This window comes from Halohasta sp. A2 (assembly GCF_056175805.1).
Genome location: NZ_JAQFWV010000022.1, coordinates 1 through 48,515 on the forward strand (window position 1 = coordinate 1; position 48,515 = coordinate 48,515).

48 protein-coding genes, 1 tRNA gene and 3 pseudogenes are annotated in these 48,515 nt (G+C 60.9%); 17 read left to right on the forward strand and 35 right to left on the reverse strand.

Going from position 1 to position 48,515, the window contains the following annotated elements:
* Nucleotides 1-350: 350 nt before the first annotated feature.
* The 10 genes and pseudogenes from O2S87_RS08520 to O2S87_RS08565 form a co-directional block, all read right to left on the reverse strand.
* A pseudogene (locus tag O2S87_RS08520) lies at nucleotides 351-698 on the reverse strand (DUF555 domain-containing protein); the annotation flags it as partial.
* An 81-nt stretch (nucleotides 699-779) separates the two neighbouring features.
* The gene (locus tag O2S87_RS08525) at nucleotides 780-1,694 is read right to left on the reverse strand and encodes a DNA-3-methyladenine glycosylase family protein (protein ID WP_475408369.1); all 915 of its coding nucleotides are present in this window, start codon (nucleotides 1,692-1,694) and stop codon (nucleotides 780-782) included.
* Nucleotides 1,695-1,789: 95 nt separating this feature from the next.
* Nucleotides 1,790-2,239, reverse strand: a complete 450-nt coding sequence (locus O2S87_RS08530) for a GtrA family protein (RefSeq protein WP_475408370.1) — start codon at nucleotides 2,237-2,239, stop codon at nucleotides 1,790-1,792.
* Nucleotides 2,229-2,999, reverse strand: coding sequence for a glycosyltransferase (locus O2S87_RS08535; RefSeq protein WP_475408371.1), 771 nt, complete (start codon nucleotides 2,997-2,999; stop codon nucleotides 2,229-2,231). The genes O2S87_RS08530 and O2S87_RS08535 overlap by 11 nt, the downstream gene beginning before the upstream one ends.
* A 217-nt stretch (nucleotides 3,000-3,216) precedes the next feature.
* Nucleotides 3,217-4,590, reverse strand: coding sequence for a DolP-mannose mannosyltransferase (locus O2S87_RS08540; RefSeq protein WP_475408372.1), 1,374 nt, complete (start codon nucleotides 4,588-4,590; stop codon nucleotides 3,217-3,219).
* 107 nt (nucleotides 4,591-4,697) lie between these two features.
* Nucleotides 4,698-5,654, reverse strand: a pseudogene (locus O2S87_RS08545) (mechanosensitive ion channel family protein).
* 54 nt (nucleotides 5,655-5,708) lie between these two features.
* On the reverse strand, nucleotides 5,709-6,140 hold the full coding sequence (locus O2S87_RS08550; protein ID WP_475408373.1) for a universal stress protein: 432 nt from the start codon (nucleotides 6,138-6,140) through the stop codon (nucleotides 5,709-5,711).
* Between the two features lie 89 nt (nucleotides 6,141-6,229).
* On the reverse strand, nucleotides 6,230-7,297 hold the full coding sequence (locus O2S87_RS08555; protein ID WP_475408416.1) for a CNNM domain-containing protein: 1,068 nt from the start codon (nucleotides 7,295-7,297) through the stop codon (nucleotides 6,230-6,232).
* 141 nt (nucleotides 7,298-7,438) lie between these two features.
* A complete protein-coding gene (malQ, locus tag O2S87_RS08560) occupies nucleotides 7,439-8,926 on the reverse strand; it encodes a 4-alpha-glucanotransferase (protein ID WP_475408374.1) in 1,488 nt (495 codons plus the stop codon).
* A gap of 69 nt (nucleotides 8,927-8,995) precedes the next feature.
* The gene (locus tag O2S87_RS08565; protein WP_475408375.1) at nucleotides 8,996-9,607 is read right to left on the reverse strand and encodes an FAD-dependent oxidoreductase; all 612 of its coding nucleotides are present in this window, start codon (nucleotides 9,605-9,607) and stop codon (nucleotides 8,996-8,998) included.
* A gap of 434 nt (nucleotides 9,608-10,041) precedes the next feature.
* On the opposite strand from O2S87_RS08565, the gene O2S87_RS08570 reads away from it, so the two are divergent.
* Nucleotides 10,042-10,833, forward strand: a complete 792-nt coding sequence (locus O2S87_RS08570; protein WP_475408376.1) for a helix-turn-helix transcriptional regulator — start codon at nucleotides 10,042-10,044, stop codon at nucleotides 10,831-10,833.
* Nucleotides 10,834-10,907: 74 nt separating this feature from the next.
* Nucleotides 10,908-11,198, forward strand: a complete 291-nt coding sequence (locus O2S87_RS08575) for a PRC-barrel domain-containing protein (protein WP_475408377.1) — start codon at nucleotides 10,908-10,910, stop codon at nucleotides 11,196-11,198.
* Here the strand turns inward: O2S87_RS08575 and O2S87_RS08580 are convergent, their stop codons facing one another.
* The 4 genes from O2S87_RS08580 to O2S87_RS08595 form a co-directional block, all read right to left on the reverse strand.
* Nucleotides 11,199-12,653 carry a DHH family phosphoesterase gene (locus O2S87_RS08580; protein WP_475408378.1) on the reverse strand — a complete coding sequence of 485 codons (1,455 nt, stop codon included), beginning with the start codon at nucleotides 12,651-12,653 and terminating at the stop codon, nucleotides 11,199-11,201. It abuts the gene before it with no gap.
* 110 nt (nucleotides 12,654-12,763) lie between these two features.
* Nucleotides 12,764-13,522 (reverse strand): 7-cyano-7-deazaguanine synthase QueC, encoded by a 759-nt coding sequence (gene queC, locus O2S87_RS08585; protein ID WP_475408379.1) that lies wholly within the window; start codon nucleotides 13,520-13,522, stop codon nucleotides 12,764-12,766.
* Between the two features lie 2 nt (nucleotides 13,523-13,524).
* The gene (locus O2S87_RS08590; RefSeq protein WP_475408380.1) at nucleotides 13,525-14,349 is read right to left on the reverse strand and encodes a 7-carboxy-7-deazaguanine synthase QueE; all 825 of its coding nucleotides are present in this window, start codon (nucleotides 14,347-14,349) and stop codon (nucleotides 13,525-13,527) included.
* The gene (locus O2S87_RS08595; protein ID WP_475408381.1) at nucleotides 14,349-14,801 is read right to left on the reverse strand and encodes a 6-pyruvoyl trahydropterin synthase family protein; all 453 of its coding nucleotides are present in this window, start codon (nucleotides 14,799-14,801) and stop codon (nucleotides 14,349-14,351) included. The genes O2S87_RS08590 and O2S87_RS08595 overlap by 1 nt, the downstream gene beginning before the upstream one ends.
* Nucleotides 14,802-15,004: 203 nt before the next feature.
* Here O2S87_RS08595 and O2S87_RS08600 point away from each other — a divergent pair, with 203 nt between their 5' ends.
* Genes O2S87_RS08600 through O2S87_RS08610 form a run of 3 tightly spaced genes read left to right on the forward strand, consistent with a single transcriptional unit; the run spans nucleotide 15,005 to nucleotide 17,132 of the window.
* The gene (locus tag O2S87_RS08600) at nucleotides 15,005-15,904 is read left to right on the forward strand and encodes a polysaccharide deacetylase family protein (RefSeq protein ID WP_475408382.1); all 900 of its coding nucleotides are present in this window, start codon (nucleotides 15,005-15,007) and stop codon (nucleotides 15,902-15,904) included.
* Complete coding sequence (locus O2S87_RS08605) at nucleotides 15,897-16,727, forward strand: formyltransferase family protein (protein ID WP_475408383.1); 831 nt, start codon at nucleotides 15,897-15,899, stop codon at nucleotides 16,725-16,727. Before O2S87_RS08600 ends, O2S87_RS08605 begins: the two co-directional genes overlap by 8 nt.
* 39 nt (nucleotides 16,728-16,766) lie before the next feature.
* On the forward strand, nucleotides 16,767-17,132 hold the full coding sequence (locus O2S87_RS08610) for a 2Fe-2S iron-sulfur cluster-binding protein (RefSeq protein WP_475408384.1): 366 nt from the start codon (nucleotides 16,767-16,769) through the stop codon (nucleotides 17,130-17,132).
* Between the two features lie 105 nt (nucleotides 17,133-17,237).
* On the opposite strand, the gene O2S87_RS08615 is transcribed toward O2S87_RS08610, so the two are convergent.
* Nucleotides 17,238-17,311, reverse strand: a tRNA-Tyr gene (locus O2S87_RS08615).
* Nucleotides 17,312-17,403: 92 nt separating this feature from the next.
* On the opposite strand from O2S87_RS08615, the gene O2S87_RS08620 reads away from it, so the two are divergent.
* The 4 genes from O2S87_RS08620 (at nucleotide 17,404) to thsB (ending at nucleotide 22,429) form a co-directional block, all read left to right on the forward strand.
* Entirely contained in the window at nucleotides 17,404-18,183 is a 780-nt protein-coding gene (locus tag O2S87_RS08620; protein WP_475408385.1) for a hypothetical protein, read from the forward strand.
* A 41-nt stretch (nucleotides 18,184-18,224) separates the two neighbouring features.
* Nucleotides 18,225-19,289, forward strand: a complete 1,065-nt coding sequence (locus O2S87_RS08625; protein WP_475408386.1) for a pyridoxal-phosphate-dependent aminotransferase family protein — start codon at nucleotides 18,225-18,227, stop codon at nucleotides 19,287-19,289.
* 185 nt (nucleotides 19,290-19,474) lie between these two features.
* Complete coding sequence (fmdA, locus tag O2S87_RS08630; protein WP_475408387.1) at nucleotides 19,475-20,749, forward strand: formamidase; 1,275 nt, start codon at nucleotides 19,475-19,477, stop codon at nucleotides 20,747-20,749.
* Nucleotides 20,750-20,785: 36 nt separating this feature from the next.
* Nucleotides 20,786-22,429, forward strand: coding sequence for a thermosome subunit beta (thsB, locus tag O2S87_RS08635; protein ID WP_475408388.1), 1,644 nt, complete (start codon nucleotides 20,786-20,788; stop codon nucleotides 22,427-22,429).
* Between the two features lie 21 nt (nucleotides 22,430-22,450).
* Here the strand turns inward: thsB and O2S87_RS08640 are convergent, their stop codons facing one another.
* From O2S87_RS08640 to O2S87_RS08660, 5 genes are all read right to left on the reverse strand, one after another.
* The gene (locus tag O2S87_RS08640; protein WP_475408389.1) at nucleotides 22,451-24,400 is read right to left on the reverse strand and encodes a DEAD/DEAH box helicase; all 1,950 of its coding nucleotides are present in this window, start codon (nucleotides 24,398-24,400) and stop codon (nucleotides 22,451-22,453) included.
* A 60-nt stretch (nucleotides 24,401-24,460) separates the two neighbouring features.
* Nucleotides 24,461-25,099, reverse strand: coding sequence for a hypothetical protein (locus tag O2S87_RS08645; protein ID WP_475408390.1), 639 nt, complete (start codon nucleotides 25,097-25,099; stop codon nucleotides 24,461-24,463).
* 62 nt (nucleotides 25,100-25,161) lie between these two features.
* The gene (locus O2S87_RS08650; protein ID WP_475408391.1) at nucleotides 25,162-25,437 is read right to left on the reverse strand and encodes a ubiquitin-like small modifier protein 1; all 276 of its coding nucleotides are present in this window, start codon (nucleotides 25,435-25,437) and stop codon (nucleotides 25,162-25,164) included.
* A 36-nt stretch (nucleotides 25,438-25,473) separates the two neighbouring features.
* The gene (locus O2S87_RS08655) at nucleotides 25,474-26,739 is read right to left on the reverse strand and encodes a DUF8167 domain-containing protein (protein WP_475408392.1); all 1,266 of its coding nucleotides are present in this window, start codon (nucleotides 26,737-26,739) and stop codon (nucleotides 25,474-25,476) included.
* Entirely contained in the window at nucleotides 26,736-27,980 is a 1,245-nt protein-coding gene (locus tag O2S87_RS08660; protein ID WP_475408393.1) for a potassium channel family protein, read from the reverse strand. The genes O2S87_RS08655 and O2S87_RS08660 overlap by 4 nt, the downstream gene beginning before the upstream one ends.
* 112 nt (nucleotides 27,981-28,092) lie before the next feature.
* Between O2S87_RS08660 and O2S87_RS08665 the strand changes: the two genes are divergently transcribed.
* Nucleotides 28,093-29,256 (forward strand): NAD-binding protein, encoded by a 1,164-nt coding sequence (locus O2S87_RS08665; protein ID WP_475408394.1) that lies wholly within the window; start codon nucleotides 28,093-28,095, stop codon nucleotides 29,254-29,256.
* A 2-nt stretch (nucleotides 29,257-29,258) separates the two neighbouring features.
* On the opposite strand, the gene O2S87_RS08670 is transcribed toward O2S87_RS08665, so the two are convergent.
* From O2S87_RS08670 to O2S87_RS08685, 4 genes are all read right to left on the reverse strand, one after another.
* Entirely contained in the window at nucleotides 29,259-30,263 is a 1,005-nt protein-coding gene (locus tag O2S87_RS08670) for an AI-2E family transporter (RefSeq protein ID WP_475408395.1), read from the reverse strand.
* Nucleotides 30,264-30,420: 157 nt separating this feature from the next.
* Nucleotides 30,421-31,242, reverse strand: a complete 822-nt coding sequence (locus O2S87_RS08675) for a DUF726 domain-containing protein (RefSeq protein ID WP_475408396.1) — start codon at nucleotides 31,240-31,242, stop codon at nucleotides 30,421-30,423.
* 146 nt (nucleotides 31,243-31,388) lie between these two features.
* Nucleotides 31,389-31,838 (reverse strand): universal stress protein, encoded by a 450-nt coding sequence (locus O2S87_RS08680; protein WP_475408397.1) that lies wholly within the window; start codon nucleotides 31,836-31,838, stop codon nucleotides 31,389-31,391.
* 77 nt (nucleotides 31,839-31,915) lie between these two features.
* Nucleotides 31,916-32,641, reverse strand: coding sequence for a nucleoside phosphorylase (locus O2S87_RS08685; RefSeq protein WP_475408398.1), 726 nt, complete (start codon nucleotides 32,639-32,641; stop codon nucleotides 31,916-31,918).
* Nucleotides 32,642-32,794: 153 nt separating this feature from the next.
* On the opposite strand from O2S87_RS08685, the gene O2S87_RS08690 reads away from it, so the two are divergent.
* Nucleotides 32,795-33,211: a hypothetical protein gene (locus O2S87_RS08690; protein WP_475408399.1), complete on the forward strand. Its 417-nt coding sequence runs from the start codon at nucleotides 32,795-32,797 to the stop codon at nucleotides 33,209-33,211.
* On the opposite strand, the gene O2S87_RS08695 is transcribed toward O2S87_RS08690, so the two are convergent.
* Together O2S87_RS08695 and O2S87_RS08700 are read right to left on the reverse strand one after the other, a co-directional pair.
* A complete protein-coding gene (locus O2S87_RS08695) occupies nucleotides 33,208-33,726 on the reverse strand; it encodes a hypothetical protein (RefSeq protein ID WP_475408400.1) in 519 nt (172 codons plus the stop codon). The two genes, O2S87_RS08690 and O2S87_RS08695, sit on opposite strands and share 4 nt — an antisense overlap.
* Before the next feature lie 78 nt (nucleotides 33,727-33,804).
* Entirely contained in the window at nucleotides 33,805-34,659 is an 855-nt protein-coding gene (locus O2S87_RS08700) for a DUF63 family protein (protein ID WP_475408401.1), read from the reverse strand.
* Nucleotides 34,660-34,734: 75 nt separating this feature from the next.
* On the opposite strand from O2S87_RS08700, the gene deoC reads away from it, so the two are divergent.
* Nucleotides 34,735-35,373 (forward strand): deoxyribose-phosphate aldolase, encoded by a 639-nt coding sequence (deoC, locus tag O2S87_RS08705; RefSeq protein WP_475408402.1) that lies wholly within the window; start codon nucleotides 34,735-34,737, stop codon nucleotides 35,371-35,373.
* A gap of 87 nt (nucleotides 35,374-35,460) precedes the next feature.
* Nucleotides 35,461-37,275, forward strand: a pseudogene (locus tag O2S87_RS08710) (formate/nitrite transporter family protein); the annotation flags it as partial.
* Between the two features lie 38 nt (nucleotides 37,276-37,313).
* On the opposite strand, the gene O2S87_RS08715 reads toward O2S87_RS08710, so the two are convergent.
* The gene (locus O2S87_RS08715; RefSeq protein WP_475408403.1) at nucleotides 37,314-37,733 is read right to left on the reverse strand and encodes a universal stress protein; all 420 of its coding nucleotides are present in this window, start codon (nucleotides 37,731-37,733) and stop codon (nucleotides 37,314-37,316) included.
* A gap of 201 nt (nucleotides 37,734-37,934) precedes the next feature.
* Nucleotides 37,935-38,129: a hypothetical protein gene (locus O2S87_RS08720; protein ID WP_475408404.1), complete on the reverse strand. Its 195-nt coding sequence runs from the start codon at nucleotides 38,127-38,129 to the stop codon at nucleotides 37,935-37,937.
* Nucleotides 38,130-38,527: 398 nt separating this feature from the next.
* On the opposite strand from O2S87_RS08720, the gene O2S87_RS08725 reads away from it, so the two are divergent.
* Nucleotides 38,528-38,884, forward strand: coding sequence for a hypothetical protein (locus O2S87_RS08725; protein ID WP_475408405.1), 357 nt, complete (start codon nucleotides 38,528-38,530; stop codon nucleotides 38,882-38,884).
* Nucleotides 38,885-38,930: 46 nt separating this feature from the next.
* Here O2S87_RS08725 and O2S87_RS08730 read toward each other — a convergent pair whose 3' ends face one another.
* On the reverse strand, nucleotides 38,931-40,625 hold the full coding sequence (locus tag O2S87_RS08730; protein WP_475408406.1) for a TrkH family potassium uptake protein: 1,695 nt from the start codon (nucleotides 40,623-40,625) through the stop codon (nucleotides 38,931-38,933).
* Between the two features lies 1 nt (nucleotide 40,626).
* Nucleotides 40,627-41,307: a potassium channel family protein gene (locus tag O2S87_RS08735; protein ID WP_475408407.1), complete on the reverse strand. Its 681-nt coding sequence runs from the start codon at nucleotides 41,305-41,307 to the stop codon at nucleotides 40,627-40,629.
* A 191-nt stretch (nucleotides 41,308-41,498) separates the two neighbouring features.
* Between O2S87_RS08735 and O2S87_RS08740 the strand changes: the two genes are divergently transcribed.
* Nucleotides 41,499-41,924 carry a universal stress protein gene (locus tag O2S87_RS08740; protein ID WP_475408408.1) on the forward strand — a complete coding sequence of 142 codons (426 nt, stop codon included), beginning with the start codon at nucleotides 41,499-41,501 and terminating at the stop codon, nucleotides 41,922-41,924.
* Between the two features lie 28 nt (nucleotides 41,925-41,952).
* Here O2S87_RS08740 and O2S87_RS08745 read toward each other — a convergent pair whose 3' ends face one another.
* On the reverse strand, nucleotides 41,953-44,259 hold the full coding sequence (locus tag O2S87_RS08745) for an amino acid permease (protein ID WP_475408409.1): 2,307 nt from the start codon (nucleotides 44,257-44,259) through the stop codon (nucleotides 41,953-41,955).
* Nucleotides 44,260-44,489: 230 nt separating this feature from the next.
* On the opposite strand from O2S87_RS08745, the gene O2S87_RS08750 reads away from it, so the two are divergent.
* Both O2S87_RS08750 and O2S87_RS08755 read left to right on the forward strand, forming a co-directional pair.
* On the forward strand, nucleotides 44,490-44,987 hold the full coding sequence (locus O2S87_RS08750; RefSeq protein WP_475408410.1) for a ferritin-like domain-containing protein: 498 nt from the start codon (nucleotides 44,490-44,492) through the stop codon (nucleotides 44,985-44,987).
* Nucleotides 44,984-45,424, forward strand: a complete 441-nt coding sequence (locus O2S87_RS08755; RefSeq protein ID WP_475408411.1) for a metal-dependent transcriptional regulator — start codon at nucleotides 44,984-44,986, stop codon at nucleotides 45,422-45,424. Before O2S87_RS08750 ends, O2S87_RS08755 begins: the two co-directional genes overlap by 4 nt.
* 13 nt (nucleotides 45,425-45,437) lie before the next feature.
* Here O2S87_RS08755 and O2S87_RS08760 read toward each other — a convergent pair whose 3' ends face one another.
* From O2S87_RS08760 to O2S87_RS08775, 4 genes are all read right to left on the reverse strand, one after another.
* The gene (locus O2S87_RS08760) at nucleotides 45,438-45,896 is read right to left on the reverse strand and encodes an MFS transporter (protein WP_475408412.1); all 459 of its coding nucleotides are present in this window, start codon (nucleotides 45,894-45,896) and stop codon (nucleotides 45,438-45,440) included.
* 24 nt (nucleotides 45,897-45,920) lie between these two features.
* Nucleotides 45,921-47,201 carry an RNA-guided endonuclease InsQ/TnpB family protein gene (locus O2S87_RS08765; protein WP_475408413.1) on the reverse strand — a complete coding sequence of 427 codons (1,281 nt, stop codon included), beginning with the start codon at nucleotides 47,199-47,201 and terminating at the stop codon, nucleotides 45,921-45,923.
* Between the two features lie 147 nt (nucleotides 47,202-47,348).
* Entirely contained in the window at nucleotides 47,349-47,852 is a 504-nt protein-coding gene (locus O2S87_RS08770) for an MFS transporter (RefSeq protein WP_475408414.1), read from the reverse strand.
* Nucleotides 47,788-48,009 carry an MFS transporter gene (locus O2S87_RS08775; protein WP_475408415.1) on the reverse strand — a complete coding sequence of 74 codons (222 nt, stop codon included), beginning with the start codon at nucleotides 48,007-48,009 and terminating at the stop codon, nucleotides 47,788-47,790. Before O2S87_RS08775 ends, O2S87_RS08770 begins: the two co-directional genes overlap by 65 nt.
* Nucleotides 48,010-48,515: the final 506 nt, after the last annotated feature.

Consider the following 48,515-nt stretch of genomic DNA (forward strand, 5'->3'; position numbering starts at 1 on the left):
TGTTGCTGATCTTGATCGTATCGGATAAAATTGAACGTCACGGGTGAATCCTTACGCTGTACAGGATTTTCTGCTAGATAAGGTCTACGTCATGTGAGTTCTCTGCCGATATTTCTTGGACAGGCTCAGAGACGACCGATATAATGTCGACAAAAACTCTGACAACGAGCTCGAAGATACCGAAACCATCGCCCCGTCCATCACGGTGGAAGCAATTCTCGGATGTGGGATCCATTTCGGAAAGGAGTTCGGTGTGACAAACTCCGAGCTTCCCGAACAAATCGTCAAGAACTAACTGTCTTTTACCCGTTCGTCGGATTGATTGTTCTCACAACGACAGTGTCGACTTACTCGTCCGATTCGTCTTCGATAACTTCGCTCGACAGCACCTTCAGCGGAATGTTATGGAGTTGTTGGCCGATCTCCTTGCGAGCGATGCGACTGGCGTGTTCCTCTCGTTCGACATTAAAGACGATCAGTTCGAGTTCGAGTGCCACAAGCGCTTCGTCGGCGGCGATAAACGCGGGCGGCAGCTCCTCTCCAGACGGGGAGGTTCGGGTCCCCATCTCTATTTCGACGTAGTTGAGATCCGGGTTGAGCATTTCTCCCGTCTTGGAGATCGCGATCCGGACGGCCTCGTCAACGGTCTCGACATCGTACACCGGCACCGCAGCCTCGACGACGACTCGGCAGTCCATAGTGTCTCTACATAGCCTCGCAGGCGGTATGAAACTTCGCCTACACTCTCGAAAAACGGAGTGTCACCGTAGCGCAGTCTATCAGTTTCCACCATTTCGAAGATAGTGAAACACGTAGGTCTGTGCGTACCCCGCATACTCCCCACCGAAGCGCTCGCGGATGGCCCGCGACGTCGACACATACCCTCCAGAGTCACAGTCGGGATAGTAGTCCGCGATCGCCGTTTGAATCCACGTATCGAGCGGGACGGCCTCTGTAAAGCCCAGCGAAAAGAGTAGCACACAGTCGGCGACCTTATTTCCAACCCCAACGAACTGCGTGAGGTACTCGCGGGCGTCTTCGTAGTCGAGGTCGACCGCGTCGTGTGGGTCGACCTCGCCGGTTGCGATCATCTCGGCGGTGCGCTGGACGTAGGGCGCACGGTAGCCCAAACTGAGGTCTCTAAGCTCGGTTTCGGTTCGGGCCGCCAGTTGGGCTGGCGTCGGAAAGGCATGGTAGCGCCGACCGTCGACCGTGCGTTCGTCGCCATACGTTCGGCTGAGTCGGCGCTGCATACCGTGAATCCGTGCAACACGCATCTGGGCCGAACAGATAAACGAAACGAGACAGGGAAACACCGGATCGCGAACGAGTCGCATCCCGCGGTACTCCTCGAACGCCCGTTCGAGAAGTGGATCAGCGGGCAGACTTGCCTCAATTGCGGCCAGATCGTCGTCGAGCCGAAGCAGGTGCGTCAGAATCGCGAGGGCATCGGTCGTCGACTCCCAGTGAAGCTCTCCGTTTTCCTGTCGGACTCGAACCGGAATCTGTTCGTCGGAGACGCCCGGAATCGGTGAAACGACCGTTTCGTACCACGCCGTGCCGCCGTGGGTTTCTCCAGTCGCGTACATCTCGCCGTCGGCTCGGTCCCAGAGGTAGCTCTGGCCGCTTTCGACGGTCGACTGGAGATCGAACGGCCCGGCTAGATCGTCGACTGCAATCGTGCCCTGTTCCATTAGCTGTACCAGGCCCGAAGCCGATTTTGGCCTTTCGGTGTGGCCCACAGACCTTGTTTGCACCGAATGCAGAAGTCGGTGACCGTCGACCGAAGTCAGTCGACACGCCAGGTAAAGAGGGTCTCGGCGACGTAATTGAAGCCTAATCCGGCACAGATGCCGATCCCGTTTGCGACCGTCGGCCACAGGTCGACCCCCGCGATTGGAAGCGTGAACGAAAGCGGGCTCGTCAACACGAACAGCACGACGAAGCCGACCGCGAGGCCGACCGCGCGAACCAGATGCGACCGTCCCCAGCGTCGACCGAACGCACCGAGGCCGTGTTTGCCGTTTTCGGCGAACGTCCAGCGATCGTTGACGACGAACATGGTCGAAATCGATAGCTCAGCGCCGACCGCTTTCGCAGCCAACGGGCCCACGCCGGCGGCTGTCGTCAACAGCCCAACAACGAGCGTTTCGATCACTGCGCCGACCGCGCCCACCGAGAGAAACTTGCCGAAGCGGGCGCGGTGGACCAGCGACTCGATCGGTCTATCAGTCGTCATTGACGGTCCGTTCGATCAGCGTCGACTGGTCGGTCGACTCGATATGATGAAACCGCGGGCTGGTCGCGATGGCGTCGACACGCCGCCGAATATCGACCAGCGCGGTTCCGAGTTCGACCGCCGTCGACACTGGATCGACGGTCGATTGGGGATGATCCTCCCAGACGACCGGGACTTCGGTGATCTCGTAGCCGAGCGCACCGGCCACCGACACGAGTTCGAGGTCCCACGCGAAGCCCGCCTCGTAGCAGTGGTGGCCGATCTGCTCCCAGGCGTCGGCCCCGAGGGCTTTCGCGCCACACTGATAGTCGTAGCACTTGGTCGGCAGCAGTTTTCGTGCTGAACTCGCGAACACATCTCCGAGAAAGCGTCTGACTATGGTCTGGTGGTCGACGACCTGCGCGTCGGGATGGCGCCGCGATCCGATGCTGACAACCGCTGTCGACTGGCGCACCGGCTCGATAACCGCCGCCAGCGACGAAGCGGGAACCGAGCCATCGGCGTCGGCGAACGCCAGCATGTCGGTTTCGAGGCTGTCAAAGCCATTCATGATCGCTCCGCCTTTGCCCCGGCGATGGGCCACGCTGTTGAGTTCGTCTACGCGTGGTTCGAATGCTGCGAGCAACGCGTCAGTCGGTGCGTCGACTTCGAGACGAATCTTCGACGGGCCGATCGCCTCGCGAATCTCGTCGATATAGCTCGCTAGCGCTTCGTGGTCGGGCTTGTAGGCAGGGATGACGATCCCAACTGACGTACTCATATGTGGAGGGGGTTGGGGACGGCGAGGGAGGTTGGCGGACAGTCGACTGCAGAGCCGTCTGGCTGACGGGGTGAGATGGCTCTCGGATCGACAGCACTGTCAGGCATCTCTCGGAGGACCGTTCGTACCTCTGAGTGACGCCGTTGGTAGTGTTAATTCTATTTCCGACTCAAACATACAGTTTCGATGAACTGGTCATCGACACTGGTCGGCTCAGTCAGAATGGGGTGAGTCGACTGAGGATCCACTCGGCTGGCGGCTCGTCGTATGGCCACTGCCCGCACGTCTTCTTGTAGAGGCTGCCGCCGGTTTCCTGCTCGAAGTACTGCTGTTTCAGCCCGAGCCGATAGTGGCAGTACTCGGGTTGGCGCTGTTCCCAGTAGATCGTCTGCATCGACGGCCAGCCTTCGGGATCGTCGGGCAACGAGTCGTAGGTCGGCACCGCTTGGTTGGCATACGCCTCATCGAGGGCCGCTTTGAGCGGTGGATCCGAGACGATCGGTTCGATGAGACTCAGACTCCACAACGCGCTCAGAACGACCACCACGACCACGGTCCCCGCAATGAGTGATTTTCGAGTTGGCGTCGACGCGTGGGCGACGACGATCCCGACACCCACAGCATAAAAAATGAACAGCAATATCAGTTCGATCGCGCCCTGAAACTCGAGGAACAGCTGGAACGAGTAGCCCACACCGCCGACGGCCACCCACCAGTAGGAGCTGACCGATTCGAACAGCCCGCGCGCCCAGCCGTAGGCCGCCAGCGGGACGATCAGGGCCCCGTAGCCGAACTCGAGCAGGAACATCAGCAGTCGACCAACCACCGTGTAGCCCTCGACGCCGTAGATCGGTGCCAACACGGTTTCGACGAACAGCGCCGTCGCATGGCCCTGAACGAGGAACGGCAACACGGTCAACACGGTGACGGTGAGCCCGCCAGCGATCGTTCTCCACATGGCGTTCCACCCGTTTCGTTCGAGGTTCATCGCCACGACCAGCAGCGCGAGCGGCCCGGCGAGCTGCCAGAAGCCGGCGGCCATCGCCCCGACGGCCCCGCTGAGGAACGGCCGGTCGTCGACGGTCAGCACGAGCGCGGCGACGCCACAGCAGAAGGCGAAGTACTTGGGTCTGAGCCCCGCAAACGCATACCCATACACCGAGGTCATCACGAACATCGACAGTCCGGCGACGAGGCTTGCAACCCCATCGCCAGTCAATTTGTGGACGAGCACACCAACCAGCGTCACCCCAACGACAACCGTCATCACGGTGAGCGTAATGCTGAGCACGTGGAGTACAGCCATATCTCCGAACGAAACGAACGCCAGTGCGACCGTCACGAAGTAGACCAGCGGCGGCTTGAGGTCCCAGATGTCGACGTAGAGATCCTGGCCGTTGAGAATCGACCAGCCCGCGTGCTGAAACAGCGCCGAGTCCTTGTCGATGTAGAACGGTGCCTCGACGAATGTGAGGGCCGTCACGACAGTCACCAACAGCGCCGTCCCGATCAGTAATACCTGAAACCAGTAGGTCTCTAGGGCGTCATACAGCGATCCGAGGCGTGCAAACGGTTCGGAGTAGGTGTGCACAGACAGTGAAAAACGTCACAGCGGGTCATAGTATTCGTGTTATATTTAGTGTAAAAATATAGGTGAATAATGTCGATGCATATGTCAACAACCCTCGACCTGTCGGCCTAGCGGTTTCGGCTGACGGGGAAACTCGTCACCGTGGGCTGTTCGTTGAACCGCGTGAGGATCCGCTCGTACAGTTCGTTTCTGACGCGCGTGCCGCGTCGCGGGTGGACGACGTATCGGAGGCGGAGTTCGACCCACGACTCGCCCTGGGTGACGTTCACCGTGGGTCGATCAGTGACTTCGAGGTCGACCGGTGTCTCGGCGAGCCGTTCTCGAAAATCGGCGATCTGAGCTTCCATCTCCTTACCAACGACTGTGTGGGCCTCCTCGATCATCACCGTCGAGGCCACCTCGATATCGGTCTCGTAGGAGACCTGTATCGGCAGTTCGTTCCAGACGTATTCGGAGCCGCCACCGCCGAAGTTGGTGACCTCCGAGTCCAGCACCGTGCTGTTCGGGACGGTCACCACCCGACCCGAGGGCTGGTTCGTCGAGACCAACTCTCCGCCGATTTCCCAGATCGTCGAAACGAGGACGTCGACTTCGATCACATCGCCTTTCGGCTCGCCGATCCGGATCCGGTCACCGACACCGTAGGGCCGTTTGGTCATGATATAAAACCAGCCAAGCACCGACAGTAGCGGCTGTTGCAGCGCAAACGTGATCGCAAAGCCAACCACACCCAGCGAGAGCAACACGCCAACCCACTAGTCGGTGAGAACCCCTAAAATGGCGACGAGCCCGACGACTCGAAACACGAGCTGAAGGACGTTGCGGACGTCGTGCGCCCGTCGTTTCGACGCCGTTCGCAACAAGAGGCCGCTCACGAGATGGTACAGCCCCCAGAGCCCGACAACCAGTCCTGCGGCCAGCAGCCCTTTGGCGACCACAACGGGGGTTTCGACGCCGCCAATCGTCGACGGACCGACCGTCGGTTCAGCGGTCGAAACGACCACGCCCGCGACTGCGAGGCCCGCTCCCGCGACGACCGAGCCGAGGCCGACAGATCTGTTCACAGCCGAGGATAGTCACCGGGGCTGAAATAGCTCGGGATCCCATTGGACCACCGCTCACTCGCGTGCGATCAACACCGACGTCTCGGCCGACCGGGCGACGCGCTCGGTCGTGCTCCCCAGGAGGTGTTCTTTGATCCCGGCCCGACCGGTCGACCCCATGACGATGGGGTCGCAGTCGTGCTCAGTGCTGTAGTCGACAATCGCCTCGTGTGGCACGCCTTCGAGCATGACGCGCTCGACCGAGACCGAAGCCTCGCGGGCAGTCGACTCGGCGGCGTCGAGCGCCTCTTGGCCCATCGAGCCCAGGGTGTTGGTCAACTCTGGCGCGCTGGTTCCCTCGCCGGAGGCGACCATCTCGGTTCCTACGTCGACCACGTACAGTAGGTGGGCGGTCGCGTCAAACCGCCGGGCAATCGCGACACCCTGATCAACGGCGAGACCGCTCGCCTCGCTTCCGTCGGTCGCAATCAAGATCTCGTCGTACATGGGCCTCCCACCGTGCGGAATCGCAAAAAACCGAGGATGGTCTAACATCGATGATGGTCGACCGAGACACCCCCGTCGAACTGGAACGGTTACTGTACCGACTCGGTGTCGATCGGATCCTCGATATCGCCGAGCACCGCCTCGTGCAGGTCGGTGACAGTGACCATTCCAAGAACCTCACCGTCCTCGAACACGAGCGCGAGTTCCTGGTTTTCGGCCTGGAACTGATCGATCGCGTCGCTGATGTCGACGTCGGGCGACAGCGTCATCGGTGGGGCCGCGACCGTACTGAAGTCGACGTCTCCATCGGCCAGTTCCTCGCGGTACCGCGCGAGAATCGGAAAGTAGACGATCCCGTGAAACTCGGTGAGCTCCTCGCCGACGAGTGGATACCGCGTGTGTGGGTTGGTTTCGAGCCGTCGGATGTTTTCGTCGGCGTCGACAGCCGTCGAGAGCGCGATGATCTCGTCGGCCGGGACCATCACCTCGCGGACGGGTTGTTCGCCGATATCCAGCGCGCGCATCACTTCGTCGTGGCGTTCCTCGGAGAGCCCGCCCTCGTCGAGCAGCGAGCCGAGCTGGTTTCGCAGGTCGGCCCGCGTTTCGATCACCTCCTGTTCGGTTTCGAGCCACGCACCAGTCATCTCGATACCGAACAGCCTGAGCGTCCACTTGGCGATCGCATCGCCGAGCGTGATGATCGGCGAGATCATTCGATAAAACCAGTAGAGCGGCAGCGCACCGTACCGACACACCATCCGCGAGCGCTCGACGCCGAGATACGTCGGTGCCTGCTCGCCGTGGGTCAGGTGGACGAGATTGATGAGCAAGAACGCGAGAATCGCTCCCGAACCGATCGCCGCCAGCGGCGTGTCGACGAACAACGGGTCGAAAACAGTCACCAGCGCGGGCTCGGCGACGATCCCGACGGCGATGCTCGATGCAGTAATCCCGACCTGACAGGTGGTGAGATACAGTTCGAGGTTGTTGGTCATCTCCCAGGCGCGTTCGAGCCCGGCGCTCCCCTCGCCGATGAACTCGGACTCGGTGAACTGTCTCGCGCGTGTGAGCGCGAACTCGATGGCGACAAAAAAGGCGTTGGCCAGAATGAGCAACACGCCGGCGACCAGCCGGCCGCTGACCTCTGCTGGAGGCATCATTGTCGGTCGACAGACGGCGTAAACTCTCATGAAACGTCGGGCCACAGCTACCGTTTCGGTACCGTTCGACCCTCTCGGTCACTCTCCGTTCACGGTCGACATTCAATCTGTGTGACTACTCTCGAGTTCAGTGCTCGATCAGCGAATCTCGATCTGGGTCATCGTCCCCAACCGGGTGGCGATTTCTTCGTCGAGTCCCTCGCTTGTCACACGCCAGGTCCAGTTGCCATCGGCAGTGCCGGGCGTATTGAATCGCGCGTGGCTGTCGAGGCCGAGCAAGTCCTGCATCGTCGTAAACACGAACACCGCATCCGAGCGCCAGACCGCCTCGATGATCGACCAGTTGATCTCGTTGCCGTCGACGCTCAGGTTGTAGTGCAGACAGTCGCGTTGGCGCTCCGAGAGTCCGTTGTAGTAGCCCGCAAACGTGTCGGTGTCGTGGGTCGACGTGTAACCCACCGCGTTCTCGGGGTAGTGCATCGGCTGGTGTTCGTTGCCGCCCTGACACCAGTCGGCGTACTGCGGCACCCGCATGCCGGGAAAGCCGAACCGATCCATCAGCGCCTGCAGTCGGGCGTCGGGAAAGCCCAGATCCTCGGCGATGAAGGGGAGTTCGCCCAATCGGTCGCCGATGGCCTCGAAAAAGGCCGCGCCCGGTCCGTCGCGCCACTCGCCGTCGGCCGCCGAGTCGGCGTCGGTGGGGATCGCCCAGTATTCGAGAAAGCCCTGGAAGTGGTCGAGGCGGGTAACGTCGACCTGTTCGAAGAGTCGATCGAGCCGCCGGGCCCACCAGTCGTAGCCGGTTTTCGCCAACTGCTCCCAGTCGTAGAGCGGATTACCCCACTTCTGGCCGCTGTCGCCGGCGTTCGGCGGGACACCCGCGACCGCGGTCGGTCGGTTGCCCTCGTCGAGCTGGAACGCCTCGGGGCTCGACCAGACGTCGGCGCTGTCGAGCCCGACGTAGATCGGCACGTCACCGACGAGCTTGATTCCCGCCTCCTCTGCATCCTTTTTAAATGCTTGCCACTGTGTGTCGAACCAGTACTGAATCAGGGTCCGGTACTCGATCTCTGCTGCGAGTTCCTCGCGGGCCTTGTCAAGGGCGTTTGGATCGCGCGTCCGGATCGGCTCGGGCCAGTCGACCCACGCTACACCCTCGTGTTTCTTCTTCAGCGCGCGAAACAGTGCGTAGTCGTCGACCCACGATTCGTTCTCGCGGAACGCATCGAGCGCCGCCTGGTCGTCTTCAGTTGCCGTTTCACTGAACCGTTCGTGGGCCATTCGGAGTTTGTCGCCCTTGTAGGCTGCGACTGCCTCGTAGTCGACCGCGTGAGGATCGAACTCCGGGGCAGGTTCGAGATCCTCGGCGGTGAGCCAGCCGTCGTCGACGAGCTGGTCGAGACTGATTAGCAGCGGATTCCCCGCGAACGCCGAAAACGACTGGTACGGCGAGTTGCCGTGGGCTGATGAGGTCGGTCCGAGTGGACAGAACTGCCAGTACTGCTGTTCAGCCTGTTGGAGAAACGAAATAAACTCGCGTGCGCCGTCGCCGAGGTCGCCGATGCCGTGGGGTCCCGGCAGTGAGGTGAGGTGTAGGAATACACCGCTCCGTCGATCGAATTGCATACCTCCCCTCTCGGACCCCGTACTGTCAAGCGTTGCGGTATTCGGCGTGTGATACAGACGGGCCGTCGACTACGGGTCGTTGCTCATAGCTCCGAAGACGGCGTCTGCATCGGCTGGAACGTCGAAATCGTGGTAGTGTTCGCCTTTTTCGTTCGAGAGAATATGTAGTGCGGCCGCCGCTCCGTCGCCCGCGGAGATGACCGCCTGCCACTCCTCTGTGCGGACCATTGCACCGGTTGCGTACGCTCCCTCGACGCTGGTCTCCATCGACAGGTCGACGTCGACGACGCTCGTCTCGTCGTCAAATGCACAGTCGAGCGACTCGGCCAGATCACGGTTCGCACCGGTCGCGAGCACGACGTATTCGGCGGTATACTCGCCGTCGGCGGTCTCGATGACGAACCTCGACTCGGTTTCCGTAATCGAGTCGACGGTCACACCCTGATGGCGCTCGACACCGAAGCTGTCGACCTGGTTTCTGGCGGTCTCCATGAACGCCGAGCCGTCCTGCGAGCCGATGCCGAGATAGTTGAACAGGTGGGCCTTGTGCATCCACGTCTTGTCGCTGTCGAACAGTCGGGTGTCGAGACCGTTCTTCTGGGTAAACAACGCCGCGCTGAGTCCGACAGGTCCGCCACCGACGACCGCGACCGTCGACTCGGAGTCTGAGTTTTGTGACATAGTTCCGTCTGTCTCATAGATTCAAAGCCAGCTGTATAATACGTAGTGTCCGCACACTGTGATGAGGTTCCGAACAAACGCAGAGCTACGATTCGGAATTGTTCGCAGAACTACTGAAACGTTCACCCGGCCACCGAATCGGTAGCCGGGCGGACGCGTAACCGTGCCGACCCGGGCAAAGTCGGCCGGTTGGTGCTCGATAGTCCGGGCAAGGGCCATCGAGCGAGAGGGATCAGTCGTCCGGGCAAGGCGACCGATCACGTTGCCGGTTTGTCAGAGGCACCCCGGCATCTAAACAAGCGGTGGGTTTGATCTTTACCTCACTGCTTGACTACCTCCGTCACCATCTGACCAAGGTTTATATATGTGGCGGTTATTTATATGACGTATGTCAGACGATGGTCGGTTTGGGTGTCGTTGTAGGTGAGACCAGAATGGACGAACTCGATTCAGGTGGCGTAATTCGACTTCTTACGAAACGAGAATCCATCCTTCGTGCGGTCGACGGGGGCGGCTTCGGGAAGCGTGAGCTCGTCGACCAGCTGTCGGTTTCGCGGTCGACGATCGATCGCGGGATTCGCGAGCTCGAAAACGCTGGTCTGCTGGTTCGCACCTCGGAGGGCTACCAGCGCACGCTGTTTGGCGAGCTCCAGTTTGCGGAGTACGAACGCTATGAATCGAAAGCGGCCACGCTCTGCGAGGGCCAAGCGCTGCTGGCCGATCTCCCCCCGGAACTCGATCTCGATCCGATCGTGCTTTCCGATGCCACAGTCATCACCGCCAGCCAGTACGCCCCGCATCAGCCGATCTCGGCGTTCTGTTCGTTGTTTATCGAGGCTCGGTGGGTCCAGACCGTCTTTCCGGCGGTCTTTCCGCAGGTGTTGGATCAGTGGGTCGAACTCAGTGACGACGAAACGATCCGCGCCGATATCGTTCTGCCAGATCCGGTGGTCTCGGAGTTAGTCGCGACTCACACCGACCGTTTCAAGCGGCTTCTCGACGAGCCACAGTTCGCACTCCACCAAGTCGACGAGTGTCCGCCATTCGGGTTGGTGATTGCTGAAGACGAGTCGACCGCTACGGCCGGGCTTATCGTGATGGGCGACCACGGTGGTGCGCGCGCGTTTATCCAGTCCGAGGCCGACGAGGCAGTACGATGGATTCGCGAACGCATCGACCACCAGTTGATGCAGTCGATGCCGCTGTCGACGCAGTCTGCCGAGTAGCCCAGAATAGAATCTGTCAGACGGATGGCGGTCGACCACGAAACCTTAATATCAGCACTCCCAACCAGTTTCCTATGGACGGGACCCCACAGGAGATCACGAGTCTTGTCGGTCGTGAAGTCTACTCGAACAACGGTGTATTCGTCGGCGAGGTCGAAGACGTGCAGCTCAACCTCGACCAACAAGCAGTTACGGGGCTGGCTGTCGGCCAGCTCAACGGCGAGCTATTTGCCGACAGCGTCTCGCCGGGCAAAGGCGTCATCATTCCCTACCGATGGGTCCGAGCCGTCGGCGACGTCATTCTGATCAACGACGTCATCGAGCGACTCAAACAGCCCGAGGAACCCGAAGAAGCGGCCGTCTAACTACGATCCGTTACTGCTGTCACTGCCCTCGACACCCATCGCCTCGAAGAGTTTTCTCCGGACAGCCTCTTCTGTCAGTGCGAGCAACGTCTCGCGGTTGTCCTCGCTGGTCTCGATACCGGTAAAGATGCCGAGCGGTACCTCGACGCTGCCCTGTTTGGAGTGGCCGACGACCTCGCCGATCTCAGCGAACGCACCCTGGAGTACGCTCCCGATATTGATTCGGATGTCTTTCGAGCGCGCAGCGACGATGATCTCGTTGTCGACGATGCCGAACACCGCGCTCGTGGTGATCCCCTCCAGATCGAGTAGATACTGCGCCGCTTGTTCGAGCGCCTCGCGACCACGAATGAAACCCGCGGTCGAAAACAGGTGACTCCCTTGGACCTCGCGGTTCTGAATCGCCTCGGCCAGCACGTCGAGCGTCTCGGGCGACATCGAGGGCGATTCGACCTGTTCGAGCGTGTCGTGGTTGGCGAACGGATGCAGATAGGCGGCCGCAGTGAGATCGGCTGGTGTCGTATCCCGCTTGAAATCCAGGGTTTCGGCCCGAATTCCATACAGCAACGCAGTGGCGACTGTCTCGCTCGGCGAGAGATCGAACTCCTGGAGGTATTTCGTGAGGATCGTTGACGTCGACGAGACGTTGGTTCGAATGTCGACGAAATCCGCCTCAACTTGCTCGTCGGGCTCGTAGTGGTCGATAAGGATGTCGACATCCAACTCGACGCTTCGATCGCCGGATTTCATGTTGTCGACCAGCGCGAGCCGTTCGTACTCGTCGATATCGGGGGCCTCGTCGGTGGCTACCAGTTCGATACCCAGCAGGTTCACGAACGCCCGGTTTTCTTGGTGGCCGATGTCACCGTCGTAGAGAATGTCGGCCTCGATACCGAATTCCGCGGCGATCGCCTGCAGCGCCGTCGCGCTCGCGATCGAATCGGGGTCGGGGTTGTCCTGGGTGAGAATCGCGAGCCTGCCCGTGGTGGCTTCGAGAATGTCGGCGAGCTGTCTGGCTTTGTATTGGAGTTCGCCCGATTCGAGGCTCCGCAGCGCGGATTCGGCGATGACGGTCGACGGGTTGACGACGACGTCTGATCCGAGGTTTCGAAGCTCCTCTTCGGTGACGGGATCGGACGCCCGTACGACGACGTACTGGTTGCTGCCGCGGTCGCGGATCGCCGAGACGGCGGCCTTGCACGCTTCGACGTCCGAGGCCAACACGAGAATGATGTCGCGGTCGGCGACTACCTCGGCGACCGCGGGGTCGCTGATGTCTTGGACTTTCGCGTTGAGGTCCTGGTCTCGAAGCGCCTCGACCCGGCTTTCGTCCTTGTCGAGAATGAGCACGTCATTGCCTTCTTCAGCTAACTCCTCGGCGACGGCGTGGCCGACGCTCCCACAGCCGAGAATCGCGTAGGTAGATCGAGACGAGCCGATTGCGTCAGCGCTCATAGATAGCCGAAATCAGCACGGGTGGCACTTAACGCCATCCGTTCGCGGTTTATTTATCAATAATATCATGTATTCAACAGGCCGATAGCGGGTGGTGGCAGCCACTCTCATCAGTCGGAGGTGGGGTACTCGGGGCGCTCGGCGTACGAAATCGGATCGCGGACGCCGATTCGTTGGAACGCCTGGAGTCTGAACGCACAGGAGTCACAGGTTCCGCAGGCAGGTTCGTCGGCACGGTAACAGCTCCACGTCTGTTCGAACGGGACGCCGAGTTCCACGCCACGCTCGGCGATTTCGGTTTTCGTCGACTCGACGAACGGTACCTCGATTGTGATCTCGGTGTCGGGTTTCGTGCCGACGTCGACCATCGCCTCGAATGCCTCAAAAAAGGCGGGTCGACAGTCGGGATACCCAGCGAAGTCCTCGCTGTGTGCGCCGACGAAGACGGTCTCGCAGTTGTTGGCTTCGGCGTACGAGACGGCCATCGACAGCAGATTTGCGTTGCGGAACGGGACGTAGGTGTCAGGAATATCTTCGCTGTCGAGATCGGCCTCGCCGACTTCTATCTCCTGGTCGGTGAGCGCCGAACCACCGATCTGCTGGAGGTGGTGGGTCTCGATGTGGAGGAAGTCCGCAGCGCCAACGATCTCGGCCAGCCGGCGGGCGCAGTCGTACTCTTTGGTCTCGGTTCGCTGGCCGTAGGACGTATGCAGGAAATACAGTTCGTACCCTTGCTCGCGGGCCTCGTAGGCGGTCGTCGCACTATCCATCCCGCCCGAAACGAGTACGACTGCGCGTTTGGGGTGGTGGCCTGTGGTCGGTTCGTCGGCGGTGTCGGTGGTCTGTGGGTTGCGTGTGGATTGTGGCATGGTTAGGTTTCAGGGGCATCGTTCCAGAGGTCGACGTGGAGTCGCGGGGTGTAGCGATACCCCGTCTCGATGGCGAGTTCGGCGACCTCACGGCGTGTTTCGGCCAATTGCTCGCGGGTCTGGCCCTCGGGCATCAATAGCACGTCGGAATCGCTGATTTCAGTCTCAGTTCGAGTGCGAAGCTCGTCGACGACGGCCTCGATTTCGGGCAGATCCTCGGGTCCTGTGAGAACGAATTTGAGTTGGAAGCCGAACCGCTCGACGAGCGCGGTCAGCGCGTCGTGGTCGATCCGGTTGGTCTCGTGGCGCTGTTGCCAGTCGTCGACCGCGATTTGTTCGCCTGCTGCGTCGATCGCGCCCTCGCCGCCGCCTGCCGGTGGTCGTTCGGCCGTTGGCGTCGACGAGGCGAGTTTCGGGCTGATACTGGCGAGATCAATTGGGGTTCCAGAAGGCGGGGCAATCGTCCCATTCGTTTCGACGGTGATGTGGTACCCTCGGTTTGCGAGCCGGTTGATAAGAGCCAAAGACTCCTCGTGGATGAGCGGCTCGCCGCCCGTGAGCACGACGTGATTCGCGTCGAACCCGTCGACGGCCGCGATGATTTCGTCGAGGCCCATCCACGCGTGGGTCGGCTCCCACGAGGTATGGTAGGAATCACAGAACCAACACCGCAGGTTACAGCCGCTCGGCCGGATGAAGACGCTCGGCACGCCCGCGAGAACGCCCTCGCCTTGCAGGGATTCGAACAGTTCGTTGATCGGCAGGGCTGGGCCCTTGGGCTCGGCTGGCGACTCACGATCGATGGTTGGCTTGGAGCTGACTGGCATTACTGGCAACTGCTGAGTTCGGCCGTCTCGCTCACGTCGACCGCAACCTCCGTAACGGTCTCACCGAGCGCGTCGGCCAGTTTTCGTTCCAGAACGACGGCCATCACCTCTGCGGTGGGTGGGGCTTCGAGAACGACGAGCGCATCGCCGTCACCCGACTGCTCGAACGCTTCGATTAGTGGGTCGCCGTCTTCGAGGAGGAACCGGTGGTCCCACTCGTCGATAATATCGGTGACGTCGCCTTTGTCGACGACCCATCCTTCCTCGGTGAGCTCGCCGGAGACCGACACCGAAATCTCGTAGTTGTGGCCGTGTGGGCGACTACACTTGCCGTCGTGGTGGAGAATTCGGTGGCCCGAACTGATCCGAATCGGCCGGTCGCGGCCGACGTGGATCGTTCGAACACCCGCCTGTGAGCACAGTGAGTGTTCCTGAGATAATCTTTGGGTCATACCATGGGCTTACCGACTTCAGTATATAAATCCAGTTGACTGGCGGTCGACTCCCTGCGCTCCGACCACAGCGTCGCTATTTCTCACCGAAAAGAATGGATTAACGATGGGTGTAGACACACACTCTGCCTCAGTGCCAACAGTAACTAAGCCGAACTCATTCGAACAGTAATCGCACGATGAGTGGCGTGGTCACACTAAGTATGGAGGTCGAACTCGGCTGGGGAGTGCACGATATTGGTGAGTTCGATCGGCTGAGCACAGATGGGGAGGCCGAACGGCAGTTTCTCTCGGAGTTGCTCACTGTCTGTGACCGAACGGGGATTCCGGTGACGTTCGATATCGTCGGCCACCTCTTTCTGGAATCATGTACCGGAGTTCACACCGGCCCGCACCACAACGGTTGGTTCGACGCCGACCCCGGAACGGATTATCAGAGTGATGGGTTGTTCTACGCGCCCGATATGGTTTCGGCCATTCAGTCACGAGCGGTCGACCACGAACTCTGTACACACACGTTTTCACACGTACTGCTGAACGAAACCTCGCCAGCGGCCTGTCGTTGGGAGTTCGACCAGGTAGGCCACGTTCACCGTCGAAACGTCGGCCACCCGCCGACATCGTTGGTTCCACCGAGACACAAACTGCCAGCCTACGAGTTGCTCACTGAATACGGCATCGAGGTGGTCCGTCCGGCGATCGAACGCCAACCGACGGCTAACCACCAACGGTTCAAAGAGCTGTTTGCTGGCCCATTGCCACCTTCTGATCTCCGCAAACGGGACGGAATCATCGAAACGACCTGTACTACCTACCCCTCACTTACCGCGCCTGCACTCGCTTCGGGTCAAGGGGTTCCCCACCCCGCGTTTCGCTATATCCCACGTAGTATTCGAAAGCGGACTCACTTACAAAAACTCAAACGAGCGACCAGAGCCACCGTCGCCACCGACGGCCATCTCCATCTGTGGTGTCATCTGTTCGATCTCAGCAATCCGGAACAGTCCGCAGTCGTCGGCGCGTATCTCGACTGGTTGGCCCAGTACGAGGCCGACACGGAACTCACCGTCGCCACGATGGAGGAGCTTCCCGCCTATGTCTGAGTCGTCCAAACAGCCGGTCCGTGTCTGTCTGCTCGTCGACAGCCGGACAATCCCGGAATGGCAGCATCTCGCCCTCCAGCGAATGGTCGACGAGACGGCCGCCGAGATCACGGTCGTTGTCAGCAACCAGCGCACCGAGCGCCACAGCCTCCGAGATCGGATCGCCCGCGCGATCGAACTTCGTGAGTGGACGCTCGTCTGGCTACTCCGTTCGGTCCTTGCCGAGCCAGTGCCACTGAGCGACCCTGTTCGGGTCGACGAACATGCCTACTGTGCTGACGTTACGTGGATCGACTGCAAGCCCGAACGCGTCGACGGTTGGAAAAACAGGATTCCCGAAACAATGGTCGACCGAATCGCCGACGAGGCCGACGTGGCGATCCGGTTCGGCTTCGGCTTTCTGGTCGGCCCACTGCTCACCGAACTCGAGTACGGCGTCCTTAGCTATCACCACGGCGATTTTCGCGAGTACCGCGGCCAGCCCGCGGGCTGTTGGGAGTTCATCCACGGCAAGTCAGAGGCCGGAATCACGCTCCAGCGAATCACCGACCAACTCGACGCAGGCGAGGCGGTTGTGATCAAATCGGTCGACATCGAAGACGCTCGAACGTATGCCGAAATCCGAGGTCGACTGTACGCCGAATCGGACGACCTGCTGGCGACCGCGATCTCGAACATCGAGACAGGCGGTCTCGGTGCATCGACGGTCGACGATCTCGGTCCTCTCTACACTATCCCGCGTGGGACGCCGGCGCTCCAGTTCTTTATAAAGGATCTGTGGGGGACGATTGGTCGACGGCTGGCCTCGGTATCGAATCAATGACTGGCTACGCTTTTGTCGATCCCGCAGGTATCCGTTCGTGTGAGTTTTGATCCGGTCGACGACGGTTCGGAGGCCTCGGCAGCCACAGACACGGTTCGGCTGGTGGTCGTCGACGGTGGGAACGAAACCGAACTTGTCGTCGAGCGTGGCCGTGTGCTTCGCGACGTGCTCTTGGAGGCCGACCTGTCGCCGTACAGTCGACTGACCGAGCGGGCCAACTGCGGCGGACGTGGGCTGTGTGCGACCTGCGGGGTTCGGGTTATCGAAGCGGTCGAGTCGGAACACTGGCACGACAAACTGGCCGAGCGGTTCGGCTATCCACGGCTGTCGTGTCAGATCGTGGTGGAGCAGGACTTGCGAGTCGAGTTGGTCGAGAAGGTGGTCTGGGGGAGTCGACATAAATAAGACCAGTCGGCCCTCCCCGGATTGAACTCATTCGCAGCAAAGCTGCTCGCTGCTCAATTCGGGTCGGGAGAGATTTCTCATTGCTCTCGTTGGTCGCAAGAGAAATCCGCCCTCCCCGAATTGAACGGGGGACAAGTCGATCTACAGTCGACTGCTCTACCAGGCTGAGCTAAGGGCGGGCACTTATACCTACGCCGTCGACCGTTTTTAACGGTTCTCATTTGGCCGCTGGAGTCGTCGACTTTTAGCCACCCCCACCCACAGAGCCACCATGGGCGACGAGCGCGAGCCGCGACAGGCGACCTTCGGCAGCGACGGCGAACTCGACACCGACCGCGATCCCGACGCCTCCACAGAAAACGACTTCGGCGAGCCCAAGGAAGCCAACGAAACCGACGGTGGCTACAACCGCTATGCAGTATCGAGCCTTCTCCAGAAGGCCGTCCGCCGCTCCGACGAGGAAGTCGCCGCCTGGGCTGCGTGGGAACTCGCCCGCTCGGGCTACGCATGGAACCTCTGGGGCCGTCTGAACCTCTACGTGGTCGAGGACCTCCGGGCTGGCCACGAGGTCGCGCTCACCATCGAACGCTACGAGGAACTTGCCACCGAGCGGTGGGACGAAGCCGGGTGGAAGGGTCGACTCTGCGCGATTCACGCTGCGCTCGCCGCCGCTCGCGCACCCTCCACCCGCGAGGCCGCCAACGCCGACGAATACTTCCGCAAAGTTGCCGAGATCCGGGCCGAAGCAAGAAAGGAAGGCGAGGAGCCTGCGGTCGACTTCCCGGCAGGTGATCTCGAACCCGGCGGCCAGTACGACGCGATATTTGACGGTCACACCGGTGAGGGATCACGCCTCGGCCGCGGCAAACGCTTCTTTAAGACTCGTGGCGCACGCGTCGGCCCTGAGGGCGAAGACGACCAGAGCGCGCGATGGCAGCGACTGAGTATGGTCCTAGACGAGATTGACTTCAGCGAGAAAGAGATCAGTCATGCCATCGAACCGGTCGATGCTAACGAGCAGTGGGACGAACCGAACGACTTGCCCGAGTAAGAGACCGCAACCGGCTAATGGAGTCGCCACCCAGCATGAGTATGTTATTCACACCGGGGCCTACCGCGGTCCCACCTGAAGTGCGGGAAGTCATGGCCCGCCAGCAGCCGAACTCCGCCGTCCAACCCGAGTTCGCCGACCTCTACAACCGACTCTGTGAAAACCTCAAAACGGTCTACGACACCGACCACGACGTGATCGTCCCCGGCGGCGAAGGAATTCTGGGTCTCGAAGCCGCCATCGCCTCGTTGATCGCGCCTGGCGACCGCGTCCTCTGTATCTCGAACGGAATCTACGGTGACGGGTTTGCGGATTTGGTCGACAACTACGACGGCGACCCAACCCTCGTCTCCGCGCCCTACGACGAGGGCTACGACCTCGACGCCGTCGAGGCCACCCTCGCCGAAGCCGAGGCTGCGGATGACCAGTTCCTCGCCGCCACGCTCGTCCATTGCGAAACCCCGACGGGAACGCTCAACGATCTCGGACCCGTGCTCGATCTGCTCGATGAGTACGACGTGCTGAGCATCGTCGACGCCGTCTCCTCGCTCGGTGGCACGCCGGTCCCGACCGACCGAATCGACATCTGTCTCGGAGCCTCCCAGAAGGTCTTCAGCGCGCCGCCCGGCCTCACCACCGCGGCGATCAGCGACCGGGCGTGGGACGCAATGGCCGACCGCGAGCCGACCTCGCTGTACACGAACTTCCTGCCGTGGCGCGACGTGTCGGATGGCTTCCCCTACACGCATCTCGATGCGAACGTGACCGCGCTTGATGTGGCCGTCGACCGGCTGGTCGACGAGGGCAACGACGCGGGTTATAAACGCCACCAGCGGGCCGCCGAACGCTGCCGAAAGCGAGGAGCCGAACTCGGCTTGGACCTCTATCCCGACGAATCGCGTAGCTCGCCGACGGTCACAGCGTTCCACATCCCAGGCGAGGCGGAGACTATTCAGCAGCGCGTTGAGGCCGAACACGACATCGTCCTCGCAACGAGCCTCGGCGATCTCGCGGACGACATCCTCCGTGTCGGTCACATGGGGTATAACGCGGATGTCGACAAGGTCGACCGCGTGATGGATGCCATTGAAGCGGCCCTCCACTGAAACACCCTCCCATGTAGATGTCACTGGTTGGTAACTAAGTATGTATCTTCCAATACAGGATGCAGAACAAACGTTCTCTCCATATTTTCCCACAAATACATCCTTTTTTCACCTAGATGTTACTCCAAACTACAAAATGTGTTTATAACGCCGCATCCAGAACAGCCGTATGTGAGTTGTTAGTTATGCCCGAGATAGCATTCGAAGTCGACGTCGACAGTCCGCCGGACGAACAGCCAGACGCCAAGCCGTTCAACCGCTGGCACCCCGATATTCCGGCGGTCGCCGAGGCCGATCCCGGCGAGACGATGCGATTGGAGGCGCTGGACTGGACCGGCGGTCAGATCAGTGACGACGACAACGCCAACGACGTTAGGGACGTCGACCTGAGCCAAGTCCACTATTTGGCCGGGCCGGTCCACGTCAACGGCGCGGAGCCGGGTGATCTCCTCAAGGTGGAGTTCCTCGACATGGGCCCGCTCAACGACCGCTGGGAGTACGGCTTTACTGGTACCTTTTCCCAGCAGAACGGCGGCGGGTTCCTCACCGATCACTTCCCACACGCCGCCAAATCCATCTGGGATCTCGAAGGCTACACCGTCTCCTCGCGACACATCCCCGACGTGCGGTACGAGGGGAAGATCCACCCCGGACTCGCTGGCTGTGCCCCCAGTCAGGAACTCCTCGAAGAGTGGAACAGCCGCGAGCAGGCACTGATCGACAAGTTCGACGAAGACCCTGAATCGATCCCGAACCACCCCACCAAGGAGTCCGAGCCGGGGGTCGCAAACCCTCCGACGGCCGAGGGCGCAATGATGGGCGAGATGGACCCCGACGAGGCCGCCGAGGCCGCCGAGGAGGCTGCCCGAACGGTCCCACCCCGCGAACACGGCGGGAACCACGACATCAAGGACCTCTCGATCGGCTCGACGGTTTATTTCCCGGTATATGTCGAGGGCGGCAAGTTCGCCCTCGGTGACTTCCACGCCTCGCAGGGCGACGGCGAGATCACCTTCTGCGGAGCCATCGAGATGGCAGGCTACGCGGATGTCAAATTCGATGTCGTGAAAAACGGGATGGAGAAGTTCGGCGTCGACCACCCGATCTTCGAGCCCGGCCACCGCGGGCCGACGTTCGAGGATTACGTCACCTTCTGTGGCTACTCGGTCACCGAAGACGGCGAGCAGCACTACATCGATTCCCATACCGCCTACCGGCGGGCCTCCCTACAGGCCATCGACTACCTCAAACAGTTCGGCTACACCGGCCAGCAGGCCTACCACATCCTCGGCACTGTCCCCGTCGAAGGCCGACAGAGCGGCGTTGTCGACGTACCGAACGCCTGTTCGACGCTCGCACTCCCACAGGGAGCCTTCGAGTTCGACATCTCCCCCAGCGGCCTCGATGAGAACAGTAAGGATCGCGGCGATATCGTCGTGACCGACGACCCACTGTCGTAACTACGCCTCCTACCACCGTCACAGATCCATTTATAAATGGCAACGGAATCCAATTTGACACAGCACGCAGCACCTGACGAGTCGCCCCGGTCGCCGACCGATGCAGCCGTCGCGCTCGCAGAGACGATCCGGTCGACACTCGGCCCCAACGGGATGGACAAGATGTTGATTGACTCCGATGGACGGGTTGTCGTGACGAACGACGGAGCCAGTATCCTCAATCGGTTGGAAATAACCGATCCAATCGGTCGACTGCTGGAAACGACACTCAAAACGCAGCGACAGGCGGTCACCGATGGCACGACGACGACGCTGCTGCTTATCGGCGAACTGTTGTCGACCGCCCAGTCGCTCCGCGATGATGGCTTTCATCCGACGACGATCATCGAGGGCTACGCACGGGCCACCAGACAGGCCCGCGATCGGCTCTCGGCGCACGCACACTCCGTCGACATCACCGACGACGAAGCCCTCAAAGCGGTCGCGGCGACGACCGTCACCGGCCGGTGGGACGACCGGTCGGCCGACCGTTTCGCATCGCTCGCCGTCTCAGCACTCCGCGCCGTCGAGTTCGACACCAGCCGACTCACGATTTCTGCTTACTCCGGTGGCAATCTCGGAGACTCACGGGTCATCGACGGGCTTCTCGTCGACCTCGATTCCTCGTCGACCAGTATCGACAGTCTTGAGGCTCATCCCGTTCGGACCGTCAGCGGTCCCCGTCTCGTGGTAGTCGATGCGGAACTCACCGTCGACACACCGGACAGTGTCGCGTCGGTCTCGATCAACGATCCGACTCAGGCACAGGCGTTCCGCCGACACGACACGCAGATTCGAGACGGGTTCGTCCGACGATTTAGGGAGGTCGACGCCGATGTCGTCGTCTGTCAGAAGTCGATCGACGCGGAGCTTCGGGCCGAACTGGTCGACGCTGGCATGCTGTGCGTCGAACGAACCCGACAGGACGAGTTCGACGCGATTGCCCAGTCGACGGGCGCGACCGCGATTCGGTCGGTCGACGAACTGACGCCGGGTGCGGTCGGCCATGCCGGATCGGTTCGGCGTCGGGAGATCGGGTCGACCGACACACTCGTCGTCGCTGGCTGTCCGGTGGCGTCGCCCGCATCCCTTCTCATGCGCGGCGGCACGCCACACGTGGCCAGCGAAACTGAACGAATCATGCAGACGTGTACGACCGTGGTTCGGCGCGCGTGTGACGATGGAGCCGTCATTCCGGGAGGCGGAGCGACCGCGATGGCGATCTCACGGGACCTCTCACGAGATGCCCGGACAGCGGGCGACCGAGAGGGAATCGTCATCGGAGCGTTTGCCGACTCTCTCGAAGGGATCTCTCGTGTGCTTGCGACGAATGCCGGTGTCGACCCGATCGACACTCTCGCCGCACTCCGAAACCGCCACCACGACGGAGCCACTGCTGTCGGCGTTGACCGCTCCGGCGAACTACGGAACATGGTTGAAGCAGGCGTCGTGGAGCCCCGCATCGTCTTCGATCACACGTTGACCACCGCGCTGGAGGCAACAGCGATGTGCCTCCGTGTCGACGACACGATACGCACATCCGACGCGTCGCAGTCGGAGACTGACCACTCACACACAGGCCCGGGATGCAATCACGAGACTCACTCCACGGGTGGCTATCCGTGGGCACTGAGCCACTAATACGGGCTCGTCGTCGACACGCTATTCGCTGACGGTCGTCTCCCGAATCCGAACCCCCTTGCCCGCCAGATGGCGCATCTGCTGTTGGGCGAAATCTTCTTCGCGCGTCCCACGAGTCGCCAGCACGTACATGACCGCACTGCCGACCGGCCGCATCGTCCGGCCCGCCCGCTGGGTGCCCTGTCGACGCGACCCACCTAACCCCGAGGCTACGATCGCTAGCTCTGCGTTTGGGAGGTCGATCCCCTCGTCGGCGATCCGCGAGACGACCAGCGTCCGCAACTCGCCGTTTCGGAACGCCTCGAACTGCCGCTGGCGCTCGTAGTGGGGCGTCTCGCCACTGATGAAAGGGATATCGAGTGCCTCGGCGATCTCGGTTCCTTGGTCGAGGTAGTCGACGAAGATCAGTGCCTTTGAATCCGGATGGGTCTCGCAGAGATACCGAATCTCGGCGATCTTGGCGGGGTTCATCCCGGCCAACTGGTAGCGTTCGTGGCCGTCGGCGCTCACGTACTCGTTTCTGGCCAGTTCGTCGCGCCACGGCACGTACCGGATTTCGACCTCCGGCTCGGCGACGAATCCCGCGTCGAACAGCGCGGCCCAGTCGGTTCCAATCGGCGGGCCGATCAGCGTGAATATCTCGGACTCTTTGTCATCTTCTCTGACAGGTGTGGCCGACAATCCGAGTCGATGTGAGGTCTGGAGGTCGGCACTCCGGCGGAACACCCGGCTGGGGATGTGCTGGACTTCGTCGTAGACGATTAGACCCCACTTGCGCGAATCGAACAGATGGCGGTGACGATCCATTCCCGCGGTCTGGTAGGTCGCAATCGTCACCGGCCGGATCTCCTTTTGGCCGCCGTGGTACTCGCCGATCTGGTCGTCAGTAAGCGTCGATTCACTGGTCAGCGCCTCGCGCCACTGGGCGGCGAGTTCGCGGCTCGGCACGAGAATCAGTGTTTCGCCACCCACGGCGGCGATCGTGGCGATAGCCGCGATCGTCTTCCCGCTGCCCGGCGGGCCGACGTAAACGCCCGCCTTTTGATCGAGAAACGTGTCGACCCACGACTGCTGGTACTCCCGAAGCGTGGCCGTCACGTCGAGATCCAGTGGCTCGCCGGTATCGAGATCACGCTCGTCGACGACCGGATACCCCGCCTCGTAGAGCGTGCGTTTGACCGACGCTACCTCGTCGGCGTTGACCCAGCTTTCGGTATCTGATATCGGGGCGCGAAGCTGATCCTCCGAGAGTTTCTGGCGGGCGACGTTGCCCATCAGCTCCTCGGTCGCGGCTTCGAGCACCGTATAGCCGTCTTCGTGGGTCCGGAGGGTAAACTGGTGGGCGCGGTGCCACTGGGAGTCGACCCACTCTTCGAGATGCGGCGATTTGCGAGGAAGCACCGACCGCATCGAGGTCAGCAGGCCGTCGAGGTCGTCGAACGGTGCGGCCCAGATGTCCTCTTGTCGAATCCGGTAGAGGTAGCCACGGGTTCCGGGATCGGTGCCTGTCGAGTCGACCAGATGGGCGAACTGCGACAGTTGGGCGCGGGTGTACTGGGTCGGTTGGTCGACGACGATTTCACGGCGCGTCGGAAACGGGATTACTCGTTCGCGGCTCGCCAACTCCCGAATATCGGACGGATACCACCCAACCGTTTCACCGGCGTTGGAGAGGGCTTCGAGTACCCCGCTTTCGGCGAGCGATTCGAGCCCCACCTGTGCCTCGGCTGGCGTGATATCGAGCCGTCGGGCGACCTGTGTGGTGGTGAGTACGGGTCGCTCTTGGGCATCGACAGCGGTATAAAAATCGTCGAGCGAGAATTCGGTCTCTCCGTTCACATATGTAGTGTCGACAGCCCCAGCATCGCCCTCAGCGCCGTCGACATTGTCATTAGCGTCTTCAGCGCCGTCGACATTGTCTTCAGTACCGTCGACATCGTCTTCAGTACTGTCGACATCATCCTCGGTCATTGTCACCGAGAGGGCTCCGACCCACAAACAGGTTGTGAAGCAGGCGGTGGGCCAGAGCGCTCAGGACCGACAGTGTCGGCGGCAGAGTTCGGCTTTCGACCGGAACCGACCGCCACAGTCGACACACTCGACCGAGCCATCACCAGCCTCAGTCATGACGCGGTGGCCGCCGATCTCAAAGGGTCGAGTGACGATCCGCGGGCGAATCAGGTCGGGAATCTGCTCGTCGTGATTGTCGCTGAGATCCGCCCGGAGTTTGATCGTGTGGACGTCGGTGTCGTGCCAGCGGTCGGAGTCGATAGCCGCCTGCCAGTCGTCGACTTCGGTCCAGCCGGTAACGACGACCGGCGAGTGGGTTTCGGTGTCGCTGACGACGACGATATACCGAATCCCGTCTTTGGTGAGCGCGAACCGCCAGCCGTCGGTGGTGTTCCAGCGGATCTGGCCCTCGGAAATCGCCTCGCTGACGATGGGGACCGAAACGTAGCGACCCTGCTGGTGCAGTCGCTCGCGGAAGTGGTCTGTTTGCGCGTACAATGAGGGGTTTCGAAGCGGCGGATCTTCGGGTGTGCGCCTGCGAGCGGGCGTTTCGGCACTCGGCCGTGTGAGGCCGGTCGATTCGGCATACGCAGTCGGTTCAGGGAGTGAACCCAGTCCCGATGTCTCGTTGACACCCGGACCGCTCTGTCGGGATGCCACTATCTACTCCTTGGATAACAAAGGATATAAGTTTTTCAGCCAGCGAAGTCGGTTCCACCCCCTCAGCCGCCACTCACCGGCGGAAACAGTGCGAGTTCGTCGCCCGCAGTGACGGGCGTCGACAGTCCCTCGCTGCCGACGTTCTCACCGTTCCGTAATAGATTCAAATGCGGTTCAAGCTCGCTCGAATCAGTCAACACACGGGCTTCGAGTTCGGGATGGGCCGCTAGTAGTGCGTCCAGCGCGTCGCCGACGGTTGGCTCGTCGACCGACACCTCAACCGTCGTCTCGCCCGTTCCGGCGACCTCCGCGAGATCCGCGAAGAGCTTCCAGTGCATACTGACTCTCACACCGCCGTCACCATGAGAATTGTCCTATTCGGAATCGTCGAGGTCGACCCGTTCGACTGATCCGGTCGACGCGTCGGCGCTCGCCGGGGCGGCCACGCCGTCTTCGCCCTCGGAGCCGCCGTCTCTGGGGGTCGCTCGGGCTTCGAGTCCGCGAAGCACGTCCGGTCGACCGAGCACGTAGAGCGTTTCGCCGGCCACAAACGACCGGTCTCGGTCCGGTAGGGCGTCGATCTTGCCTGCCGACTTAATCGCCAACACGGCCGTCGAGACACTGTCTGCGGTTTCGCCGACCAGTTCACTTCCCTCACCGATCGTCACCGTGCCCATCGTTTCGTCGACGCTTCGCAACAGCGTGGCGAACTCACGGTCGGCCTGTGGCTCGGCCGGAAGCACCAACAGGCGGTACTGCTCGGTAGGTGACAGGAGGCCCACGTCGGCCTCATCGACCGCGAGCGTAACCGTATCGCCAGCCACGCCGCGAAGCTCGGCGTTCGTGACTCGCTCGGGCGTCTCACCGGTCGACCAGACCTGCACCTGATCGCCCGACGAAGTGTTGTTCGGTGGGTCCGCACGGATCGCGACCGCGACCGTACCGGGGGCAATTGTCGCACCGACACCGGCCGCACGCGAGCCGACCGCGAGATACTCGACCGTCCCCTCGGCAGTGAGATCGATGTCGACGTAACCGACGCTGTAATCCTCTTTGAGCCGGGTGATGAGCCGTGTGCGTAGCTCGTCGAGCCGGAGTCTGCGTGGAAACAGCAGCGTTTTGCCCGCGAGTTCGGCCTTCGTCTCGGCGTCGACCGGATCGTAGCTGTCCATGTCTTCGATCTCCGACGGCAACGTCACCGAGGTGGCACGGCCGACCGACCGGACGATCGCCGAGACCTCGGCGTCGACCTCGCCGAGACCCAACAGCGAGAACACCTGCGTGGCGAACGTCTCGCCGATTCGCTGGCCGATGGGCGCTGCCACCGTCGCCACACCGAGCGCGACCACGTTGAAAAAGACGACGCTGGGTCGAAAGAGGTCGACCGACCCCTCGCCGACGACCACACCGAGCGAGGCCGTATTGATATACAGGGCGACGGTCGAAACGCCTGCGAGAACCGCAATCCCCTCGGGGATAGTCGACTTGAAGTACCAGCGGTAGCTGATCGTGAGTCCACTGGCGGCGAGCGCCGACAACGAGGCGAACACGATCAGATTGGCGATCGCTGTCATCGGATTGTCGAACGTTACACCCGACTGAATGACCGAAATCGCGTCGACAGATCGAGGGAGGCTCATACGGCCACCTCCTCGAAGGTCGACAACGCTGCCCGGCTGCCGACGACGTAGAGTTTGTCGCCCGCCGAGAGAATCTGGCTGCCGCGCGGGGCGACCTGCCACTGTTCGTGTTTGGCCGCAACGATCAGGACGTTGTACGCGTCACGGACGCCGACGTCCCCGATCGTCTGGCCATCGAGCGGACCGGCGGCGTTGACCGTCAGTTTGCGGAACCTGACACCAGAGCGTCGGAGCAACGAGACGAGTTCGAACTCGCGCCGCGTCCCCCGTGAGAGTACGACGATCTGGGCCTCGGTAGCGCTCAACAGGCTTCTGGCGGCCGTCCGGTCGACGACCACCGTCACCCGACCCTCGCCGCCGGTCGTCGTTGAAGCGGTCGGCGCCTTCTGTGGGACTGGGTCGGCCTCCCCGCCGTCGGTTGCGAGGTCGGCGTCGACCGGCGGATCGGGTTTCGCTGGCTCGCTGTCGGAGTTGCTGCCCGACCGGGCGGCGATTAGCGTTCCCGTAACGGTCTCTGTCGGTGTCACCAGTCGAACCGACTCGCCACGAGTGAGGCCGGTTGGAACCAGCGCCGAAAGCGAGACGGCGCGCTTGCCGTCTGGAACGCGCTTGGAGGTGCTTCCGATCGGTGGGGCGGCCGCCACGCTGGCGCGGGCCCGTTCGTCCATCGAGACGGTCACGTCCGCGAGATCGAGTTCGGACTGGAGCCGGTCGGCGAACCGGGTTTCGAGTTCGGCGATCGGAATATCGGCCGGAAACGTCCAGACGCCGTCGTGAATCTCGGCTCTGAGATCGGCTGGCAGTGGCGGGTAGCCCTCGATGTCGCTGACCTGGCCGGTGACCGACACACGGACCTGATTCCGCCCGCCGACGAGTTCGATCACGTCGGTATTGAGCGTCCGGTTTCTGAGCGATTTCAGCGAGATGCGGTTGGGGACCGAACCGCCGAGTTTGTCACCCTGCGAGTGGGCGTACAGCGAGAGCATCAGCACGACGATAATGGCGGTCAACAGCGCTGCCGCGTTCTCGGAGGCGCGGATGTTCTCGTCGTTGAGCGCCATCAGCCCGCCGTTGACGCCCGCGATCGCCAACGCGAGCGCAACCACACCGAAGCCGGGAATCGAGACATCGGTGAAGTATTTGAATATAAATCCAAGAACCCCCGAGATGAGCGCCGGGATGATACCCGTCAGCACGCCCAGATAGATGCCCAGGAGGATTTCGAACGGAAGTGCAGCCATTGGTCGGCTATTCCGGTCAGTGTGCTTAAAATGTCCGTCTCACAGAGTCGCCCACCACCCCGGCAAGCCGACTTCCGCGCATATAAATACGCCGCTCGGGAATCTGCGTGCGATGAAGTGGACCCACGACTGGGTGAGCATCCGGGCGTCGATCCTGCTGACGTTCGCGGTTGCGATCCTCTCGATTATCGTCGGGCTCGTCCACATCTCGACCGGCGGCGTCGACAGCGCGCTCGTGATGTACGTCCCCGAAGCGGTTCGCCGAGCGGTCGGCTTCACTGGAACACTCACGGGCTTTACCATGCTCGGCAGTGCGTACGCGCTCAAACAGCGGTTTCGGGTCGGCTGGTACGCGACGGCGATTCTGCTGCCGATTACGGCCATTCAGGGCCTCCTCCAAGTCTCGCCGTTTTCGCTCCCGCTGGTCGCCGTTTCGGTTGTCTCGGTGCCTGCACTACTCTACAACCGACAGCGGTTCGACCGAACGTTCTCGCCGTCGCCCACACAGCTCGCAGCCGGGATTGCACTCGTTACGGCGCTGTCGTACGGTACCTTCGGCTCGTATGCGCTTCGCGACGAGTTCGACGGCATCGCAACGCTCACTGACGCCTTTTATTACACGATCGTTACCGCCAGCACCGTCGGCTACGGCGATGTCACCGCCGCGCCAAGCTCGGAGCTCGGTAAGCTGTTTTCCATCTCGGTGCTCTTGATCAACGTCGCCGCCTTCGCAGTCGCCCTCGGTGTGTTGCTCACACCGGCCATCGAGGCACAGCTCTCCAAAGCACTCGGAAAAATGACAGAAAGCCAGTTCAACCTCCTCAACGAGCACGTCGTGATCCTCGGCTACGGGGATCTGACCGAACCGATCATCGAAAACTTCGGCAATGGCACCCCGTTCGCGGTGATCACCACCGACGAGGCCGCCGCCCGTCGACTCGCCGACCGCGACATCCCGGTGTTGACCGCCGATCCGAGCGACGAAGCACCGCTTGAGCGCGCGTGCATTGTCGACGCGAAAGCCGCCATTGTCGCCACCGAAAATGACGCCCGCGATGCGCTGGCAATCTTGACTGCCCGCCAACTCAACCCCGGCCTCACGATTCTCGCGGCGGCCATGCAGCGCGAGAACGTCGCCAAACTCCGCCGGGCCGGTGCCGACCGCGTGATCAGCCCGGCCGAGATCGGCGGTCGACTGCTGGCCAACTCGGCGACCGGCAAGGGCGACGCCGAAGAAGCCTCGAAACAGCTGCTCGGCGAAGAGATTGGCGACTGAGTTTACAAGCGGTCGTACTGCTCGTCGAACACTTCGATCGCCGCCTTGAGCGCGCCGACGATGATCGGCCCGATAAACAGCCCCATTACGCCGAACGCCGAGAGGCCACCGATCACACCGATCACGATGATCGCAGGGCTCACCTCGGCGTACCGGTCGACGATTAGCGGCCGGAGGTACTCGTCGGCGATGCCGACGACGACCGTCCCGTACACGAGGAGGAACCCGCCGCCGAACATGTCGCCCATCGCCAGCAGATAGATCGCCGCCGGTCCCCAGACGAGAAACGTCCCGATGAACGGAAACAGGCCGAGAAAGATCATCACGCCCGTCCAAAACAGCACGTTCGAGATGCCGACCGCGAACATGCCGATTCCCGCGATGCCGCCCTGAATGATCGCGATGAGAACGTGGCCCAACAGCACGGCCCGTGTAATGTCGTCGACCCGGCTGTAGAGTTTGTCCTGGACGACCGTCGGCAGCGGGGTGACCTCGTAGAGCCAGTCGACCAGGTCGGTGCCATCGCGCAAGAGGTAGTAGAGGATGAACACTGCCAGCCCGAGGCCGATGGCGATCGATGCCAGCGACGAGACCAGGTCGGGCGCCGACCCCAGGACCGCTTCGGCGGTTCCCTCGATTCGCGCCGAGAGTTCGGCTGTCAGATCGATCTGCCGGCCGAACTGCTCGGCAATGGTCGCTTCGAGCGGTTGGAACAGGGTTGTCGGATCGTCGTCCGCCAGATCACGAGCGATCTGCGTTGCGTCCCCCGCGATCGCCGCAATGAGGACGACAAAAGGGATCAACAGGGCGATTGTCGCCCCGGTGACGATGAACGTCGCTGCCACTGAAGGGCCGAGTTTCGGCGCGAGCCGGAACTGTAGCGGGGCCAAGACGTAGGCCAACAGCAGCGCGGCGAGAACGAACTGGAGATACGGCTCGACGAGCTGGAACGAGAGAAACGCAAGCACAGCGATAACCACCAAGAGAGTGCCGCGTTGGGCGTTCATAACCCACATGTTGGCCGGTCGACGGATAAAGCCACGAACCGTCACGAGTGGCGATACAATCCACGAACGCAGTAGTTCGGTCGCGCTCGATTCACCGTCGACGGCGCGATCAGTGAACCGGTCGTCAACGCGATCAGTGAACCGGTCGTCAACGTGATCAGGGAAGCCGGTCGACGACTCGCCGAAGACAGCCCTCGTCGGGTTCGAAGTACGAGTAGTGGTCCGCGACGAGGTCGGTGACGTCGACGTCCGCGTAGCTCTCGGCCACCGCACTCGGATCGCGGCTCCCGTTCTCGCCGACGGCATTGGTGCGATCCGACAGCCGGTAGAGCCAGCCCAACACCCGGTCGTTGGCGCTGTGGAAGTTGTGGACGGGTGTCTCGAGCTCCGCGATGGCCTCGCCGTATCGCCCTTCGCGCTCGACGCTGTCGTGGGGAACCGCCCCGCCAAGCAACGTGACCGACGCGAGCGCGTCGGGTCGGTCGGCCTCAACGAGTGCGCGCAGTGTTTCGCCCACGAGTCGCGCGCCGAGCGAATAGCCAAAGACGTGGACCGGTCGGCCGTCCTCGTCGGCCCAGTTGGCCAGCCAGTCGGCCAGCACGGTGGCGTTGGCGTCGGCCATCGTTTTCGCCTCATCCCAGTCGACGTCCGAGTCCCAACTGTAGGCGATCACGGGGAGCTCGCGGTGGGGTTCAAGACCCCGCTCGGCCGTGTAAGCCTGATCTCGGGCGGCTTGGTCCTCGGTATCGAAGCCGTGGACGAAGATGACGATCTCATCGGCCTCGTCGAACCCCAGCGACCCCTCAACCGCCGGGGTCGGCGGTTCGCTCGCGTCGGTTTCGTTCGCGCCTGGACCGACGCGTCCGCGCGTGGTGAGCGTCGAAAACGACTCGGGGGCGGTGTAGTCGCCATAGTCGCCGTCCAACTCGGCGGCAACGTACCACGCACCGCCGCCAACGAGGGCGACTGCACTCCCCATCCCGATCAGGAGTCGACGCCTCGTCAGTCCGTACCGGTCGGCCAGTGAATCGGTTTCTTCGATAGCTATGAATGTTGGTTTATAAATAAAACAGCTACGACTCCCGCTGGTGTTGGTGATCGTGGGTCGGGAGAACGGCGATCTCCTCAGTCGGTGTGACGAACGATGTGCACATCGTACTGCGGGTCTTTCGACAGCGGGCTGCCGACGCTGGTGACCGGGCTCGAAATCCGGCCAGCGTTCTCGGTCCCTATAAAAACAACCGAGACGTTGAGTTCGGCCGCGACGTGCCGAACCGTTCGTGTCACGTCATCGATAGCGGTCGCGGTCATGACATCTGAGTCCTCGGGAACTTCACACCGAAACGTTGCGTTCGGGGCGATCTCGTTGACCTCGCGTTCGAACTGGTCACGAAGTTCTGCAGGGTCGAATGACTCTGCTGAATCGATCCAGCCGCGTTCGACTGCAAACGGTTTGTCGTCCGGGATCACCGTCAGCGCGACAACATCCTCGTCCCAGCTGTCTGCGAACGTTTCGGCCCGCTTGAGTGCGGTTGTAGCCAGCGGAGAGCCATCGAACGGCGCGAGTACGGTCATACGACCGGCTTCGAGCGGACGTTATTTATGTTCTCTGTCTGTCCCAAACGTCGAACTGCCACAGAAACCGGTCGACCTTACAACTCGGTGGCCGCCGACAGGGTGATCGCGATCGCTCGCTCGACGTTGTTCTTTGCCTTTTCGGGCAGTTCCTCGTCGCCGTCGGCTCCCTTCTGGGTGCCTTCGACGAGGTTGCCGTCGACCGTACAGATCGCCCCCGCGCGCATGCCCTTGCGCCGGGCCAGCGAGAAGACGGCCGCGGCCTCCATCTCGATGGCCAGCAGATTGGCTGCCTCCCAGTCGTCGACGTACTCGTCGCTTTCGGCGTAAAACGCGTCGTCGGAGACGATCGGGCCGATATGAACGTCTTCGTCATTTGCTTCAGCAGCGTCGACGAGCGCCTGCAGGACCTCGTAGTCCGGCACTGCGGGATAGACAGCCGATTCGTATCGCTTTGTCGTGCCTTCCTCTTTGGCCGCGCCGGTGGCGACGACCATGTCACCGATCTCCATGCCTGCCTGGAGAGCCCCGGTCGTTCCACACCGAATGACGGTGTCGACGCCCGCGGCGTGGAGTTCCTCGATGGCGATCGCCGCAGAGGGACAACCGATACCGGTCGAACAGATGGTCAGCTCTCGGCCCTCGTAGCTGGCGTTAACCAGTTTGTACTCTCGATTTTCGGCCACAAATTCGACGTTTGTACATTGGTCGGCGATTCGGTCGACGCGTCCAGGGTCGCCCGGAATAATCGCGAGATCGTGTACGTCGCCCGTCTCGATCAGTAGGTGCGGCTGTTTTGCCATACACGAACGGTCCCACAGTGGCGACAAAAAACCGCCCGGTGTCGCCCGTTCCCACTATTCGCGCTGCCGACGGTCAATCACGGTGTTTTCGTGTGTCGAACTCATACACACGACAATGAACGATTCGTTCGTCCTATCTGGTGGTGTACACCGGTGAACCCAACCCGTGTCGACTTTCTGGTCGACGTCACGTACGGACTCCTGATATTCATCGCAGTAATACTCATGGTCATGGTCGGAACCAGCGTCGGGGTCGCCTTCGGAGTCGGTGTGCTGCTGTCGTATCTGATCCACGTCGTCTGGAAAATGGCCCGGTTCGACGCCGAATGGATGACGCGTGAAGTCACCAATACGGTCGAACAAACCGTCGAGTCGACCGTCGAAGAAACGGTCGAACAGACGGTTGAGCAAACGGTCGACAAAACAGTGAGCAAGGAAGTTTCCGAAGTCATCGCACGGCTCGAAGACATCAACGACCGAGTCGATCGCCGACCGCGGGCCGACGAGGTCGAACACCAACTCGAAGAGGTCTCCGAGAAAATCGACAACAAGCTTCCAGAAGAGAACTAGCCCGCCAGCGAGACGAACACAAGCGGAACGGTCACCGCGAGCGCGAGGCCGAACACGAGCGCCGACCGGAGCCACTGGCCGCGGATCGCGGTCGCCTGCTCCTCGTAGTTCCGCCCGCTGGCCCACCGAAGCACGCCGTGGGCGAAAAAGGCGTATATAAATACGACCACGATGCCCACTGCGAGCAGATGCGCGACCAGATTCAGCCCCGCGATCGAAACCGCCGGCGGCGTTCCCAGCGTGAAACCAACCACCAACAACCCGTAAAGCAACCCGGCAAGGGCTCCTGCGATGTGGTGGACGACTAGTAGCTCTACGAACGAGACAGCCTCGACGGGCTGTCGGGAGACGACCGCTGCGGCGATCGCCGCTGGCGTAAAACCGTCGGGCTGTCGACTCATCGGCCAGTCCATGACGATCGCAGCCACCACCCCGGCCAGCGCACCAACGGCGAGCAGAACCGGCCATGATGGTGGGTCGGCGGCCACGACAACGATCGCCAACGAGTCAGTCATACAGCTACACTGGGTAACCAATCGGTATATAACCCCCGTCAGCCGCTGGGCGTCGACGACTTCCTGTCGAGTTGAGAGCTAGGCACCGCCAATCACGGTGAACAACAGCAGATTGTGGATACCCGGCCCGAGGCCGACTGCCGCGATGACGCCCAACAGGAGGTAGCCCTCGGCCGGTTCGTCGTCGATGTAGTCGGCGAACAGGACGACGATGCCACCGATCAACACCAGTTTCACGAGGACGAACAGCCAGCCGGTGCCCAGCGTCTCGGCGGTCGGCAGCCAGTCGGCGACACCGATGATCGCTCTCGACAGCGGCGAACGCTCGCCGAAACCGAGCACGTCGATGCCGACCGCCGTCGAGACAGCGTCCAACACATGGCCGAACAGCGCCAGCAGGCCGACCCAGCCAGTCGTCGACACCGCTGCTGGCCGGAGTCGACCGAGGGTGAGCCAGGCACTGCCAGTCAGTGCGACCGAAGCAATGAAAGCGATCGTGGGCCACCCAACAGCAAGCGTTCCGAGCTCTGTGCCGACTGCGAGTCCACGGCCGATAATCGGCACCAGCACCAACAGACCGGTCGACGCCAAAATCGCCGGAACACGATCAACAGTGGCCTCGTTGTTGCGGTCGCGACTGGCTGACCCCCACGAATCGGCGGCCAGCCAGACGCCACCGGTGACCGCCGCGACAGTGAGATAGACGGCGGCGGTCCCGCCGAGTGGTGCGAGAGCTGGCGGGAGCCCGTCGACTATGTAAAGAACGTGAAGCCCGGAGCCGACGGCCATCCACGGCGCACAGCCGAGAATAAGTGGGGCGCTGACAGGTGGCCGTCGACGCCACAACCCGGCACTGACGGCGACCACGGCGACGAGTAAGCCGACCAGATACGGAAGCGGTGGCAGCGAAAAGCCCTCGGGAAGCAAGACCATACGCTGTGACTGTCGACTCTATTTAAAAAGGATACCGAAGGCCACGTTTTCATCCGTTGGGCTTGTGTGTCGAGTATGGACCGCGAGAAACTCGCTGCTCGGATTGACCATACGGTTCTCGGCGCAACGACGACGCCGGCCGACGTCGACCGTGTCGTCACCGAGGCCGTCGACCACGGAATGAACGTCTGTATTCCACCCTGTTATGCCGAGGCTACCGTGGAGAAGGCACCGCCTACTCTCACTGTAGCGACGGTGATCGGCTTCCCGCACGGCCAAGACGCCACCCTCATAAAGCGCGAGGCAGCGTCAGCAGCGTGGAAGGCGGGAGTCGACGAACTCGATGTCGTGCTAAATATCGGGCGGCTCAAAGCCGGCGACTACGAGGCTGTCGCCGATGAACTCGAAGCGATCGTCGCCTCCGTGCCGACTGCGGTCAAGGTGATTATCGAGACGGCACTTCTGTCTGAAGCGGACAAACACCATGCCTGCCAAGCGGCCGTCGACGCCGATTGCGACATGGTCAAAACGTCGACCGGGTTTGCCGATGGCGGCGCGACCGTCGCGGATGTCGAACTAATGAGCGAGTATCTCCCCGTCAAAGCAAGCGGCGGAATCGGCGACTACGAGACCGCACTGGCGATGATCGAGGCTGGAGCCGACCGGATCGGCGCATCGAGTGGCGTCGACATTCTCGCGGGTGTACCCGAATAATCCACTTGAGTTGTGCTCACTCGAGTTCCGTCGGATGCTCACTGGAAAAGCCAACACATTAGGTAGCCGACCGATTTGGCCTCAACAATGAGCGAGCAGAGTAGCCGGGAGCAAGAAGACTCGGTCCGGGACGCCGTCGAGCGGTCCAGAAGTGGCGCGCCCGCGGTCGGCGAGGTCCTCCGCGACCGGTTTTCCGCGGACGAAGTGCTCCAACGCGTCATCGCCGCCGCCGACGAGGAAGTAACCTCCGGCAGCCGCGAACTGTTTTTCAGCGCGGTCGCCGCTGGCTTTGCGATCACGATTACGTTTCTGCTCTACGTCACGATGTCCGAGGCCAGCGGCAACTCGGTCGTTGGCACGCTGCTGTATCCGCTCGGGTTTATCTATATCATCATCGGCGGCTACCAACTGTACACCGAAAACACGCTGCCGCCGGTCGCGCTGACACTCGAACGGCTAGTGAGTCTCCCAGGGTTGTTCCGCCACTGGGGCATCGTGCTAGCAGGCAACTTTGCTGGCGGTGCGATTGGCGCAGCCACGCTCACCTACGGCGATGTCTTCGACGCAAGCTCTCACACCAAGGCAATCGAACTTGCAAGCAAGGGGGCCTTCGAGACTGGTTGGTCGACGCTGTTTTTCAAAGCCGTCTTCGCTGGCCTGATCGTCGCTGGCGTGGTCTGGGTCACCTTCTCGGCGACCGATACGATCTCGCGGCTCGTCGTTGTCTACCTCGCGTTTCTCGCGGTGCCAAACGGCGACCTGTTTCACGTTGTCGTCTCGTTTACCGAGGTCATCTACCTCTTCTTGAACGGCGAGATCGCTCTGCTTGCCGGAATGACCGGGTTCGTACTGCCCGTCTTGCTTGGCAACACGATCGGTGGAGTGGTGCTCGTTACTGTTGTCAACTACTTCCAGACGAGCGAAGAGCGGCTCGAATCCGCTCGCTTCGAAGGGCTGGATCGTCGACTCTCGATTCCCGAACTCGCTTTGGGCCGGTTTGCGGGTCGCTCGTACGTCCCGATTCTCAACGCGGCCGAGGCCGCGCTCGTCGGCGAGGATCGCTACCGCGTGATGGTGCCGATCACGAACCCCCGGACCGATACACCGCTGGTCGAACTCGCCTGCCGGGTCGCCAGCCGAGAGGAGACCGCGACCGTCCACGTCGTCCACATCGTCCAGGCACCCGAACACATGTCGCTGGCGACCGGCGGCAACTACGAACGCATCGAGGCCGAATCCGACCGGCGTATGCAGGACATCTACGCGCTCGGCGAGGAGTGTGGCGTCGACATCTCGGTCACCTCCGTCGCCACCCACCGCTCGTTCGAGGAGATCTTCAACATGGCCCGGCGGACCCGACCGAACCTCGTCGTCATGGAGTGGGGCGAAGACCAGCTGTGGAACGCCGCGCGCGCCGAGCGGCCGATTGACGAACTCACCAACCAACTGCCGTGTGATTTCGCCATCATCAACGACCACGGTCTCGACACCTCACGCATCCTGATCCCGACTGCGGGCGGACCGGACTCCGAAGTGAGCGCGGATGTCGCCCGCGCCCTGCAGGCGACGACTGGCGCGGAGATCACGTTGCTCCATGTCGTCGACAGCCCCGACGAACGCGAGGCTGGCATGGACTTTCTCGAAAGCTGGGCCGACGAACAGGGGCTCGCCGATGTCTCGATGATCGTCGACGATTCAGGCGACATCGAGGCGGCGATCGAACGCGAGGCTGAGGATGCCACGCTCGTTGCCATCGGGGCGACAGAGCGGGGGATAATCTCCCGGCTGGTCAACGACTCGCTGCATCTCGATATCCTCCACGACGTCGACTGTTCGGTGTTGCTCGCCGAACGCCCCTCGCGCAAACCGATATTAGAACGCCTGTTCGGCGGCGGTCAACGCGACTGATAGTTCCGCACTGCCGCGCGTAACCGACTCGACTACTGTGGCAAGGCGATAACCGGCCGGTCGTTTTTCGTCACGAGTTTGAGCGAGAGATCACCCGTCAGAAAGTGCGCGAGTCGACCGCCGCCGCGTGATCGGTAGGCGATCGCACTCGCGCCGACGTCCTCGGCCGCCTCGAAGATCGCGTCGACCACCTGTCGGTCGTAAGCCGTGCGTGTGTCGGCCTCGGAAAACGTCTCAGTAAATGCTGAAAACGTGTCTTCTGCAAGCTCTTCGGCCTGTTCGACCGGCAGTTTGTCCGGAACGCCCTCTCCTTTCTCGATCACGTGGAGCGCGGTGACCGTCGACGGCCCGTACACCGCGAGCGCTTCGGCGGTCGCCCGGGCATCGGTTTCGTTGGCGATCGGGACGAGGACGTGCGAGAGGATGTCATTGCTGGTGGTTGACTGGTCCATACACCCTTTCGGTCGACAGGTTTCAAAAGCGTTATGTGGTCACTACCTACAGCTACCAGACCATTGTACCGTAAACCCGGAAACGCGGTGTCAAACACGTTACCTAGCACTACTTCTGGGGTTTAATCGCGTTCACACCGTCTCAAATACAAATTACGGTAATGTTACAGTAAGCGTACGCAGTCATGCGGTTTACTCACTTTATTGCTCGTCCAAGCGGTGGTGCAGAAGTCGTGCGAGCTCAGCGTTGGTCAACTTCTCTTGTCCAATTGCGAGATCCGCTGCGTAATCGATTTCACGTGCCATTGAATCCACTTCGTGTTCGATCATCACTGTGGATAGCTTCGTTGCTGTCTCGGTACTGATCGTCACTGTTGTGTAGCCATCTGGTGGCATATTCGACAGACAGCGTGTGGTTACTGTAAGTTTACTGTAATTACACCAAGGAACGGTTGTTAGTAGAATAAACCCCAGAAGTAGTGCTAGGTTTCTGTAAAACGCCCCGATACAATGCGGCGGCTCGCTGGACTTCGAGGTGCTCAACGAGGTCGACTGCTCTGTGCTCTTGGCCGACCGACCAGAGACACGGTTGCTAGTCGACCGGCTGTTCGGTGGGTAATCACTGTCTCAAAACCAGTACACAATTTGAACCGGGTAGTTCGTTGTTAGAACATCTTTGTCAATCGTTATTTCCTACCAGACAGCGACTCACACCGAACTAACAGTTCTTTCACATTTTAGTAATCTATTGGAGTAGGAAAGAAATCAAATACTCTCCACACCATTGGTAACATATGACTCACTCTGAGACAGAACCGACTCCGCCAGAAGGATTGTCCGAGGCACTTGTTTCGGAGTTGGATCAACTCTCTGCACAAGATCTCCGGACGGCGATCATTTACGCCCAAGAACGACTCCAGTTTCAGGAGGAACCGGGACCACTCGTCGAGCCAGCCCCCGGAGAAGAGATCCTTCACGTCACCGAACATGATGGGTTCACCGAGGTTGTAAAAAAGACGCTCGCTGATGACGACTCTGATGATAGTCTACATGGCCCGTATCTCTATCACGTCCGTGAGCGGTCGACGCCAGACAGTGGCTCAAAAGTGTACTGGACGCTTATTGGGGAGGTCCTCCCCGATGAACAGTAAACGGTGTTTGTGAGTCATATACCGATCACGATGAGTGGCTTCGACCTTACGGGTTGAGTCCGTACAGTGCGGACCGAACAAATACGAGGACCGGAATGATCTCCAGTCGACCGACCCACATATTGAGCACCAGCGTTCCCTCGGCAAACGGGTTCATCGTGGGGCCGGTAATCCCCGTCGAGAGGCCGACGTTGCCCTGGGCGCTGGCGACTTCGAACAGCGCGTCGGCGTAGCTGACGTCGGGACCGGAACTATTGATCAGGACGAGACTCCCGACCACCAGCAGGATCACCCACAACAGCGTAACCATCGCGGCCTCGCTGAACTCTCGATCCAGCGATTCGTGGTCCAATACCCGGTTGCCGATCCGGGCGGTGATCACGGCGTTCGGGGGGAGAAACACACGCGAAAAATGCGAGACGACCCCCCTGCCGATGGTGTAGCCACGAATGATCTTGATGCCGCCGACGGTCGACCCCGCTGCCCCGCCCATCACCATCGCTCCGACCACCATCACTTTCGCTCCAGCGACCCAGCGGCCGATCGGCGCGGACTGAAAGCCCGTACAGGTCAACGCGCTGATCCACTGGAACGTCGAATCGCGGATCGCATCCGTCTGCTGTGGGCCGAGCAGTTGGGCTGGCTCGGGGTGGAACGCGGTAGTCGAAAACGCGTCCGAGACCACCGGGACCGTCAGCGCGTTCTGCACCGAGAGCACTATCACGCCCCCAACGAGTAGGACGAACAGCCATCGTGTCTGGAGGTCCTCGATCAGTTCACGGAGATTTCGGTCGTGGAGCACGACGTAGTGGACCGGGAACGCGATGGCCCCGAGGATCATGATAGGCAGCAAGACGAACTCGACCAGCGGGGAGTTGTAGGTCGTAATCGAGTTGTCGGTGACCGAGAACCCACCGGTCGTCAGCCCTGTCATCGCGTGGTTGAGCGCCTGCCAGGCGGCTTCGGTGGTCGACAGCGACTCGGCATATCTGCTTTGGCTGCCGAGGATCGCGCCGAACAAGAGGACGAACGACAACGCGGTGTAGCCGACCACGAGCTTCCAGACGGTCCGGACCGTCGAGACGACGCTCGGGTGTATCTTCTCTTCGCGGGCCTCGCTCTGGTAGAGTGCATAGCTCCCGCTGCCGGGCCGCGAGAGGATCGAGACGGTGAGAACGATGACGCCGACGCCGCCGACGTACTGGATGAACGAGCGCCACCACTGGATCGACCGTGGCAAAGAGGGCTCGTGGATCGCCATCGTCAGCCCGCTGCCAGTCCAGCCGCTCATGGACTCGAAAAAGGCGTGGAGCGGACTGCGGAAGTAGGCCAGACTCGAAAGCGTCGTCGTCCCACCAACCCGAATCGGCTCCCACGTGCTCGTGTCCATGCCAGCGGGGACGAACGTATCCATCACCGCTGGCGGGGTGATCCACGCTGCCAGAAAGAACGGCAGCGCGCTGAAGGCCGCCACCAGAAACCAGCCACCGGCGGCAATGACCATGCCGTGTTTCATTCGTGGGGCCGGAGCATCCGCAAAGCGTCGGTTTGCCGCCCCGCCGACGCCCGCAGTCACGCCACCGACGATGACGAAGGCGAGTGCGGCATACCACTCCTGAAAGATGACGGCAATGAGTCCAGTGATCGTCATCAGTGCCGCCTCAATCAACAGCAGCGAGCCGATGTCCCGAAGAATGGTTTGGAGGTCCCTCGGCAGCAGGCCACTGGTCCGTCTCGGCATACTACTCGTCCTCGGCATGGCCGAACATGTCTGTAACGTCGGGTGTCACGCCGTCTGCCGAGTACACCGTGACGACGTCACCCTCCTCGATGACGGTGCTCCCGCGTGGGGTGATCGGTCGCTCAGCACTGTCGCGTTCGATGGCGACGATGAGCATCTCGTCTCCGATAAGTCCCTGTTCGTTGGCCTCCTGGAGTGTTTTGCCGATGATAGCACCGTCCGATTTAACAAGAATTTCGAACACTTCGGCCCGCTCGCCGATGTGGATAAAGTCGACGACCGAGGGGCGCTTGACTGCTCGATAGAGATATTCGGCGATGAGACTCTGGGGGTTTTCCATCGTGTTGACGCCGATCCGCTCGAACAGATTCATGTGTTCGGGATTGTGGACGACCGAGACGATGTGCGGCACTGCCAGTTCTTTGGCCAGCAGACAGACCATGATGTTGGTCGCGTCCTGATCAGTCGTCGAGATGAGTGCGTCGGCTCGGTCGACGCAAGCGTCTTCGAGGACCTCTTTCGAGGTTGCATTATTATTGATTACGAGACAGTCGTACTGTTTCGATGCCCGCTCGGCGCGGTCGGCGTCGCGTTCGATGACGACGACCTCGTTGGAGCCTGCGGTCGCCGTTGCGATGAGTGAGGTTCCGATATCGCCCGCGCCGACGATGACGATATACATTTGTCTCGGGTTTTCAATCGGCTGATTTAAACTGTATCGTTATTGGTGAACCCCAAAGCGGCCGATTCCTCGGTCCTGCTGGCCGAACGCCCACAGCAACGATCGCTCGTCGACCGATTGTTCGGTCGGTACCACGCCAGAGCAGTCGAGCGACGACTCCTTTTATATCAATTCCACAGGAAAGTACCGATATGGTACAGTTCAAACACGTTCTCATCCCGGTTGCGTCGGCTGAAGATGCGCGCGCGACGTGTGCTGCACTCGAACCGCATCTCGATTCGGTCATGCAGGTGACCGCGATACACGTCATCGAAAAGGCGGGCGGCGCACCCGACAAAGCCCCGCTGGAGAAACGCCAACAGGACGGCCTTGAGATCCTCTCGGAGGTCGGCTCGACGCTTGAGAGCAGAGTCACCGTCGAGACTGAGATCGTCTACGGGACCGACGTGGTCGACGCGATCTTTGAGGCGGCCGTCGACGCTGATGCCGAAGCGGTCGCGTTCCGTGCGCGTGGCGGTAGTCGGATCGTGCAACTACTCGCGGGCGATATGACCAGAAAACTCGTCACCGATCCCGTCGTCCCTGTCGTCTCGCTGCCGTTGGAAGCCGATCAGTAGCCCGGCCCAACGGGACTATCCAGGAGCCTTACTGCTCGGCGGCTGTCGGATTGCCGCCGAGTCGTTCGACGAGTGCCTGTCGGAACGTTCGTGGCGTGCGGTTCTCCGACCGTGCCATCAGGACCGTCCCCTCGCTTTCGTTGACGATCTGCTGTGGGATCGATCCGTACAGTGCCTGTGCAACGGTACTGGTTCCTGTCGCGCCGACACAAACCGTCTGGTACCCTTTCACCGTCTCGATCAGCGCCTTGCGAACATCGTCGCTCACAATGACCTGTTGCTCGTATTCGTCCTCGCCGAGTCCGATCTCTGTGGCCATCGAGTCGATGAGTTTGCGCCCGTCTGCCTCCGGCTCGCGGTCTTCGTCCCCTTCGACCGTCGGTTGCACGTTCAGCAGCGACAGCGATGTCTCGGGAAACGCACGGCTGAGTTCGCTCGCTCTGGTTGCCGAGGCCACCGCGTGTGGTCCGCTCCCGGCAAGCGTCACGATATCGCCTGGCTGTTCGCTCGGATCTTTCACGAGGGTGACCTCACACGAAGCCCGTTCCAACACGGGGTCGATGGTCGACCCGAAGAGGATGTCCCGTCGGTTACGCTCGCCAGCCCAGCCGAGCACGACGTGATTCGCAGCCTCTTCGTTTATCACCGACAGGAGGATATCACTCGCGTCCCGGCCGACGATAGCGCGGGTTCGAACAGAGATATCGAGATCAGTGGCGATGTCACGCGCGTTCCCGAGCAGTTGTTGCTGGGCGTCGACCCGCTGTTCTTCGTATTCGATCTGTGAGGGCGACATCTGTGGCGGGACCTCGATCACGTTGACTGCGACCAGTTCGGTTGGGCCCTCGCGGTTCGCCGCACTCGCGGCCGCGTATTTGATGAGTGGACGCTGGGTGTCAGGGTTCGAGACGGGGACGACAACCCGGTAGGTTTCGTCGCTCTCGGTGGCCGTGGCAGTCGACTCTGACGGGGCGACGGCCTCGCCGATCAGTGTCGTCGACAGCGCCTTGTCCTTCGAGTAGAAGACGTACCAGCCGATCCCGACGAGAACGATTCCCAGCCCGATCAGTTGGACCACCCGCGCCATCTGGAACATGATCGCCACACAGGTGATAAATCCGAGAATCGGGACAATCGGGTACAGTGTGGTCGGAATCACGAAATCCGGCTCGTAGTCGGCCGGGTCCGCCCGCCGGAGCACGATCACCGCGATGTGAACGAGTCCGTAGGTGATGAGGAACATGAAGCTCGCCACGTCGGCAAGCGTCGCAATCGGGAGCGGACCAGCGATGAGCAGGAGGATGATGGCTCCCGTCGCGAGAATGGCTCGGTACGGCGTCTGATAGCGGTTGTGAATCTCGTTGAGCCAGTTGGTGAGGATCTTGTCCCGACCCATCGCGAAGTTGACCCGGGCTGCAGAGAGGATCGAGGCGTTGGCCGACGAAACGGTCGCCAGGATCGCTCCGGCGATCATCATTAGCGAGCCAATATCCGCGAACCTGATAGTGATGTCAGCAAGGGTGATCGATCCAAAGATCGCTTCGGCGGCGACCGACGCGACATCTGCAACCGGAACCTCAGAACTCGACAGCTCCGAAACCGGGAGGATTCCGGTGCTTATCAACATCACGAACACATAGAGAATTGTTGGCGTCACGACCGCCGCGATCATCGATAGCGGGAGGTTCCGGCCCGGGTTTTTGATCTCCTCGGCACTGGTTGCGATCACCTCGAACCCAATAAAGGTCACAAACACCGTTCCGGCGGTCGCGCCGACCGCTCCCCAGCCAGCGGGGGCAAACGGCGTCAAGAGGCTGGTATCGAGTCGGAGCAGGCCGATGGCGATGAACGCGAAAATGATTCCAATAAGGAGGATGACGATAACATTCTGTAGCGAGCCGGTTTCTTTGACGCCGCGGTAGTTAACCGCGACAAGGACAGCGGCCATCGCCAACCCCGCAAGGATGACCGAGAGCGCATCCGAGGGTTGGTTTGTCAGATACTGGCCGAAACCGAGCATATAGAACGCGCTGGCGAACATCAGCCCGGCCCACATCCCCCAGCCGACGATCGTCCCGAAGAAACTGCCGAGGGCGTGGTTAACGTAGTAGTAGCTGCCGCCCGCTTTCGGCATCCCGGTCGCCAACTCCGACAGCGAAAGCGCCGCAAGCAGTGCCACGATCCCACCGATGGCAAACGAGATCATACTGGCTGGCCCGGTCGTTTCGGCGACGATACCCGGAAGCACAAAAATCCCGGCCCCGATCATCGTTCCTAAGCCGAGCGTGTACGCCTCAATAAAGCCAAGATCGCGGGCGAGTTCTTGATCAGCCATACATTAACGCCTCCGCCTGAGAATCAAGCGTAGCTGAGTAGTTGTGACAAAGCCACGTTTTGAATGAAAAATACATATCATAATTTGTCTGTTGTGGTGATCACAAATAACGATGTCGACCGGTGAGATTCAAATCGACCTATGGTTGCGCACACAGAGAGGGAAAACCGTAAGTTACCGACGCGCTGATAGGGAGATATGAATTCAGGAGTATCGGACGGAGGACATCCGTGAGTCTCGGCCAGCAGGTCGAGTCGGACCGACAGCTCGCGCGGCTGCTCCAGATCGGGATCGTCCTCGAAGAGGTTGTCGAGGCGCGGGCCTCCCGGCACTACCAGTCGCTCGCAGAGGAGGAACGCACGCTAGACGACGAGATCGAAGACCTCCTTTCGCACGCCGCCGAGGAGTCCGCCGACCACCGCAAGCGACTCGAAACGCTCATCGAGGGGCTGACCGTCGACAGTGTCCCGTTCGATGAGATCGAAACGCTCGTCGAGGCGCGCTACGGCCAGACCAAACCAGACGATTTCGACGGCGTGCTGTACGACCAACTCTGCAACGAGGAGACCGCCTACAAGTTCTACGACGACCTGATCGAGGCGATAAAAGCGAGTGACGTCGAGTTTTCGGTCGACCGCGAACGGCTGCTCGATGTGCTTCGCGGACTCAGAGAAGAAGAACGAGATGGCGTCGAGGAAGTTACCACAATTATGGAGCAACGCGAATGAACACGGCGAACCAGTATCTCAAAGCGATCTATCTCATCCAGCAGCAGGACAACAACCCCGCCGCCACCGGCCGCGTGGCTGACATGCTGGACGTCAGCCCGGCCAGCGCCAACGAAATGATCGGCAAACTCGAAAGCCGTGGGCTGGCCGAACACGAGAAATACAAGGGTGTCAGCTTGACCGACGAAGGAATCGTCCGCGCACGCGATGCGCTCCAGACCTACTGCATCATCGAGCGCTTTCTCGTGAACGTACTGGACGTCGAGGAGTTCCGCGAGGAGGCCAGGGAGCTAGAGAGCGTCATCGACGGCACGGTCGCCGAACGGCTGGATACGATTATCGACCGCAAGCCCGAGTGTCCTGACTGTTTCGACCCCGAACTCGATGCCTGCGGCTGTCTTGACGTGGAGTTCGAGGCCGAACATACCGCCGATTGACTCCCTATCGCTGTTACTGTCGACCGACTACGGCTATCACGCTGAGGCCGCCGACCGGGATTATCGCGGCCGCAGCGAAGACGCCCCGAACACCGAACAGTGGTACCAATGGCCCGAACAGGACCGGCGAGAGGAACTGACCCGTATATCCTGCCGAGGCGAGGTAGGAGCTGAACTGGCCCTGACGGTCGACGGGCGCGAGCGCCTCGATCCAGGCAAACGCCGAGGGAAACACCAGCCCTAACCCGAGACCGAAGGCGATGACAGACGCTATCGCGGTCAGTGCCGTCGACGCGAGCGCCGCTCCAACGAAAGCGATGACCCAGAGCGCGAGCGCCGCCCCAACAAGAACGGTCCTCCTCGTCCGACTGACGAGTCGGTCGTAGCCTGCCGCCGAGATCCCACCGGCCAGCCCGTTGGCAGCGAGATAGAGGCTGATCGAAAACGAGGAAGAAATCCATACGGTTTCCAACAGCGAGGGGTGAACTACCCCACCCTACTCAGCAACGCTTTGCGTTGCTTCCTTGAGGGCGGGGCTTCCTGCTTCTGTGACGCGACTTGCATCGACAACGATGGACGAATACTCGCCACCGTCAGTTGATACAGCGGTCGCAGTCTCCACAGGCGTTGCTTCGGAGTGAACCACTCCTAGTTTCTTGAGTCCCTTGTTGAGGACGTTGAGTGCCGCATTCCAATCTCTATCCGTTTCAAACCCACACGTCGGGCATGAGTGTTCTCGAATCCACAACGGCTTGTACACGCTCGTTCCACAAGATGCACAGTCCAACGTCGTGTTTTCTGGTTTGACCGTGACTACGTAGCACCCGTTCTTCTTGCCGTGATGCTGGAAAATAGTAATGAAATCACGCCACCCAGACTCAGCCTTGTTCCGAGCGTTCTGCGGGCCTTCGAGCATTCCTTTGACGTTCAAGTCTTCAAGGAACACTGCTGAACACTCAGTCGTGTAGTAGTGTGCGAGTTTGTTCTTGAAGTCCCACTTCTTCTCGTTCATCCGAGTATGGACTTTCGCTACTCGCAGGCGTTGTTTGTCCCAATTGTTCGACTCGTATTCTTTGCGAGACAACGCTCGTTGCTCGCGTTCGAGGCGTTCCCGGTCGCTGGACAGGTCAAGTCGGTTAACGACAACGCCGTTTGAGTCATGGATGTAGTTGAGAACACCAAGGTCAATACCCACACAGTCGTCCACAGACAGTAATTCAATTGCTGGTTTCTTGGGTTCTTTCACATCGATGCAGAACGACGCATACCACGCACTAGTGGGTTCTTTCTTCACAGTCACCTCTTTGATTTCGGCGTCTTGGAGGATGTCTCGGTGGAGGCGGATTGGAATCCAGCCGATTTTCGAGAGATACAGCAATCCACGCCCATTTGGGCCACTCTTTTGGTCGAGTTTGAAGCCTGATTGGTTGTAGGTGAAACTGCGGAACTCTCGTGGTTTCTTCCAGTTCAACGAGCCAACGTTGTACCCTTTCGCTTTGAGCTTCCCGAGGTTGGTGATATTTCGAGCGATTCGCTCGATATGAGTTTGCAAGACCTTCGAGTACACGTCTTTCAGGTCTGTCCACCACGTTTTGAGTTCGGGAAGTTCGTCTCGGATTTTGGTGACTCGTTGTTTCACGGTTCCAGCGGATTCTAGGATTTGGTTGAATCGGTAGAGTCCGTGGTTGTAGACTTGTCGCACGGTGTTTCGTGTCCAGTCCATCGTTTCGCGTTGCTCCTCGGTGGGCAACAAGCGGAATCGTGGACTGTATTCCATGCGACTTGTCAAACTATTCGAAATTGGTTGTATTAATGGTAGTGATTAGGGCGTTTGCGTCCCGTGTGGGTGCTGTATCCCCTCCCTACTCGCTCACTCCACTCCGTTCGCTCCTTGAGGAAGGGGGCTTAGCACCCTACTTTTCAGCTAAAAGACGACGATGCTGTACAACAGGGCATTTGCCCCGAAGTACAGCAGATACACCGACAGCAGGGCAGGCTGTCGACGAATAACGCTGACGACGCCAGCGATCCCCGCTTGCGATTCCGTTTGTCGACTCCGTGTTCCTGTCTCGGGAATCGTCATGATCGCCAGCAAGCCAAGGGGGAGTGCGATCAGATAGACGCCGAACGGTGCCTGCCACGAGAGGATGCTGAGCGCGCTGTCGACCAGCGGCCAGATCACTGCACCGACGCTGTTCGCGCTGCTCCGCAATCCTAGTGCACGGTTTATCCGCTGGCCCTCGTAGAGTTCGTAGATCAGAACCGTGATCCTAGTGTAAACGAGCGCGACGCCCACGCCGAGGACGGCCCGCGAGGCCAACAACGGGAGAAACGAATCGATCCCCAGCCCCGCCGCCGATTGTTTACAGCAGGAGGCCAGCAATAAACGGTCGGCGCGGGCCGATCCGGTCGACGAGCGCGCCCGCAAACGGACTCACGAGGACGATGAGCACGCCGTGGGTCGTGATGATGATGAGTCCCGCTTGGGACTCCGAGACGCCGAGGCTCGACTTGATCGCCGGTACGATCGGTCCGAGAATCGCCCGGCCATCACCGTCAGCGTCGCGGACGCCAAAATCACCCATAGCGTCGCGCGTGTCCTCGCAGCCGCCATAACCACTTTTCATCAGGACGAAGCAACATGGTTGTGGTTTCACGGTCGACAGACACTTTCGATATACCAGCATACAGTTTAAAAGACGGCCAAAACTGGCCTATTGCCGTCTCAATCGGACTGTATCTGGTTCGTTTCGTGAATCATAGTGGTTCCCCTGCCAATTGTGGATTCAGGACCAATCCAACGCAGCAGAGTGTAATTGTGGAACACGAAGCTACTGAGACAGTGCTTCTCGGGCGGTAGTAAACACAATGGGTCGTCGACAGCCGACCAGGTACTGTGACAAATTCGAGTAGTACCGATTTATCGTCTGTGTGGAGGGAATTCAGCGTCGACCAGTATGTCGTTTGCTCCGTTTATCGCAAGACAGCTCCCGTATTGAATCACTTACATAACAAATTCTCCTGTCTGAGTCGCTGAACTGCCGAATTTCTAGATACAGACATTGCAGAAGCACCCAAACCAGACTATCCA

What these genes read in the sequence shown, in the direction of transcription:
- O2S87_RS08700 (WP_475408401.1), bottom strand. Translation starts at nt 34,659, where the DNA reads ATGGTCTTGCTTCCCGAGGGCTTTTCGCTGCCACCGCTTCCGTATCTG.
- O2S87_RS08595 (WP_475408381.1), bottom strand. Translation starts at nt 14,801, where the DNA reads ATGACCCAAAGATTATCTCAGGAACACTCACTGTGCTCACAGGCGGGT.
- queC (WP_475408379.1), bottom strand. Translation starts at nt 13,522, where the DNA reads ATGCCACAATCCACACGCAACCCACAGACCACCGACACCGCCGACGAA.
- O2S87_RS08755 (WP_475408411.1), top strand. Translation starts at nt 44,984, where the DNA reads ATGAACACGGCGAACCAGTATCTCAAAGCGATCTATCTCATCCAGCAG.
- O2S87_RS08620 (WP_475408385.1), top strand. Translation starts at nt 17,404, where the DNA reads ATGGGCGACGAGCGCGAGCCGCGACAGGCGACCTTCGGCAGCGACGGC.
- O2S87_RS08715 (WP_475408403.1), bottom strand. Translation starts at nt 37,733, where the DNA reads ATGGACCAGTCAACCACCAGCAATGACATCCTCTCGCACGTCCTCGTC.
- O2S87_RS08565 (WP_475408375.1), bottom strand. Translation starts at nt 9,607, where the DNA reads ATGTCACAAAACTCAGACTCCGAGTCGACGGTCGCGGTCGTCGGTGGC.
- O2S87_RS08550 (WP_475408373.1), bottom strand. Translation starts at nt 6,140, where the DNA reads ATGTACGACGAGATCTTGATTGCGACCGACGGAAGCGAGGCGAGCGGT.
- deoC (WP_475408402.1), top strand. Translation starts at nt 34,735, where the DNA reads ATGGACCGCGAGAAACTCGCTGCTCGGATTGACCATACGGTTCTCGGC.
- O2S87_RS08685 (WP_475408398.1), bottom strand. Translation starts at nt 32,641, where the DNA reads ATGGCAAAACAGCCGCACCTACTGATCGAGACGGGCGACGTACACGAT.
- O2S87_RS08580 (WP_475408378.1), bottom strand. Translation starts at nt 12,653, where the DNA reads ATGAGCGCTGACGCAATCGGCTCGTCTCGATCTACCTACGCGATTCTC.
- O2S87_RS08725 (WP_475408405.1), top strand. Translation starts at nt 38,528, where the DNA reads ATGACTCACTCTGAGACAGAACCGACTCCGCCAGAAGGATTGTCCGAG.
- O2S87_RS08605 (WP_475408383.1), top strand. Translation starts at nt 15,897, where the DNA reads ATGTCTGAGTCGTCCAAACAGCCGGTCCGTGTCTGTCTGCTCGTCGAC.
- O2S87_RS08720 (WP_475408404.1), bottom strand. Translation starts at nt 38,129, where the DNA reads ATGCCACCAGATGGCTACACAACAGTGACGATCAGTACCGAGACAGCA.
- O2S87_RS08530 (WP_475408370.1), bottom strand. Translation starts at nt 2,239, where the DNA reads ATGACGACTGATAGACCGATCGAGTCGCTGGTCCACCGCGCCCGCTTC.
- O2S87_RS08555 (WP_475408416.1), bottom strand. Translation starts at nt 7,297, where the DNA reads ATGCCTCCAGCAGAGGTCAGCGGCCGGCTGGTCGCCGGCGTGTTGCTC.
- O2S87_RS08575 (WP_475408377.1), top strand. Translation starts at nt 10,908, where the DNA reads ATGGACGGGACCCCACAGGAGATCACGAGTCTTGTCGGTCGTGAAGTC.
- O2S87_RS08525 (WP_475408369.1), bottom strand. Translation starts at nt 1,694, where the DNA reads ATGGAACAGGGCACGATTGCAGTCGACGATCTAGCCGGGCCGTTCGAT.
- O2S87_RS08680 (WP_475408397.1), bottom strand. Translation starts at nt 31,838, where the DNA reads ATGACCGTACTCGCGCCGTTCGATGGCTCTCCGCTGGCTACAACCGCA.
- malQ (WP_475408374.1), bottom strand. Translation starts at nt 8,926, where the DNA reads ATGCAATTCGATCGACGGAGCGGTGTATTCCTACACCTCACCTCACTG.
- O2S87_RS08775 (WP_475408415.1), bottom strand. Translation starts at nt 48,009, where the DNA reads ATGGGTGATTTTGGCGTCCGCGACGCTGACGGTGATGGCCGGGCGATT.
- O2S87_RS08665 (WP_475408394.1), top strand. Translation starts at nt 28,093, where the DNA reads ATGAAGTGGACCCACGACTGGGTGAGCATCCGGGCGTCGATCCTGCTG.
- fmdA (WP_475408387.1), top strand. Translation starts at nt 19,475, where the DNA reads ATGCCCGAGATAGCATTCGAAGTCGACGTCGACAGTCCGCCGGACGAA.
- O2S87_RS08740 (WP_475408408.1), top strand. Translation starts at nt 41,499, where the DNA reads ATGGTACAGTTCAAACACGTTCTCATCCCGGTTGCGTCGGCTGAAGAT.
- O2S87_RS08570 (WP_475408376.1), top strand. Translation starts at nt 10,042, where the DNA reads ATGGACGAACTCGATTCAGGTGGCGTAATTCGACTTCTTACGAAACGA.
- O2S87_RS08650 (WP_475408391.1), bottom strand. Translation starts at nt 25,437, where the DNA reads ATGCACTGGAAGCTCTTCGCGGATCTCGCGGAGGTCGCCGGAACGGGC.
- O2S87_RS08600 (WP_475408382.1), top strand. Translation starts at nt 15,005, where the DNA reads ATGGAGGTCGAACTCGGCTGGGGAGTGCACGATATTGGTGAGTTCGAT.
- O2S87_RS08765 (WP_475408413.1), bottom strand. Translation starts at nt 47,201, where the DNA reads ATGGAATACAGTCCACGATTCCGCTTGTTGCCCACCGAGGAGCAACGC.
- O2S87_RS08730 (WP_475408406.1), bottom strand. Translation starts at nt 40,625, where the DNA reads ATGCCGAGACGGACCAGTGGCCTGCTGCCGAGGGACCTCCAAACCATT.
- O2S87_RS08590 (WP_475408380.1), bottom strand. Translation starts at nt 14,349, where the DNA reads ATGCCAGTCAGCTCCAAGCCAACCATCGATCGTGAGTCGCCAGCCGAG.
- O2S87_RS08670 (WP_475408395.1), bottom strand. Translation starts at nt 30,263, where the DNA reads ATGAACGCCCAACGCGGCACTCTCTTGGTGGTTATCGCTGTGCTTGCG.
- O2S87_RS08695 (WP_475408400.1), bottom strand. Translation starts at nt 33,726, where the DNA reads ATGACTGACTCGTTGGCGATCGTTGTCGTGGCCGCCGACCCACCATCA.
- O2S87_RS08745 (WP_475408409.1), bottom strand. Translation starts at nt 44,259, where the DNA reads ATGGCTGATCAAGAACTCGCCCGCGATCTTGGCTTTATTGAGGCGTAC.
- O2S87_RS08535 (WP_475408371.1), bottom strand. Translation starts at nt 2,999, where the DNA reads ATGAGTACGTCAGTTGGGATCGTCATCCCTGCCTACAAGCCCGACCAC.
- O2S87_RS08655 (WP_475408392.1), bottom strand. Translation starts at nt 26,739, where the DNA reads ATGAGCCTCCCTCGATCTGTCGACGCGATTTCGGTCATTCAGTCGGGT.
- O2S87_RS08640 (WP_475408389.1), bottom strand. Translation starts at nt 24,400, where the DNA reads ATGACCGAGGATGATGTCGACAGTACTGAAGACGATGTCGACGGTACT.
- thsB (WP_475408388.1), top strand. Translation starts at nt 20,786, where the DNA reads ATGGCAACGGAATCCAATTTGACACAGCACGCAGCACCTGACGAGTCG.
- O2S87_RS08660 (WP_475408393.1), bottom strand. Translation starts at nt 27,980, where the DNA reads ATGGCTGCACTTCCGTTCGAAATCCTCCTGGGCATCTATCTGGGCGTG.
- O2S87_RS08735 (WP_475408407.1), bottom strand. Translation starts at nt 41,307, where the DNA reads ATGTATATCGTCATCGTCGGCGCGGGCGATATCGGAACCTCACTCATC.
- O2S87_RS08675 (WP_475408396.1), bottom strand. Translation starts at nt 31,242, where the DNA reads ATGGGGAGTGCAGTCGCCCTCGTTGGCGGCGGTGCGTGGTACGTTGCC.
- O2S87_RS08625 (WP_475408386.1), top strand. Translation starts at nt 18,225, where the DNA reads ATGTTATTCACACCGGGGCCTACCGCGGTCCCACCTGAAGTGCGGGAA.